Origin of the sequence: Streptomyces sp. P1-3 (genome assembly GCF_050613155.1) — a bacterium.
GTDB lineage: Bacteria > Actinomycetota > Actinomycetes > Streptomycetales > Streptomycetaceae > Streptomyces.
This window is the reverse complement of the sequence record NZ_CP192512.1, coordinates 3629535-3685584: the sequence shown is the minus strand read 5'-3', so window position 1 is coordinate 3685584 and position 56050 is coordinate 3629535. Positions and strand designations below refer to the sequence as shown.

General features: G+C 73.1%; 49 protein-coding genes and 3 tRNA genes (2 of these 52 only partly in view). 26 read left to right on the top strand and 26 right to left on the bottom strand.

Annotated features, from left to right (window positions below):
• Window positions 1–603, top strand: partial view of an Lrp/AsnC family transcriptional regulator gene (locus tag ACQUSR_RS15665; RefSeq protein WP_431043180.1) — the 3' portion only. It extends 474 nt beyond the left edge of the window; the window shows 603 of its 1077 coding nt (coding positions 475–1077); its start codon lies off the left edge, out of view; the stop codon is at window positions 601–603.
• Window positions 604–787: 184 nt separating this feature from the next.
• Window positions 788–1237 carry a phospholipase gene (locus ACQUSR_RS15660; RefSeq protein ID WP_431043179.1) on the top strand — a complete coding sequence of 150 codons (450 nt, stop codon included), beginning with the start codon at window positions 788–790 and terminating at the stop codon, window positions 1235–1237.
• Between the two features lie 71 nt (window positions 1238–1308).
• Here ACQUSR_RS15660 and ACQUSR_RS15655 read toward each other — a convergent pair whose 3' ends face one another.
• The 4 genes from ACQUSR_RS15655 to ACQUSR_RS15640 all read right to left on the bottom strand — a co-directional run bounded on the left by ACQUSR_RS15655 (window position 1309) and on the right by ACQUSR_RS15640 (window position 5773).
• Complete coding sequence (locus tag ACQUSR_RS15655; RefSeq protein WP_431043178.1) at window positions 1309–2133, bottom strand: HAD family hydrolase; 825 nt, start codon at window positions 2131–2133, stop codon at window positions 1309–1311.
• Window positions 2130–3431: a serine--tRNA ligase gene (gene serS / locus ACQUSR_RS15650; RefSeq protein WP_431043177.1), complete on the bottom strand. Its 1302-nt coding sequence runs from the start codon at window positions 3429–3431 to the stop codon at window positions 2130–2132. Before serS ends, ACQUSR_RS15655 begins: the two co-directional genes overlap by 4 nt.
• Window positions 3432–3968: 537 nt before the next feature.
• Window positions 3969–4904, bottom strand: coding sequence for a prephenate dehydratase (pheA, locus tag ACQUSR_RS15645; RefSeq protein ID WP_431047613.1), 936 nt, complete (start codon window positions 4902–4904; stop codon window positions 3969–3971).
• Between the two features lie 215 nt (window positions 4905–5119).
• Window positions 5120–5773, bottom strand: coding sequence for a TetR/AcrR family transcriptional regulator (locus tag ACQUSR_RS15640; RefSeq protein WP_431043176.1), 654 nt, complete (start codon window positions 5771–5773; stop codon window positions 5120–5122).
• Between the two features lie 148 nt (window positions 5774–5921).
• Between ACQUSR_RS15640 and ACQUSR_RS15635 the strand changes: the two genes are divergently transcribed.
• The gene (locus ACQUSR_RS15635; protein WP_431043175.1) at window positions 5922–7145 is read left to right on the top strand and encodes a YncE family protein; all 1224 of its coding nucleotides are present in this window, start codon (window positions 5922–5924) and stop codon (window positions 7143–7145) included.
• A 50-nt stretch (window positions 7146–7195) separates the two neighbouring features.
• On the opposite strand, the gene efeB is transcribed toward ACQUSR_RS15635, so the two are convergent.
• From efeB to ACQUSR_RS15605, 6 genes are all read right to left on the bottom strand, one after another.
• Window positions 7196–8620 carry an iron uptake transporter deferrochelatase/peroxidase subunit gene (gene efeB / locus ACQUSR_RS15630; protein ID WP_431043174.1) on the bottom strand — a complete coding sequence of 475 codons (1425 nt, stop codon included), beginning with the start codon at window positions 8618–8620 and terminating at the stop codon, window positions 7196–7198.
• Window positions 8620–10602: a copper resistance protein CopC gene (locus ACQUSR_RS15625; RefSeq protein ID WP_431043173.1), complete on the bottom strand. Its 1983-nt coding sequence runs from the start codon at window positions 10600–10602 to the stop codon at window positions 8620–8622. Before ACQUSR_RS15625 ends, efeB begins: the two co-directional genes overlap by 1 nt.
• A gap of 6 nt (window positions 10603–10608) precedes the next feature.
• On the bottom strand, window positions 10609–11097 hold the full coding sequence (locus ACQUSR_RS15620) for a copper chaperone PCu(A)C (protein ID WP_431043172.1): 489 nt from the start codon (window positions 11095–11097) through the stop codon (window positions 10609–10611).
• Window positions 11094–11759, bottom strand: coding sequence for an SCO family protein (locus ACQUSR_RS15615; RefSeq protein ID WP_431043171.1), 666 nt, complete (start codon window positions 11757–11759; stop codon window positions 11094–11096). Before ACQUSR_RS15615 ends, ACQUSR_RS15620 begins: the two co-directional genes overlap by 4 nt.
• 146 nt (window positions 11760–11905) lie before the next feature.
• The gene (locus ACQUSR_RS15610; protein ID WP_431043170.1) at window positions 11906–12658 is read right to left on the bottom strand and encodes a YcnI family protein; all 753 of its coding nucleotides are present in this window, start codon (window positions 12656–12658) and stop codon (window positions 11906–11908) included.
• Window positions 12659–13018: 360 nt separating this feature from the next.
• Window positions 13019–13813, bottom strand: a complete 795-nt coding sequence (locus tag ACQUSR_RS15605) for a hypothetical protein (protein ID WP_431043169.1) — start codon at window positions 13811–13813, stop codon at window positions 13019–13021.
• A gap of 371 nt (window positions 13814–14184) precedes the next feature.
• Here ACQUSR_RS15605 and ACQUSR_RS15600 point away from each other — a divergent pair, with 371 nt between their 5' ends.
• The 3 genes from ACQUSR_RS15600 to ACQUSR_RS15590 all read left to right on the top strand — a co-directional run bounded on the left by ACQUSR_RS15600 (window position 14185) and on the right by ACQUSR_RS15590 (window position 15671).
• On the top strand, window positions 14185–14664 hold the full coding sequence (locus ACQUSR_RS15600) for an ATP-binding protein (RefSeq protein WP_431043168.1): 480 nt from the start codon (window positions 14185–14187) through the stop codon (window positions 14662–14664).
• A gap of 63 nt (window positions 14665–14727) precedes the next feature.
• The gene (locus ACQUSR_RS15595) at window positions 14728–15108 is read left to right on the top strand and encodes a PadR family transcriptional regulator (RefSeq protein ID WP_431043167.1); all 381 of its coding nucleotides are present in this window, start codon (window positions 14728–14730) and stop codon (window positions 15106–15108) included.
• Window positions 15105–15671 carry a hypothetical protein gene (locus tag ACQUSR_RS15590; protein ID WP_431043166.1) on the top strand — a complete coding sequence of 189 codons (567 nt, stop codon included), beginning with the start codon at window positions 15105–15107 and terminating at the stop codon, window positions 15669–15671. The genes ACQUSR_RS15595 and ACQUSR_RS15590 overlap by 4 nt, the downstream gene beginning before the upstream one ends.
• Before the next feature lie 18 nt (window positions 15672–15689).
• Here the strand turns inward: ACQUSR_RS15590 and ACQUSR_RS15585 are convergent, their stop codons facing one another.
• The 3 genes from ACQUSR_RS15585 to ACQUSR_RS15575 all read right to left on the bottom strand — a co-directional run bounded on the left by ACQUSR_RS15585 (window position 15690) and on the right by ACQUSR_RS15575 (window position 18833).
• Window positions 15690–16043, bottom strand: coding sequence for a zinc ribbon domain-containing protein YjdM (locus tag ACQUSR_RS15585; RefSeq protein ID WP_431043165.1), 354 nt, complete (start codon window positions 16041–16043; stop codon window positions 15690–15692).
• Window positions 16044–16102: 59 nt separating this feature from the next.
• Window positions 16103–17743 (bottom strand): penicillin-binding transpeptidase domain-containing protein, encoded by a 1641-nt coding sequence (locus ACQUSR_RS15580; RefSeq protein WP_431043164.1) that lies wholly within the window; start codon window positions 17741–17743, stop codon window positions 16103–16105.
• A gap of 97 nt (window positions 17744–17840) precedes the next feature.
• Window positions 17841–18833 (bottom strand): alpha/beta hydrolase family esterase, encoded by a 993-nt coding sequence (locus ACQUSR_RS15575; RefSeq protein ID WP_431043163.1) that lies wholly within the window; start codon window positions 18831–18833, stop codon window positions 17841–17843.
• A gap of 115 nt (window positions 18834–18948) precedes the next feature.
• Here ACQUSR_RS15575 and ACQUSR_RS15570 point away from each other — a divergent pair, with 115 nt between their 5' ends.
• Both ACQUSR_RS15570 and ACQUSR_RS15565 read left to right on the top strand, forming a co-directional pair.
• Window positions 18949–19887 (top strand): LysR family transcriptional regulator, encoded by a 939-nt coding sequence (locus tag ACQUSR_RS15570; RefSeq protein ID WP_431043162.1) that lies wholly within the window; start codon window positions 18949–18951, stop codon window positions 19885–19887.
• Entirely contained in the window at window positions 19884–20756 is an 873-nt protein-coding gene (locus tag ACQUSR_RS15565) for a serine hydrolase (protein WP_431043161.1), read from the top strand. The genes ACQUSR_RS15570 and ACQUSR_RS15565 overlap by 4 nt, the downstream gene beginning before the upstream one ends.
• A gap of 54 nt (window positions 20757–20810) precedes the next feature.
• Here ACQUSR_RS15565 and ACQUSR_RS15560 read toward each other — a convergent pair whose 3' ends face one another.
• From ACQUSR_RS15560 to ACQUSR_RS15550, 3 genes are all read right to left on the bottom strand, one after another.
• Complete coding sequence (locus ACQUSR_RS15560; protein WP_431043160.1) at window positions 20811–21683, bottom strand: arylamine N-acetyltransferase family protein; 873 nt, start codon at window positions 21681–21683, stop codon at window positions 20811–20813.
• Window positions 21684–21792: 109 nt separating this feature from the next.
• On the bottom strand, window positions 21793–21960 hold the full coding sequence (locus ACQUSR_RS15555; RefSeq protein ID WP_431043159.1) for a hypothetical protein: 168 nt from the start codon (window positions 21958–21960) through the stop codon (window positions 21793–21795).
• Window positions 21961–21976: 16 nt separating this feature from the next.
• Window positions 21977–22333: a PRC-barrel domain-containing protein gene (locus ACQUSR_RS15550; RefSeq protein WP_431043158.1), complete on the bottom strand. Its 357-nt coding sequence runs from the start codon at window positions 22331–22333 to the stop codon at window positions 21977–21979.
• Window positions 22334–22523: 190 nt separating this feature from the next.
• Between ACQUSR_RS15550 and ACQUSR_RS15545 the strand changes: the two genes are divergently transcribed.
• Window positions 22524–22694, top strand: a complete 171-nt coding sequence (locus ACQUSR_RS15545) for a hypothetical protein (protein WP_431043157.1) — start codon at window positions 22524–22526, stop codon at window positions 22692–22694.
• Window positions 22695–22780: 86 nt separating this feature from the next.
• On the top strand, window positions 22781–23452 hold the full coding sequence (locus ACQUSR_RS15540; protein WP_431043156.1) for a histidine phosphatase family protein: 672 nt from the start codon (window positions 22781–22783) through the stop codon (window positions 23450–23452).
• A gap of 37 nt (window positions 23453–23489) precedes the next feature.
• Here the strand turns inward: ACQUSR_RS15540 and ACQUSR_RS15535 are convergent, their stop codons facing one another.
• Complete coding sequence (locus ACQUSR_RS15535) at window positions 23490–24521, bottom strand: SMP-30/gluconolactonase/LRE family protein (protein WP_431043155.1); 1032 nt, start codon at window positions 24519–24521, stop codon at window positions 23490–23492.
• Window positions 24522–24637: 116 nt separating this feature from the next.
• On the opposite strand from ACQUSR_RS15535, the gene ACQUSR_RS15530 reads away from it, so the two are divergent.
• Window positions 24638–25087 carry a MarR family winged helix-turn-helix transcriptional regulator gene (locus ACQUSR_RS15530; RefSeq protein ID WP_304463026.1) on the top strand — a complete coding sequence of 150 codons (450 nt, stop codon included), beginning with the start codon at window positions 24638–24640 and terminating at the stop codon, window positions 25085–25087.
• 45 nt (window positions 25088–25132) lie between these two features.
• Here ACQUSR_RS15530 and ACQUSR_RS15525 read toward each other — a convergent pair whose 3' ends face one another.
• The 3 genes from ACQUSR_RS15525 to ACQUSR_RS15515 form a co-directional block, all read right to left on the bottom strand.
• On the bottom strand, window positions 25133–26089 hold the full coding sequence (locus tag ACQUSR_RS15525; RefSeq protein ID WP_431043154.1) for an AraC family transcriptional regulator: 957 nt from the start codon (window positions 26087–26089) through the stop codon (window positions 25133–25135).
• 84 nt (window positions 26090–26173) lie between these two features.
• Window positions 26174–27673, bottom strand: a complete 1500-nt coding sequence (locus ACQUSR_RS15520; protein WP_431043153.1) for an aminopeptidase P family protein — start codon at window positions 27671–27673, stop codon at window positions 26174–26176.
• Between the two features lie 133 nt (window positions 27674–27806).
• Window positions 27807–29342 carry a PP2C family protein-serine/threonine phosphatase gene (locus tag ACQUSR_RS15515; RefSeq protein ID WP_431043152.1) on the bottom strand — a complete coding sequence of 512 codons (1536 nt, stop codon included), beginning with the start codon at window positions 29340–29342 and terminating at the stop codon, window positions 27807–27809.
• A 687-nt stretch (window positions 29343–30029) separates the two neighbouring features.
• Here ACQUSR_RS15515 and ACQUSR_RS15510 point away from each other — a divergent pair.
• On the top strand, window positions 30030–30710 hold the full coding sequence (locus tag ACQUSR_RS15510) for a bifunctional DNA primase/polymerase (protein ID WP_431043151.1): 681 nt from the start codon (window positions 30030–30032) through the stop codon (window positions 30708–30710).
• Between the two features lie 930 nt (window positions 30711–31640).
• Window positions 31641–31991, top strand: a complete 351-nt coding sequence (locus ACQUSR_RS15505) for a hypothetical protein (protein ID WP_431043150.1) — start codon at window positions 31641–31643, stop codon at window positions 31989–31991.
• Window positions 31992–32251: 260 nt separating this feature from the next.
• Here ACQUSR_RS15505 and ACQUSR_RS15500 read toward each other — a convergent pair whose 3' ends face one another.
• The 3 genes from ACQUSR_RS15500 to ACQUSR_RS15490 form a co-directional block, all read right to left on the bottom strand.
• Window positions 32252–33232, bottom strand: coding sequence for a DUF5926 family protein (locus ACQUSR_RS15500; protein ID WP_431043149.1), 981 nt, complete (start codon window positions 33230–33232; stop codon window positions 32252–32254).
• Between the two features lie 109 nt (window positions 33233–33341).
• Window positions 33342–34052 carry an ATP-binding protein gene (locus ACQUSR_RS15495; RefSeq protein ID WP_431043148.1) on the bottom strand — a complete coding sequence of 237 codons (711 nt, stop codon included), beginning with the start codon at window positions 34050–34052 and terminating at the stop codon, window positions 33342–33344.
• 151 nt (window positions 34053–34203) lie between these two features.
• Window positions 34204–35037, bottom strand: coding sequence for a glycerophosphodiester phosphodiesterase (locus ACQUSR_RS15490; protein WP_431043147.1), 834 nt, complete (start codon window positions 35035–35037; stop codon window positions 34204–34206).
• Between the two features lie 254 nt (window positions 35038–35291).
• On the opposite strand from ACQUSR_RS15490, the gene ACQUSR_RS15485 reads away from it, so the two are divergent.
• Window positions 35292–36893: a S1C family serine protease gene (locus ACQUSR_RS15485; protein WP_431043146.1), complete on the top strand. Its 1602-nt coding sequence runs from the start codon at window positions 35292–35294 to the stop codon at window positions 36891–36893.
• A 43-nt stretch (window positions 36894–36936) separates the two neighbouring features.
• Window positions 36937–37023, top strand: a tRNA-Ser gene (locus ACQUSR_RS15480).
• A 113-nt stretch (window positions 37024–37136) separates the two neighbouring features.
• On the opposite strand, the gene ACQUSR_RS15475 is transcribed toward ACQUSR_RS15480, so the two are convergent.
• A complete protein-coding gene (locus ACQUSR_RS15475) occupies window positions 37137–37874 on the bottom strand; it encodes a TetR/AcrR family transcriptional regulator (protein ID WP_431043145.1) in 738 nt (245 codons plus the stop codon).
• Between the two features lie 124 nt (window positions 37875–37998).
• On the opposite strand from ACQUSR_RS15475, the gene ACQUSR_RS15470 reads away from it, so the two are divergent.
• The 8 genes from ACQUSR_RS15470 (at window position 37999) to ACQUSR_RS15435 (ending at window position 46979) form a co-directional block, all read left to right on the top strand.
• Complete coding sequence (locus tag ACQUSR_RS15470; protein ID WP_431043144.1) at window positions 37999–39510, top strand: MFS transporter; 1512 nt, start codon at window positions 37999–38001, stop codon at window positions 39508–39510.
• 241 nt (window positions 39511–39751) lie between these two features.
• Complete coding sequence (locus ACQUSR_RS15465) at window positions 39752–40030, top strand: dsRBD fold-containing protein (protein WP_431043143.1); 279 nt, start codon at window positions 39752–39754, stop codon at window positions 40028–40030.
• A 678-nt stretch (window positions 40031–40708) separates the two neighbouring features.
• Complete coding sequence (locus tag ACQUSR_RS15460; protein ID WP_431043142.1) at window positions 40709–41617, top strand: bifunctional MaoC family dehydratase N-terminal/OB-fold nucleic acid binding domain-containing protein; 909 nt, start codon at window positions 40709–40711, stop codon at window positions 41615–41617.
• Entirely contained in the window at window positions 41614–42129 is a 516-nt protein-coding gene (locus ACQUSR_RS15455; RefSeq protein WP_431043141.1) for a MaoC family dehydratase, read from the top strand. Before ACQUSR_RS15460 ends, ACQUSR_RS15455 begins: the two co-directional genes overlap by 4 nt.
• The gene (locus ACQUSR_RS15450; protein WP_431043140.1) at window positions 42126–43292 is read left to right on the top strand and encodes a lipid-transfer protein; all 1167 of its coding nucleotides are present in this window, start codon (window positions 42126–42128) and stop codon (window positions 43290–43292) included. The genes ACQUSR_RS15455 and ACQUSR_RS15450 overlap by 4 nt, the downstream gene beginning before the upstream one ends.
• 129 nt (window positions 43293–43421) lie before the next feature.
• Window positions 43422–44315 carry a DUF1906 domain-containing protein gene (locus ACQUSR_RS15445; RefSeq protein WP_431043139.1) on the top strand — a complete coding sequence of 298 codons (894 nt, stop codon included), beginning with the start codon at window positions 43422–43424 and terminating at the stop codon, window positions 44313–44315.
• 274 nt (window positions 44316–44589) lie between these two features.
• Entirely contained in the window at window positions 44590–45120 is a 531-nt protein-coding gene (locus ACQUSR_RS15440) for a SigE family RNA polymerase sigma factor (protein ID WP_431043138.1), read from the top strand.
• A 191-nt stretch (window positions 45121–45311) separates the two neighbouring features.
• Entirely contained in the window at window positions 45312–46979 is a 1668-nt protein-coding gene (locus ACQUSR_RS15435) for a long-chain fatty acid--CoA ligase (protein WP_431043137.1), read from the top strand.
• 464 nt (window positions 46980–47443) lie between these two features.
• Here the strand turns inward: ACQUSR_RS15435 and ACQUSR_RS15430 are convergent, their stop codons facing one another.
• Together ACQUSR_RS15430 and ACQUSR_RS15425 are read right to left on the bottom strand one after the other, a co-directional pair.
• Window positions 47444–53224 carry a PAS domain-containing protein gene (locus tag ACQUSR_RS15430; protein WP_431043136.1) on the bottom strand — a complete coding sequence of 1927 codons (5781 nt, stop codon included), beginning with the start codon at window positions 53222–53224 and terminating at the stop codon, window positions 47444–47446.
• Window positions 53225–53422: 198 nt separating this feature from the next.
• Window positions 53423–54055, bottom strand: coding sequence for an SSI family serine proteinase inhibitor (locus tag ACQUSR_RS15425; RefSeq protein WP_431043135.1), 633 nt, complete (start codon window positions 54053–54055; stop codon window positions 53423–53425).
• 212 nt (window positions 54056–54267) lie between these two features.
• On the opposite strand from ACQUSR_RS15425, the gene ACQUSR_RS15420 reads away from it, so the two are divergent.
• The 3 genes from ACQUSR_RS15420 to ACQUSR_RS15410 form a co-directional block, all read left to right on the top strand.
• Window positions 54268–54358, top strand: a tRNA-Ser gene (locus ACQUSR_RS15420).
• Window positions 54359–54640: 282 nt separating this feature from the next.
• Window positions 54641–54713 (top strand) — tRNA-Arg (locus ACQUSR_RS15415).
• A 360-nt stretch (window positions 54714–55073) separates the two neighbouring features.
• Window positions 55074–56050, top strand: the 5' portion of a protein-coding gene (locus ACQUSR_RS15410) for an MFS transporter (RefSeq protein ID WP_431043134.1). It continues 574 nt past the right edge of the window; only the first 977 of its 1551 coding nucleotides appear in the window; it begins with the start codon at window positions 55074–55076; its stop codon lies beyond the right edge, outside the window.

Below are 56050 nucleotides of genomic sequence, written 5' to 3'. Positions count from 1 at the left end.
GGGGGCCGCCACGGGCTGGTCAACAAGTCCGGTGCGCTGACCGGGCGGCAGGTCGCGCGGCTGCGCGGGCCCGACCCGGTGCGCGACGCGGCCCCGGCCGGGCCGCTGACCGACCAGGACCGGCGGATGCTGGAAGTGCTGGCGCGGGACGGGCGGGCGCGGCCCGCCGAACTGGCCGCCGTCACCGGGTGGTCGCAGACGACCGCGCGCCGTCGGCTCGCGGAACTCGCGGCCGACGGCACGCTCTACTTCGACGTCGACTACGACCATCGGGTCTTCGGCCTCGGGATCACCGCCATGCTCTGGCTGTCGGTGGCGCCGGCCGACCTCGCGGCCACCGGCGAGGCGTTGGCGCGTCACCCGGAGGTGGGGTTCGCCTGCGCGACCACCGGCCCGCACAATCTGCTGGCCTCCGTGATCTGCGCGGATGTGCAAGCGCTGTACACGTATCTGACGACGCGTATCGCGGCGCTGGGCGCCGTGCGGCAGATGGAGACGTCGCCGAGGATCCGCACGGTCAAGGGCCCGGGGCCGCTCCAGGTGGGGCCGCACGCGTCCCGCCCGCACGGGTCCGGCCCGCACGCGTCCCGGCCGCACGCGTAGGAGCACGCGCAGGAGCCCGTCGACGCGCGAGCACGCCGATGTGGCGGCCGTCAACGCAAGAGCACTTCACGTCCTGTTCATGTCAATGGCTGTGCGGTCGTTGACGCTTGTAATGAACCTGCCGAACCCTGAGGGCGCGCCATCTCGTTCTTGCTCCGCTCCCCCCAAATCCCGGAGGAATCGAATGCGTCGGCTGTCCACAACCCTTGCCGCGACCGTCGTCACCGCGGCCGCCACCGTGGCCCTGGCGGCCCCCGCCCACGCCGCCCCGGCCGACAAGCCGCAGGTGCTGTCGAGCTGGACTCAGACGGACGCGTCCAGCTACAGCGCCTGGGTCAACGCGCGTAACGACCAGAGCGCCTGGGCGGCGTACGAGTTCGACTGGTCCACGGACTACTGCAGCAGCTCGCCCGACAACCCGTTCGGGTTCCCGTTCCAGACGTCGTGCGCGCGCCACGACTTCGGCTACCGCAACTACAAGGCGGCGGGGACGTTCGACGCCAACAAGTCCCGTCTCGACAGCGCCTTCTACGAGGACATGAAGCGGGTCTGCAACGGCTACGGCGGCGCCAGCAGGACGGCGTGCGACAGCACCGCGTGGACGTACTACCAGGCCGTGAAGATCTTCGGCTGACCCGTGGTCGCGTGCTCCCCGGCCGTGTCCCGGCGGTGTCCCGGGCGCGGCCGGGGGAGCGCTCCGCGCGGCTAGCCCAGCAGCCGTTCCAGGACGACCGCTATCCCGTCCGCCTCGTTCGACGCCGTGATCTCGTCGGCCACGGCCTTGAGGTCCGGGTGGGCGTCCGCCATCGCGACGCCGTGGGCCGCCCAGCCGAACATCGGGATGTCGTTCGGCATGTCGCCGAACGCGATCGTGTCGGCGGCCGTCAGCCCCAGGCGGCGCGCCGCGAGCGACAGCCCGGTGGCCTTGGTGAGGCCCAGCGGCAGCAGCTCGACTATGTCCGGGCCCGCCATCGTCACGCCGACCAGCCCGCCGGCCACCGCCGTCGCCGCCTCGGCCAGTTCGTCGTCGCTCAGCCGGGCGTGCTGGATGTACAGCTTGTTGAGCGGCGCGGACCAGACGTCGGCGACGTCGGTGAAGGGCGTGTACGAGAGCGAGCCCTCCACCGTGCGGTAGCCCGGCCCGATCAGCACCTCGCCGTCGAGGCCGTCGCGGCTCGCCGCGAGGAACACCGGGCCGACCTCCGCCTCGATCTTGGCCAGCGCCAGACCGGCCAACTGCCGGTCCAGCGTGACGGAGGTGAGCAGCCGGTGCTCGCCGGCGTGGTACACCTGTCCGCCCTGCCCGCACACCGCCAGCCCCTCGTAGCCGAGGTCGTCCAGGATGTGCCGGGTCCACGGGACGGCGCGGCCGGTGACCACGATGTGCGCGGCACCCGCCGCGCACGCCGCGGCGAGCGCGTCACGGGTGCGGGACGAGACCGTCCCGTCGGAGCGCAGCAGCGTCCCGTCGAGGTCCGTCGCGACGAGCCGGTACGGAAACGGGGATTCCGCCGGATCTCGCCCGCTCACGTGGTGCGGGCCTGACGCACCGGCTCCAGGATCTCGCGGCCGCCCAGGAACGGGCGGAGCACCTCGGGCACCCGCACCGAACCGTCGGCCTGCTGGTGGTTCTCCAGGATCGCGACGATGGTCCGGGTGACCGCGCACAGCGTGCCGTTGAGCGTGGCCAGCGGGCGCACCCGCTGCTTGCCGTCCTTGGTCTCGCGCATCCGGATCGACAGCCGCCGGGCCTGGAACTCGGTGGTGTTGGACGTCGAGGTCAGCTCGCGGTACTTGCCCTGGGTCGGGATCCACGCCTCGCAGTCGAACTTGCGGGTCGCCGAGGCGCCCAGGTCACCCGAGGCCAGCTCGACCACGCGGAACGGCAGCTCCAGCGAGGTCAGCCACTGCTTCTCCCACTCCAGCAGCCGCTGGTGCTCGGCCTCGGCGTCCTCGGGGGTGGTGTAGACGAACATCTCCACCTTGTCGAACTGGTGCACCCGGAAGATGCCGCGGGTGTCCTTGCCGTACGACCCGGCCTCGCGGCGGAAGCAGGAGGAGAACCCGGCGTACCGGCGGGGCAGCTCGCCCGCGTCCAGGATCTCGTCCATGTGGTACCCGGCCAGCGGGACCTCGGAGGTGCCGACCAGGAACAGGTCGTCCTTGTCGAGGTGGTAGACGTCCTCGGCGGCCTGGCCGAGGAAGCCGGTGCCCTCCAGGGCCCGCGGCTTGACCAGCGCCGGGGTCAGCATCGGGGTGAAGCCGGCCGCGGTGGCCTGCGCCATCGCGGCGTTGACCAGCGCGAGCTCCAGCAGGGCGCCGACGCCGGTGAGGTAGTAGAAGCGCGAGCCGGAGACCTTGGCGCCGCGCTCGGTGTCGATGGCGCCGAGCAGCTCGCCCAGCTCCAGGTGGTCCTTCGGCTCGAACCCCTCCGCCGCGAAGTCGCGCGGGGCACCCAGCTCCTCCAGGACCCGGAAGTCGTCCTCGCCGCCGATCGGCGCGTCCGGGTGGACGAGGTTGCCGAGCTGGAGCAGCAGCCGCTGGGACTCCTCGGCGGCCGCGTCCTGCTCGGCGTCGGCGGCCTTCACGGCCGCGGACAGCTCGCCCGCCCGCTTCAGCAGCTCGGCCTTCTCGTCGCCGGTGGCCTTGGGGATGAGCTTGCCGAGCGACTTCTGCTCGGCGCGCAGCTCGTCGAAGCGGACGCTGGACGACCTGCGCCGCTCGTCGGCGGAGAGCAGTGCGTCGACGAGCGCGACGTCCTCTCCACGGGCGCGCTGGGAGGCGCGCACACGGTCGGGGTCCTCACGGAGCAGGCGAAGGTCAATCACCCCACCAGGTTACCGGTGCGTGGTCCTGAACCTCGACCTGATATTCCCTTGCGTTCCGTTTTGACCGGTTTGGGGGGCGAGGGAAAGGGTGGCGAATTTCCGCCCCCCGGAGGCGGTCAAGGAATTCCCGCGCATTCGCCGAAATGGGGCATACGGGTTCACGATGCTGACGCGGGCGCGTGACTTCCTTGTCTGTGTGGAGAGTTGGGCTCGCGGTTGTCCACAGGGCTGTGGGGTCTCCCCGCGTTTATCCACAGGCTGTGTGTGAACCCTGTGGATCTCGGAATTGATCATTCCGTCCCCGGTTGGGTGACCCGGCGGCCGGGGGAGTAAACCCGCTTCAGGCACTCTTTCGGGTGGGAATGATTCGGTTTCCCTCGCTCTAAAGGGTTGTCCGGTGAATTTCAAGTGACGGGCGGCGGGACGTGGGGCCGCGGCTGCGGGCCGGGCGGTTTCGGGGATTTGTCGACGATGCCGGGTTGATGTGTCGACTTATCCCCAGCTCGCGAGGAGCCCTGTGGATAACTCTGGGGGCGATCAGGCCCGGCCGTCCTGGCAGCGTGCCAGCCAGTCCGCGGCCGCCACGAACTCCTCGTCGGTGGTGCCGCGCCGCAGCGGGCTCACGTCCGACGGCAGCACGCCCGCGCGCGGGTACGAGCCCAGGAACCGCACCTTCGGGCAGATCCGCTTGAGCCCCATCAGCGCCGAGCCGACCCGGCGGTCGGTGATGTGCCCCTCGCAGTCCACCGAGAAGCAGTAGCGGCCCATGCCCTCGCCGGTCGGGCGGGACTCGATCCGCATCAGGTTCACCCCGCGGGCCGCGTACTCCTGGAGCAGCTCCAGCAGCGCGCCCGGGTGGTCGTCGGCGAGCCAGATCACCACCGACGTCTTGTCCGCGCCGGTCCAGGCCGCGGGCCGGGCCGGGCGGCCGACGAGGACGAAGCGGGTCACGGCGTTCTCGGCGTCGTGGATCTCCGAGACCAGCGGCTCCAGGCCGTACCGGGCGGCCGCGAACTCGCCCGCGAAGGCGCCGTCGTACCGCCCCTCCTGCACCAGCCGCGCGCCGTCCGCGTTCGACGCCGCCGACTCCCACTGCGCTTCCGGCAGATTCGCCCCCAGCCAGTTGCGCACCTGCGGCTGGGCGACCGGGTGCCCGGTCACCGTCTTGATGTCCGCCAGCGTGGTGCCGGGGCGGACGAGCAGCGCGAAGGCGATCGGCAGCAGCACCTCGCGGTAGATCATCAGCGGCTCGCCGGTGGCGAGTTCGTCCAGGGTGGCGGTGACCCCGCCCTCCACCGAGTTCTCGATCGGCACCAGCGCGCCGGCGGCGGCGCCGCTGCGCACGGCGTCCAGCGCCGCCGGAACGGAGACCATCGGGACGAGCTCGCGGGTGGCGGCCTCGGGGAGCGTGCGCAGCGCCGCCTCGGTGAAGGTGCCTTCGGGGCCGAGATAGGTATAGCGACTGGCCGACATCACGGTGGTCTCCCTGTGATCAGACGAGTCGTCCACGATACCCACGGGTGGTGGGGTGCGCGGGGCGATCGTCCGAGCTGTGGACGCGGTGGGTGGGGCGGGGCTGGGCCTCGGTGGGGATCGCCCTCCCCCTAACCGGGGGCGCGCCCCGGCCCCTCCCCGTAACCGGCGCGCGGTCCCCGGACCTGCTTGGGGGCTCGGGGCTCGGGTGCGTCTCAGGCGCGCCACCCCGCCGGGCGGGCCATCCCCACCAGCACCAGCACGAGCTCGTCGACGATCTCGTCGAGCGTGGCGTCGACCTGCCCGGCCGTCCAGTCGTGCAGCAGTCCGTTGACGGCGCCGATGAAGGCCGTGGCCGCCAGCCGGTAGTCGCGGGGGGCCGCCTCGCCGCGCTCGGCCGCCTCCACCGCCGCCGCGCGGATCAACTCCACCCAGCGGGCCCGCCGTACCAGCCGCTGCCGCTCCAGTCGCGGGCTGACGCCGACGATCTCCACGAACGCGATCCGGATATGGCGCGGGTCGCTGGTCGCGGCGGAGGCGTACGCCCGGAACGCCGCCGCCGCGCGGTGCTCCAGATCCAGCCCCTCGGACTCGGCGAGGGCGGCGAGAGTGGCCTGTTCCGCCTGGTCGTTGACGAACAGGTGCAGGGCCGCCAGCACCTCCTCCAGGCCGGCGAACTCCTCGTAGAACTGGCGGGTCGAGAGCCCGGCCGCCTCGCACAGCGCGGTCACCGAGGTGGCGCGGTAGCCGGGGGAGTCGCCGAAGAGCCGCAAGCCCGCGTCGAGCAGCCGCTGCCGCCGCTCCGCCCGCCGCTCCTGCGCCGATCTCCCCCCGTACCTGCCGGTGGGGTGCCTGACCGTGCCCGCCACTGGCCCTCCCTCGCCGCCCGCTCCAGTGGCTCGATTCTGCCCGTGCACGGGTCTTGCCGGGCGCGGGCGCCGGTACTTACCGTCGGGTAAGAAAGTCTGAACAGGAACCTTTTCACACTGCTCCCTACAGGAAGCCGGGACAAGGATCATGAGCCGTTTCAGACGTGTCGCCGTACGGCTGGCCGGGGCCGCGGCCGCTGCGCTTGTCCTCACCACCTTGGGAGGCGGTGCCGCGACCGCCGATGCCAGGGCCAACAGGGCAGGGTTGCGGGACGTTCTCCTCGTGGGCAACGGCCAGGGCGGGACGGTCAGCTTCATCGACGGCCGCACCTACCGGAACCTCGGCTCCTTCAACACCGTCCCCGACCTCGAGGAGCGGCTGGCCGGGATGACGCTCGTGGAACGCGTCGGGTACGAGACCGTCAACGCCATCCAGGGCTACCGCAAGCTCGTCGACGACATGGCCCTGTCGCCCGACGGCCGCACCCTCTACGTCTCGCGCGGGGTGCTCTCCGACGCCGTGGCATTCGACCTCCCCACCGGGAAGATGCTGTGGCGGCACCGGACCGAGGGCTTCAAGGCCGACCACGCGGCCCTGTCGCCCGACGGCACGCGGTTCATCGTCTCGGCGACGACGGCGGGCAAGGCGGAGGTCATCGACACGGCCACCGGCGAGGTGGCCACCACCTTCGCCACCGGCACCTACCCGCACGCCAACGACTACTCGCCCGACGGCACCGTGCTCTACAACTCCAGCATCGGCGTCACCTCACTGCCCAGGCTGCTCAACGGGGTCAAGGGGAAGAAGCAGGTCGTCGCGGTGGACGCCGAGACCTACAAGCCGCTGAAGACCTACGACTTCGAGTACGGCGTCCGTCCGGCCGTCTTCACCGCCGACAACCGGACCATGTACGCCCAACTGTCGTATCTCAACGGCTTCGTGGAGTACGACCTGACCACCTCGAAGATCACCCGCACGGTGACCATGCCGTTCAGCGACAAGGCGGCGAAGCTCGGCCCCGACGCGTATCCGCAGAACTCCGCCCACCACGGCATGGCCGCCAACGGCGACGAGAGCAAGCTGTGCGTCGCCGGGACCATCGACGACTACGTGGCCGTCGTCTCGCGCCCCGGCCTGACCACCGACGGGTTCGTGCACTACGACACCGACGCGCTGCCCTACTGGACGGCGAGCAGTGCCGACGGCCGCAGATGCTTCGTCTCCCTCGCCAACCAGGACCGGATCTCCGTGGTGGACTACGCGACGGCCAAGGAGGTCGCCCGCGTCCCGGTCGGCGACTTCCCGCAGCGCGAACGGCTCGGTCTGCTCAGCGAGGCGGCGCTGAACGCCCTCGACCCGGCGGCGGGTTGACCGGCGTCCGTCTTCGTGCGTGGGCTCAGCCCTCCAGTTCGTGCGTGGGCTCAGCCCTCCAGCAGCGGCTGGCCCACGTACGAACCCGGCTTCGCCGCCGGGGGCACCGCGAACAGCCCGCTCGCCTCGTGCCGCAGGAACCGCGACAGACCGTCCCCCCGGTCCAGCTTCCGCTGCACCGGCACGAAGCCCTTCATCGGATCCGCCTGCCAGGCGACGAACAGCAGTCCCGCGTCCGGCGCCCCGTCGTCCAGGAAGCCGTCGTGGTACGAGAACGCCCGCCGCAGCATCGCCGCGCCCTGGTTGGACTCCGGCGCCGCGACCCGCACATGCGCGTCCCCGGCGATGGCGAGCGCCCCCTCCGGGGTCACCTTGTTGAGGTCGACCGGGGTGGTCTCCGTACCGCCCGACAGCGGCGCCCCGTCCGACTTGCGGCGCCCGATCACCTTCTCCTGCCGCTCCAGGGACAGATGGTCCCAGGAGTCCAGCAGCATCCGGATGCGCCGTACGACCGCGTACGAGCCGCCCGCCATCCAGGCGGGGGAGCCGTCGCGCGGCACGAACACCCGCTGCGCGAAGTCCCGGTCCGACGGCTTGGGGTTGTTGGTGCCGTCGACCTGGCCCATCAGGTTGCGGGCGGTCATGGGGTGGGCGGTGGCGCCGGGCGTGCGGTTGAAACCGTTCATCTGCCAGCGCAGCCGCGCCGTCTCCCCGGCGTCGCGCTGGAGCGCGCGCAGCGCGTGGAAGGCGACGAGGGCGTCGTCCGCGCCGATCTGGACCCACAGGTCGCCGTTGCTGCGCCTGGCGTCGAGGGTGTCGGCGGAGAAGTCCGGCAGGGGCGCGAGCGCCGCCGGCATCCGGTCCGCGAGCCCGGTCCGGCCGAAGAACGACCGGCCGAAGCCGAAGGTGACGGTGAGCGAGGACGGACCCGCGTCCAGCGCGATCCCGGTGTCCGCGTCCCCGGCCTGCGGCTCGCCCGCCATCAGCAGCCGTGCCGTCGCCGACCAGCGGCGCAGCAGCGCGGCGGCCGCCTTGCGGTCCGCACCGGGCGCGAGGTCGAAGGCCAGCAGGTGGCCGCGGGCCTGGAGCGGGGTGGTGATGCCGGCCTGGTGGGCGGTGTGTCCGCCGTTCTCGCCGTTCTCGCCGCTTTCGTCCTGGCCGCCGTCGAACGCGACCGAGGCCGAGCCGAGGGCGGTGAGCGGGGTCGGCGCGGCGTCGCGCACCGCCTCGGCGGTGGCGGCACCGGCGCCGCCGCCGACGACGAGCCCGGCGGCGCCCGCGGCACCGGCGGTGCCGAGCAGCCTGCGCCGGGAGACGCCGGGGGGCGCGGTGGCCTGGGCGGCGCCGGCGCTCGCCTCCGCGGCGTCCGGCTTCGGGCCCGCGTCGGCCTTGGCGCTCGTTGTCTTGGCCCCGGATGAGGTCTTCGCGGTCTTCGCCGCCGTCTTCGGCGTGGTCTTGCCTGTTCGCTTGGTCATCAGCTGATCTTCACTGTCTTGATCTCGGTCACCTGGTCGATGTCCGAGGTCCGTACGGTCAGGGAGAGCTGCCATGCCCCGGGCACCGGCAACTGGAAGCGGTCGGCGCCCAAGTGCCCGGTGGACAGACGGGCCAGGGGGACGGGGAGTGGGCCGATGTCCTGCTTCCGCTGCGTCAGCGACAGCTTGATCTCCGCCACGTCCACCGGGCGCCCGGCGGCGTCGGTGAGGTACACGTGCACCTCGTTGTCGCCCTTACGGGCCGGGTCGAGGGTGATCTCGGCGCTGCCCCGGCCGCTCTTGCTGCCCGTGTCGTAAGGGATCTTGACGCTGACGGGCCCGGCGGCGGGCGCCGTCTTCCCGGCCGCCGCCTGCTCGGTCTCGGCGCGGCCCGGCTGGGTGCCGGTCAGTACGGTCGTCACGGCCAGCAGGACGACGGCGATGGCCGTCTCGGCGAGCACGGATCGGCGCAGGGCGCCGCGTTCGGGATCGGCGTCGCGCCGCCGCTGGGCGGCGGTCTGGTCCATCGCGGCCCGCTGCCGGGCGAGCTGCGCGGCACGGACGGGGTCGGCGGAGGGGGCGTCGGGGGTGTCGGCGGTGGTGTTCGGGGCCGCGTCCGTGCGGGGCGTGGCCGCCGCTCCCGCCGCCGCCTCAGGTTCCCGTTCCCCTTCCCGTTCGCGTTCCCGTTCGCGGTCCCGTGCCGGGTCGGTCAGGCGCCCGGTCCAGCGGCGCGAGACGGCGGCGACCGCGACGAGCGCCGCCACCAGCCCCACCTTCACCAGCAGCCACTTCCCGTACTCCGTACCGGTCAGCGCGTTCCAACTGCCCACCTGCCGCCACGACTGGTACAGCCCCGTCGCGACCAGGACGAGCACCGCGCTGAACGCCAGGCGCGAGAAGCGCCGTACCGCCGCGGCCGGGAGCGGCTCGCCCGCGCGGAGCGTCATCAGCAGGGCGAGCAGGCCGCCCAGCCACACCGCGACCGCCAGCAGGTGCGCCACGTCGACCGGCATGGCCAGCCACGGCTGGATGCCGACCGACGCGTGTTCGGCCATCGCCCAGGTCGCGCCGAGCCCGGCCGCGACGACCGCGCCGCCGATGCCGAGGCCGAAGGCGAGGTCCCGGCGAGCCCGGCGGGCGGCCGCGCTGTCGTTCCCGTCGCTCCCCTCGCCCTTCTCGTTCTCGGCCTGCCGCGCGTACGTACCGAACAGGACGGCCAGGAACACCGCCGCCGCGCCGAGCAGCAGCAGTCGGGACAGCAGGGCCGAGCCCGGTTTGGTGGACAGCACGTCGTCCAGCGCGCCGAGATCGAAGGCCGCGCCGACGCCGTCCCCGTTCACGTACGGGCCGCGCAGCAGCAATTGCAGCAGGGTGGCGGTGAACAGGGTCGCCCAGCCGCCCGCCGCGACCCGTGCCACCGGGCGCGCGGACCGGCACACCCCGGCGAACAGGCAGCCGCCGACGAGGGCGGCGAAGCCCGCGTAGGCGGCGTACCTGGCGATGCCGTACAGCAGGTCGACCGCGGCGTCCGGCTCCGCGGTCGTCGGCACCGACACCGAGGTCTTCGACGGCGCGCCGATGGAGAAGGTGAACGCGCCGCCCACCGGATGGCTGTCCTCCGAGACCGCCTGCCACGCCACCGTGTACGTGCCGTCCGCCAGCCCGGAGCGCAGCGCGACCGACGCCGTGGACGACTTGCCGTCCACATGGCCGGGCTTGCCGGTGTCCACCCGCTTGGCGTGCGGGTCGAGGACCCGTACCGAGTCCTTGGACAGCAGCACCCCTTCGGAGAAGGTGAGCGTCACCCGCGCCGGGGCGTCCGGCAGCACCGTGCCCTGAGTGGGGTCGGTCCCGGTGAGCGCGGCGTGCGCGGCGGCGGGCGCGGCGCCGTAGCCCACGGTCCACAGCAGCGCGGCGAGCAGCGTGCCGCATATCGACAGCAGCCGCCGGGCGGTTACGGAGGTCGCGGTCACGGAGGCCATCGGGCGTCAGTCCTCGGGGCGGTACGTCGTGGGCTGGACCGGGACCTCGACCTCGATGGGACCGGAGGCGGCGAAGTGCAGCGTGAAGCGGACCTTCTCGCCGACCTTCGGCTTGTGCGACAGCTTGCCCAGCATCAGGTGGCTGCCGCCCGAGGCGAGCTTCAGCTCCCCGCCCGCGGGGACCTTCATCGTGGCCACGTGCCGCATGCGCGTGCCCTCGGTGGCGTGCAGGGTGACGTCGTCGCTCAGCGGGGTGGTGACGGAGGTGAGCTCGTCGGCGGCACCGCCGGTGTTCCGTACGGTCAGGAAGCCGGCGGCCATGTCGGGCATGGCGGGCTGGGGCAGGTACGCGCCGCTGACCGACAACCGGGGTCCCGTCGGCTTGCTCTCCGCGTTCTTGCCGCCGTCGTCTCCGCCGCCGCAGGCGGTGAGGGCGAGGCTCAGGGACAGGGCGGCCACGGCGGCGGCAGCGGCGCCGCGTACGGCGCGCGTCACGGGTTCACACCCTTCACGATCTTCGGCAGGTCCTTGACGTAGGTCGCCGTGTCGGTGTCCGTCGTGTAGATCCAGCGGCCCTTGTCGTCCTTCGGCGAGAAGCCGACGACCTCGGCGCCGTGGTTGACGGTGATGCTGCCGTCCTTCTCCTTCTTGGGCTTCTCGACGAAGATGCCCACCGACTTGGCGGCGGCCGAGATGGTGTCGAAGTCGCCCGTCAGGCCGACGAAGTCCTTGCCGCCCTGGCCGTCCAGCCAGGAGCGCATCCGCTTGGGGGTGTCCCGGGCCGGGTCGGTGGTCACGAAGATCACCTGGAGCTGCTCGCGCTCCTGCTGCGTCATCTTCTGCTCGGCGATGGCGATGTTGCTCATGACGAGGGAGCAGACGTCGGGGCAGTAGGTGTAGCCGAAGTAGATCAGGGTCGGCTTGCCCTTGGTCCGCTTCAGCAGGTCGTACTCCTTGCCCTCGGTGTCGGTCAGCACCAGGTCGGGCTTGGTCTTGGGATTGTCGAGGACGATGGCGCCCTTCTTCTTGCTGCCGTCGGACACGTCGGCGACGGCGCCGCCGTCGCCGCTCTTGCCGCTGCCGTCTTCGGAGCCGCAGGCGGTGAGGGAGAGCGCGGCCGCGGCGGCGAGGGCCGCGGCCAGGGTCTTGGTGCGCATGGGGTGGTTTCCTCGGGTGAGAAATGAAGATCGAAGGGGGCCGCCGGGGGCGCGCCGCGGGGCTCGCTTCCGGTCGGGCGCGGGCCCGGCGGTCGTCGGTGCGTTCCGGGTCGGGCGTACGCCCGCGGTCTTCGTCGTGTTCCGGGTCAGGAGGCGGAGCGGCGGCGCGTGGCGAAGACGCCGAACGCGACTCCCGCGGCGCCGACGACGATGCCCGCGATGCCCAGGACCCGGGCGGTGGTGTCGCTGCTGTCACCCGTCTCCGCGGCCGCCTTCCGCTCACCGCCGTCCTCGGAGCCGTCGTGGCCGCTGCCGGAGGCGCCGGAACCGTGGTGGCCCGCACCGTCCGCGGGCGCCACGAGGTTCAGCACCGGAGCCGGGTTCTCGGGCTCCGGCGCGCCCTCCTTGGGCTCCTCGATCCAGCGCACGACCTCCTTGTTGTCGTACGTCTGGAGGGCCTTGAAGACCAGCCGGTCGGCGTCCTCGGGCAGCTGGCCGACCGACACGGGGAACTGCTGGAAGGTCCCGGGCGCGATGCCGCCGTCCTTGTCGGCGGTCCAGGTGACCTTGCTGACCGCCTCGTTGATCTCCTCGCCGTGCATCTTGATCGGCTTGTCGAGCTTGGACTTGTCGACCTTGACCGTCCAGCCGGGGACGGGCTGCGGCATCACCGAGGCGAGCGGGTGGTCGGTGGGCACGGTGACCTCGAGCTTGACGGTCGAGGCGTTGGGCCGCTCGTTGGGGACCTTGAAGTTGATGACGCTGTAGCCGCCCTTCTCGGCCTCCTTGGGATTCACGCTGACGTGCGCGAAGGCGGGGGCGGCGGAGAGCAGGACGACGGCACCGGCGGCGATGCCGCCGAGCAGGGGGAGGCGGCGAAGCGGGCGCATGGCGTTCATGAGAGAGAACTCCGGGGAGGACGAGGATCCCCACGGGGATCCGCACAGGTGGAAGAGGGGGCAAGCGGTGGCGGCGCGTACGGCGGCACCCACGGCTACGGCGGCCCGTCGGCGAGACGGGGCGGCGACACGACGGGACGGCGCCACGACGACGTGACGGGCCGACGTGACGACGCCACGACGACGCGAGGCACGACCGCGCGACGGCACGGTGCCGGGACGACGCGATGAGCGGCGCGACGACGACCCGACGGTCACGGCCACGACGACCCAGACGACCCAACGGTCAGACCGGACCGAGCTGGACCGGACCGAGCCGGATTGGACCGGACCGGGCCGGACTGGACCGGGCTGGACGGGTCAGGCCGCCAGGTCGAAACGCGGCGGACCCCGTCTGATCACGCTGTGCTGGAGCGCCACGGTGTGCGTGGGCCCGAGTTCGTCCCGCCGGTCCGCGCGGCTCACCCGCACCCCGGTCAGGGGTTCCGGGCGCAGCAGCCCGGTACGCAGAGCGCGCACCAGACGCAGCGCGGCGCGCAGCGCCCGTACGCCCACCCCGGCCGTCGACAGCCGTACCACCCGCCACAGCGCCGCCTCGCCGCGCCGCAGCAACCACCCGGCGGCCAGCGCCGCGAGCAGGTGCCCCAGCACCATCGAGGGCGAGGGCGGCAGAGTCTCCAGGAGCGACGGGTGCGCGGCGGGCCCGGCGGCGCCGGCGTGCGCGCCGCCGTGGGCGGTGGGGTCGATGCCGGCGTTGGTCACGATCTGGTGCGCTCGGGCGGCGTCCAGCCGCCCAGGGGCCGACTCGCACAGCAGCTTCGCGGCGAGGGCGATCACCCGGCTCTCGGAACCGTCGGCGCCGCGCGCCTGCGCCATCGCCGACCCCTGCTGGGCCAGCCCGAACAGGGTGTGCAGAGCGAGCTGCCCCAGTGCCAGCGCCGCGGCGATCCCCGGCAGCGACCGTTCCCGCCCGGCGAGCGCCACGACCACGGCGAACACGCCCAGCCCCCCGGCGGCCAGCGTCCACAGCGGGACGGGCGCGCAGGAGGCGAGCGCATGCCCGCCGGCGGCCAGCGCGACGCACGCGGCGGTGAACACCGCGGCCCGCAGCAGCCGCAGACCCACTCCGGCGCGCACGACCGGCCGCAGGGACACGGGGCTCCCTGAGGTACGGCGACCGGGCGTCGGGTAGGCAGGCATGGCTGCGCCATCATCCCACCGGGTCGCGGGATTCCCGACGGCAGGGGTATAAGGGGCGCGGACGCCAAGATCGACCCAGTCCGGACCGGGCGGGGGCGGGGCGGCCCCCGCGGGGGACACCCGGCCGCGCAACCGGACGGCCACCCGAACGGCCCCGGCGCCGACACCCGGATGGCCCTCCCGCGCCCCTCATTCGCCCCACATACACCGCTGGAGAGCCGCCGCGCGTCCGCCGAATGAGCGGAGTCACGTTGAGCACACGCTTACGGACCTCGGAGCCCGGCAATACGTATCGATACGTCGAGCCGTGGTCGGGAGGCTGGAGCATGAGCATCTGGTGGTCTCTCCATCTACGCCGCGAGGCCGCGAGCGTGCCGCTCGCCCGGCGACTGCTTCTCGGCACCATGGAGGCGGCCGGGGTGGACCCCGAGATCTCCCACGACCTGTCCATCGCCCTGACCGAGGCCTGCGCCAACGCGGTCGAGCACGGGGGCGCGGCGGGCGCGGGGGACGACTATCGCGTCACGGCGTTCATCGACGGCGACACGTGCCGCATCGAGGTGACGGACTCCGGCCCGGGCTTCCCCTACGCCCCACCCCACCTGGCCCCCCGACCGGGCTTCTCCTCACCGCAGCCTCCCCACCAGACAGCCCCCGCCCAGGCAGAGCACGGGCGAGGGCTGTTCCTGATCGAGGCCCTGACCGACCACGTCCGCTACCGCAACCGGGTGGGACGGGCGGGGGCCGTGGTGAGCTTCGACAAGATCCTCAAATGGCGCGAGGACGCCCTCCTGAAGGCGTCTTGATCGAACTGCCATGCACCGCAAGTATCTTGCGGCGCATGGCAATGGCTGACTATCTTGTACCGCATGACAAAGGAGCTGCCCACCGCCGGTGACCAGCGGCGCAGCCAGCTCCTGCGCGGAGTGCTCGATCTGTGTCTGCTGTCGCTGATCGCCGAACGGCCGCGGTACGGCTTCGAGTTCGTGGAGGCGCTTGCCGGCAGCGGGCTTGAGCTGGTGAGCGAAGGCAGCATCTATCCGCTGCTGGCCCGGATGGAGCGGGCGGGGCTCATCTCCTCGTACCGGGCACCGTCGTCCAGCGGTGGTGCCCCGCGCAAGTACTACCGCCTGACCGAGGCAGGGCGGGCCGAACTGGCCGGCGGCCGGGCCGTGTGGCACGGCTTCACCAGGCAGGTGGGCCGGATCCTGACCGACACCGCATCCACCACGGGGGACAGTGCACCATGACGAAAGAGCGGATACTCGCGGTCTGTCGCAGCAACTGGGAGTACCGGGGGATCGACGACGCCTCCGTGCGGGAGATGCTCGCCGAGCTCTCCGCACACCTGGAGGACGCGGAGGCCGCCGGCCGTACGACACGGGACGTCGTCGGTGAGGACGCCAAGGCGTTCGCCGCGTCATGGGCGCGGGCGCGTGCTCCGCTCTCCCGCAGGGCACTGCGCACAGCGTCGCTGGCCTGCCTCGTCCTCGGCTGCCTCCTGCTGCTCTCCTGCCTGCTCCATCGGGCGAGCCAGGTGCCGGTGACCGCCGACCGCATCGCCTTCTACGCCGTCGTTGCGACGGTCACGGTCACCTGGGAGATGCGGCGGGGCAGCCTGGGGCTCCTCAGGGGCTGGGCCGTCTCCCTCGCCGTCGGCCTGCCCGTGATGCTGCTCACCTGGTGGCTGGCCGCCGACGAGGTGCTGTTCACACTGCCGCTGTGGGTCGCGCTGGCCCTGCTCCTTCCCGGGCTGCCGTACGCGGTCGCCGATGCACGGGCCAAGAAGGGCGCCGATCCAGGCGCCAGGTGAGGTCGGGTACGCGTCCGGTCAGGCCTTCTTCACGACGCTGGACTTGAGCTGCATGGAGCCGAACCCGTCGATCTTGCAGTCGATGTCGTGGCCGTCCACACCGTCGACGAGGCGGATGTTGCGCACCTTGGTGCCCGCCTTGATCCCGGTGGGGCTGCCCTTGACCTTCAGGCTCTTGATCACCGTCACCGTGTCGCCGTCGGCGAGTACGTTGCCGACCGCATCCCTGATCACCCCGTCCTCGGTGCCGCCCCCGGCTTCGGCGGACGCGGGCGACCACTCATGGCCGCACTCGGGGCAGATCAGGAGCGCGCCCATCTCGTAGGCGTACGCGCTGGAGCATTCGGGGCACGGCGGCAGGTTCTCGGACACTCGGGAAGTGTATTCCAGCCAAGGGGGCGCCGGACGCTCGAAGGATCTCGGCGGCCCGTTCACGAGGGGTCGGTGGGGACCGCGGCCAGGAGGCTGCGGACGACGGGGCCGGCGGAGGCGCCGCCGGTGACGCCCTTCTCGACGACGCAGGCCACGGCGACGTTGCCGCGGTGGGCGACGATCCAGCCGTTGTTGGGTTCTTCCTCGGAGACCTCGGCCGTGCCGGTCTTCGCGCCGATGCCGCCGGGCAGATCGGCCAGGATCCGCGCCGTGCCGTCGGTGACGGTGGCGCGCATCATCGCGCGCAGTTGCGTGACGACCTTCCGCGGGAGCGGAGTGGTGGTCGTCGTGTCCTGGTCGCCCCGTGTGATGGCGGGCTGGTGGAACGTGCCGGAGACCGCGGTCGCGGTGACGGACGCCATGATCAGCGGGTTGGCCAGCACCCTGCCCTGGCCGATCATCGAGGCGGCCTTCTCGGTCTGGTCGCGCGGGGTCGGCACCGACCCGTCGTACGAGGGGATGCCGACGTGCCAGTCCTGGCCGACGCCGAAGTACTTACGGGCGACGTCCCCCGATTCCTGGTCGCCGAGCCTGTCGCGCAGGCTGATGAACGCGGTGTTGCACGACTTGGTGAAGTCCTTCAGGAAGGTGGCGCCGCGGTACTCGGAGGTCTCGACGTTCTGGAACCGCTTTCCCACGGTGAGGTACCTGGGGCAGTCCACGGTGTCGCCGGGCTTGACGGCGTCCTTGAGCAGGAGCGCGCTGGTGGTGACGATCTTCCAGGTGGAGCCGGGCGCGTAGGTGCCGGAGACCGCGCGATTGAACCCGGAGGACGGGGAGTTCGCCACGGCCAGGATCTCGCCGTTGTCGATCCGCAGGGCGACGAGCGCGGCGTCCTTGCCGTCGGCCTCGGAGGCGAGGGCCTTCTCCGCGGCGGACTGCCAGGCGGCGTCGATGGTGGTGGCGACGGGCCGGTCGGCGGGGCGGCCGGGCTTCTTGCCGAACGTGGCTTCCGTGCCCTTGACCTGCCCGGTGGCCCGGTCGACGAGCTTGATCGAACCGCGCGGACCGCCGGTCCCCGCGCCGGCGACCTGGCTCAGGACCGGCCCCAGGGAGGGGTGTGCGTCGCTCGACAACGCGGCCCCCGCACGGTCGGTGATCTCGGGGCCGTGGGTCTCCTCGCGCTCCAGGCGGAACTTCTGGGTCCCGCTCAGATGCGGGTGGACGAGCGACAGCCTCCAGGCCACCTTCCAGGTGCCGTCATCCTGCTTGCGCAGCGGCAGTCTCGATGTGTACGTCCACGTGCCCAGGCCCGTGACGGGCATCTTGGCGGTGAAGGGGACGCTGACGGTGCCGTCCTCGGCCGCCGCGGCCTTCGCCGCCGTGAGGGCCGGTCTGCTGATGTCGAGCCCGGCGGTGAAGTTGCGCAGCACCTCCTGTGCCGGACCGGGGCTGGTGGTACGGCCGGCCGCGCTCGGCAGGCGGCCGCCGGCCCAGTCGGTCAGAAACGCCCGTGCCTGGGCCATGGCCGCGGGGTCGGGGCCGCGGTCGGGGTCCGCGGCGCCACGGTCGAAGGGGCCGAGACCGGCGGCGTATGCCCCGCCCGCGGCGACGGCGATCACCACGGCCACCGCGGTGGCCGACCGGACCATCGTGCGAGGTCTGCGGCGGTGGGTGGTGGCGTGCCCGGGTTCTGGCATCGGGGGATCCTTCTCCTCGTATTGACGTGTTGTCGTGTTGACGCTGTGTGCGGCGCGTATTGCCGTTGAGGCGCAGGTCTTGTCGGTGTTCAGCGGCTCATCGGTGTCGGGCGGCGAAGAAGTCGAGAATCGTGCCGGTCGCGTCCAACGCGGTGCTCGTACGCCCGAAGCCCTTGGGCGGAGTGATGGGCGAGCCCGGCCAGGTGTGTCCCGCGTCGTGCATGACGAGGAGCTGGACGGTGGCCCCGGAGGACCCGAGGTTCCATACGGTGCGGTCGTAGCCCGCCTTGGCCTGCTTGGCCGGGGCGCCCGCCCGGCCCGCGGCGGCGAACGCCTCGGCGGTGGCCCGGGCCGACATGGTCGGGGTGATCGGTTCCTGGCCGGCAGGGGCCGGGCCCGGGTCGGGCATCCCCGCGAGCGGGCGCACCCGGTCCTCGGCCCCGTAGACCACCATGGCCGGCACCGCTCCGGTGGGCTTGACCGCCGCGCGCCCCGTGGGGAGTTGGCCGGACACCGAGGCCACTCCCGCCACCAGATCGGGGCGTTGGGCCGCCACCCGCAGTGCCATCGCGCCTCCGTTGGAGAACCCGACGACGTAGACCTGTCGGCGATCGGCCTGTTCGGTGCGCACGAGTTCGTCGATCAGCGCCTTGGCGAACCGTACGTCGGCGTCCGGGTCCGGCCGCTGCTCGGTGGCCGCGGTACCGGCGCCCCACGCGTTGCGCAGGCCCTCGGGGTAGGCGATCAGCATGCCGCGCGCCTTGGCGGCCTTGTCCAGGCGGCTCTGCTCGCGCATCTTCTCCGCGGAGGAGCCGCGCCCGTGGAAGGCGATGACGAGCGGCCGGGGCCCGCCGCCGTTCGTGCCCGGCCGGTGCAGCAGGTACTCCCGCGTACCGCCGTCCACCCGCACGTGCTCGCGGGTGCCCGCCGCCGCGGCCGTACCGCCGCCGTGCGAGGAACTGCCGGCCGGAGCCGGTGAGGAGGACCGCTCGGACGCGGTGCCGCAGCCGGCGAGCGCGAGGCCGAGTGCCACGGCGCCGCACCAGGTGCGTACGGTGCGCCGGCGAAGGGAGGGAGCAAGGGAAGCCATGCCCCGAGGAGAGCAGCGCCTCGCGGCATCTGTCCAAGTTCAGTATCGACCTCAGACCGATTAATCTTCGATATGGTTGCTGGTCGTGGACCTGATAGGGCACTTGGAGTGCTTTGTGGCTGTTGCAGAAGAGTCACACTTCGGCCGTGCCGCCGCTCGCCTGGGCATGGCCCAGCCGCCCCTGTCGCAGCGCATCCAGCGCCTGGAGCGGGAGTTGGGGGTGCGTCTGTTCGAGCGCACCAGCCGGCAGGTGACGATCACCAAGGCCGGCACGCTGCTGCTGGTGGAGGCGCGTGAGCTGCTCGCCCGTTCCGAGTCGCTGATGGCCGCGGCCCGCCGTATCCGGGACGGGGAGAGCGGGCTCCTGCGCGCCGGGCTGTCGCCCGACATCGCGGGCGAGACCGTCGCCGCGCTGGTGGCGGACTTCCAGCAGCGCCACGCCGGCCTGGAACTGGAGCTGCACGAGCTGTCCACCGCGCAGCAACTCGCCCGGTTCGCGTCGCACGACCTGGACGTCGGGCTCATCCATCACCCCTGTGACGTCTCGGGCCTGGAGCTGGGCCCGGTCCTCCGGCGCGAGCTGGGAGTGCTGCTGCCGCGCGACACCGCGGCGGCCGAGTTCGACGAGGTCCCGCTCGCGTCCCTCGCCGGGTACGACCTGATCCTCTTCCCCCGCGCCGGCGCCCCGGTGCTGTACGACGACCTCCTGACCACGTGCGCCCGCAACGGCTACACGCCCACCGCCGTCCGGCACGGCCAGGGGGCCAGCTTCGTCCGCGGCCTGGTCCTCTCCGCGAAGGCCGTCGCCCTCAGCACGCGCGATGCCCAGCCCGCGGACACCGGCCACCGGGACCCGGACCTCGTCTGGCGCCCGCTCGCCGGTGCCCCCCTGGCCTGGCGCCACTCCGCCGCCTGGCCGCGGGGGCACGGCGACGCCGCCGTCAGCGCCTTCGCGGAAGCGGCGACGCGCGCGCTGCGCACCACCGCGGGCGCGATCGACGACACGCCCTCGCGCCCGCTGCACCTGCGCCCGGCAGTGGAGTACTGGCTGTGAACGACACTCTCGGCCGCATTCGCGCGGCCTTCGCCGAGGCCGGCGTCACCGGCTGGCTGCACGCCCTCGACATCGACTCCGGCGCGCAGATCGACGCTGGTGCGGACCACCCGGTGCCCACCGCCAGCGTCCACAAGCTCTGCCTCCTGGTCGCCCTCCACGAACTCGCCGCGGCGGGGTGCGTGGACCTCACCGAGCAGATCGAGTGCCCTCCGGCCGACCGCACCGCGGGCCCCACCGGGGTCGCCGCCATGCTCGACCCCGTCCGCATGTCACTGCGCGACGTCGCCTACCTGATGATGGCCGTCAGCGACAACGCGGCCGCCGACCTCCTGCTGCGGCGCGTCGGTCTCGACGCCGTCAACGGCACCACGACCCGCCTCGGCCTCACCCGCACGCACGCCGTCCACACCTTCGGGCAGCTCTTCGCGACCGTCAGGGAGGACGCGGGCCCCGGCGGTGCCCGGGCACTGGCCGACCCGCACGTCATCACCCGGCTCAGGGCCCTGGACCCGGCCCGCACCAACCGCAGCACCCCGCGCGACATGACCCGCCTGCTCGGCGCCGTCTGGCGCGACGAGGCCTGCACCCCCGAGCACGGCGCCGCCATCCGCCGCCTCCTCGGCCTCCAGGTCTGGCCGCACCGCATGGCCTCCGGCTTCCCCTTCGACGACGTCCACGTCGCGGGCAAGACCGGCAGCCTGCCGACCGTACGCAACGAGGTCGGCGTCATCGAGTACCCCGACGGGGGCCGCTACGCCGTCGCCGTCTTCACCCGCACCGCCAACACCGCCGCCACCCTCCCCGCGGCCGACGCCGTCATCGGCACAGCCGCCCGCATCGCCGTCGACGCGCTCCGCGCCCCGTAGCGGCCCCGCCCGTCACCCCGATCGGGGCCCCGGTGGACAAGGGTGACGGTCCGTCTAGAACTCCAGCCGCGCGCCCTCCGGCAGTTCGATGCCGAAGTCGGAGTCCAGCACCCGCCGCAGCTCCGCCGGGTCCGACAGCTCCCGCTTCTCGCGCGTACCGTCGGCCCGCGTGGTCACCATGATGTGCCCGACGAGGGCGAGGTGGGCCTCGGGCGTGGTGCGCTGGACGAAGAGGGTGTGCTGGAAGGGGGAGCGCGGGTTCGTCGCTATGTGCCAGTTGATGACCTCGAAGTCGCCGTGCTCGAACGGCTCCCGGGAGAAGGCGTACTGATCGGACCACGCGTCGTCCTGGAACGTCTGGAGCACCCACAGGTCCTCCAGCCCGTGGTGCGGCTCGCGGACCAGGCGGTGCGCCCGGCCGCCGCCGCGGACCTCCACGCCGACCTCCAGCGGGATGCCCTCGTACAGGCCGCCGATGCTGCCGAAGCCGACGTCGGCGACGTACTGCCGGGACTCGCCAGGTACGTCCACCAGCAGAAGCATGTGCGTACGCGGGCGGACGGCGCCCTGCGCGTCGACGCGGACGCGTGCGGCGAGGCGGGTGACGCCGAAGCCGAGCGCTTCGAGGGCGGCGGCGAAGAGGGTGTTGTGCTCGAAGCAGTAGCCGCCGCGGCGGCTGCGGACCAGCTTGGCCTGGAGGTCCGGCAGCGCGAGGGAGGGCGCGGAGCCGAGGACGGCCTGGACGTTCTCGAACGGGATGCCCCGGAGATGCGCCCGATGCACCGACCGCAGCGTCTCCGCGCTCACCTCGCGCCTGCCCGACCAGCCGATGCGCGCCAGATACGCGTCGAGGTCGAGCCGCGGTGACTCGCCGGAGGAGTGGTCGGAGGGGGTGTCGCCGGTCGCCGGTGCGGTGGTGTGGGCCATGGTCCGACCGTAGGCGACGGGGGCCGGCGACCGCGTCGGCCTGCGGGCCGGACGGGGCCTGGTCCGCAGGCCCTAGGACTCAAGGGCCCAGGGCTCAAGGGCCCAGGACTCAGCGGAGCGGGCGTCTGCCGCCGCGGCGGATGCGGGCGATGAGCAGGACGATCGCGATGACGAAGACGAGCACGCCGATGACCAGCAGGTAGATCAGGCCCTCCACGACAGCGCCGATCAGGCCGAGCACCATGGCCACGAGGAGCAGGAGCAGGACGAGCGTCATGGCGTGGCCTCCCCGGTCAGCGGCGGGCCAGCCGCCGTTCGCCGCCGGCGCCGGTCTGGTACTTCAGGTCGTAGTGCGTGAAGACCGCCGGCTCGTCCTCCGCCGGCAGCACGCCGTCGGTGTCGATGGAGGGCGCGTCCTTCACCAGCTGCTTGCTGTACGGCACCTTCAGATAGCCCGGGCCCACGGTCGCTCCGGTGAGGGGGACGAACGCGAGACGGCGCCGGGCCAGCAGACCGACCGTCACGGTCGCGAACGCGGGCTGGTCGGTGGCGGTGTCGACGTAGATCGACTCCAGCGTGCCGATCTTGTGGCCGCCGTCGTCCACCACGTCGTGGTCGCGCCACTCCCGGATGTCCTCGACCTCGAACACCGCTGCCCTCCAGCCGTACCGCTGCCCTCCAGCCGTCTGCTGTCTCCATCGTCCTCCGGCGGCCGCCGGGCGGCCAGCGGAGCGGGCGGGGGCGCGGGAGTACGCTGGCAGGACCGAGGCATCCCGTCTCGCCGGGGGACACCTGCGCGGCCGTGCGGGCGCGGTCCGCGGTTCGAAGGATGTGAGTCCCGTGGTCACCTTCCTCACCGTGGTCGTGATTCTCGTACTGATCGTCCTCGGCATGCTCCTGATCCACCGGCTCAACGCCCAGGGGGCCGGGCGGGCGGAGGGCTTCCGCCACCGCTGGCTCGGCGGCCGGTCCCGTGCTCCGGGGCCGGGCCGGCGCCGCCGCCGTATGTGAGGGGAACCGGACCGCCCAGGCCGTACGTCCAAGATCACCGAGACGGCGTACCGACACGGCGTGCCGACACGGCGGAAGGCGGGGCGATGGCGCACCGGTTGCTCTATCTCGTACGGCATGGCGAGTATGTGTCGGACCGGGACGACCCGCTCGACGAAGGCACCCTCACGGAGAACGGCAGGCGCCAGTCCAGGCTGGTCGCGGAGCGGCTGCGGCAGGTGCCGTTCACGGTCGTCCACCACAGTACGGAGCGCAGGGCCGCGGAGACGGCCGCGCTGATCACGGCGGAGCTGCCGGGGATACCGGTGCGCCCGTCGGACCTGCTGCGGGAGTGCGTCCCGGCGCTACCGGAGCCGGAGGTGCTGACTCCGGCGCAGACCGCGTTCTTCGACGGGCTGCCGCCGGAGTCGCTCGACGAGGGGCCGCGACAGGCGGAAGCGGCCCTTGTGCGCTACGCGGGCCTGGGGCGCGGCGACGACGGCGAGGGCGACGGTGACGGGTCCGCCGGCGAGGGAGACGGTGACCGGTCCGCCGGGCCCGAGCTCATCGTCAGCCACGGGAACCTCATCAACTGGTTCGTCTGCCACGCCGTCGGCGGTCCCGCCTCCGGCTGGCTGCGGCTCCTCGACTACCACTGCGCCGTGACGGTCATCCTCTACCGCTCGGACGGCCCGGCGAAGCTCGTCACCTACAACGACGCCTCGCACCTGCCGCCCGAGCTGCGGGGCACCGACTACCCCGCGGACTGGCGCATCTGACGTCCTCTCGGTTCCTCATGGCGCGGTGCCTCCGTGCTCAGATCCCGTCCACGGCCGCCACCGTGAACGGACGCTCCGGGGTCCCCGGCCCCATCGGGCCGCCCTTGTCGAACTGCGAACGGACCACCAGGAGCCGTCCGTCCTGGCGGACCAGCGTCGTCGGCGTCTGGAGTGACGGGTCGGTGAGCAGCCGTTCCAGGCGGGCCCTGCCGCCGTCCGGTGAGATCCGCCAGCGGCTGATGGTGTTGCTGCGGTTGTGCGCGGCCCAGAGGGTGCCGTGCCGGAGGTCGAGGCCGTCGGCGTGGGTCAGGTCCGCGCCGCGCAGGGTGACCCTGCGGACCGAGCCCGTGGCGATGCCGAGGCGGTAGAGGTCGCCGCCGGTCATGTCCACCGCCAGCACGTACCGTCCCGCCGGGTCGACGACGAGCCCGTTGAGCGTGAACGCGTCCGGCTGGTGCGGATCGACCATGCCGCTCAGGTCGAAGCCGTCCCGGAGCCGGGCGCGGCCGCCGTCCGCCACCGCCTGCCGTACCTGCGCGGGCGTCACCCGGTAGACCGTGGCGCGGCGGCTGTCGGTGAGGTACGCGGTGCCGTCCGGGCCGATGGCGACGTCGTTGACCCACGCGCCGTCCGCCACCGGGGCGTCGAAGCGGGCGACGAGGCGGCGGCCGTGCACGTCGTACAGCGAGACGCCCGCCTGGTCGGCCACCCACAGCCGGCCGGCCCGGTCCGCCTTCAGGCCGCCCGCCGTGGTGCGGCCGTCGGTGCCGGAGGGCAGGAAGACCTCCGCCTCCGTCCGACCCGGAGTGATCTTGTAGACGGCGCCGGTGGTGAACGACGAGACGTACAGCTCGCCGGTGCGCGGATCGGCGCCGATCCCCTCGGGGTAGACCCGGTCGCCGGGCAGGACGTGGGCGGTGGAGACGCGGGCGGCGCAGGCCTGGGCGGCGGCGGGGCGCGGCTCGGGCTGCGCAGCCCGAGCCGCCGGTGCCAGAGCGGCCAGGGCCGCCAGAGCGAGACCCGCGGCGGCGGCGGAGCGACTGCGGGGACGGCGGGGGACGCGAGGCATGGGGTGCTCTCCCTAGCTCTCAAGCGATCAGGTGAGCCGTAACGATAGTAAGAACTCTAATCATCGACAAGGTCCATATCTTCGTAAGGGTGGGAATGGCTCAATACGATGCGAAGATGACGATGCCCACCTCCGAACGCCTCGGCTTCTACGTCAAGCGCACCGAGCAAGCCCTCAACGCGACCAAGCACGCCGCGCTGAAGCCGGCCGGGCTGACGGTGCCGCAGTACGCCGCGCTGCTGTGCCTCTCGGAGAACCCCGGGATCTCGGCCGCCGCCCTGGCCCGCGCCTGCGCCGTCACCCCGCCCACCATGAACACGGTGCTCAAGAACCTCCAGGAGCGCGGGCTGGTCGAGCGCACCCCGCACGCCTGGCACGGAAACGTCCTGGAGACCCGCCTCACCGAGCAGGGGCGGACGGTGATGGCGGACGCGGACGCCCGCGCGGTACGCGTCGAACGTGCCCTCGCCGCCGAGTTCAGCGACGAGGAGCGGGACACCCTGCTCGCGCTGCTCGGCCGCTGTGTGGACGTCCTGGAGGCGGTCCGGCCCACCGCCGGCTCCTGACCGGCCCGGTTCCGGTACGTCAGCCCCCGGCCCCGACCCGGTACGTCAGCCCCCGCCGCCGGCCCCGGTCGCCGACGCGCTGCGGTACTCCTGCGGGCTGACGCCCCGTACCCGCTTGAAGGCCGCGCTCAGCGCGAACGCGCTGCCGTACCCCACCTGCCGGGCCACCGCCTCCAGCGTGCTGTCCGGCTCGCGCAGCAGATCCGCGGCCAGCGCGAGCCGCCAGCCGGTCAGATAGCCCATCGGCGGCTCGCCGACCAGCTCCGTGAAGCGCCGGGCCAGCGCGGCGCGCGAGACGCCCGTGCGCGCCGCGAGCCCGGCGACCGTCCAGGGGTGCGCCGGGTCGTCGTGCAGCAGCCGCAGAGCCCGGCCCACCACCGGGTCGCCCTGCGCCACGTACCAGGCCGGAGCCGCCGCCTCCGGGCGCGCGAACCAGGCCCGCAGCGCCGCGATGAGCAGCAGGTCCAGCAGCCGGTCGAGGAAGACCTCCTGTCCCGGCCGGTCCCTGGCGATCTCCTCTTCGAGCAGCGCGGTCAGCGGGGAGTCCCAGGCGTCGCGCGGCAGCACCAGCAGCGCGGGCAGCACTCCCAGCAGCCGTCGGCTGATCTCGCCGCCCACCCGGTACGTACCGATGAGCAGCACCGTCTCGCCGTCCAGACCGTCGCCCCACGTCCGCACCCCCAGGTCCATCGCCTCGCACAGCTCCGTGCCGTCCGGGGTGGTGGAGCGCCCGTCGGGATGGATCACCGTGCGCGGCGGGGTGTCCGGGCTGTCGGCGAACGCGTAAGGATCGGGGCCGCGCATGATCGCGACATCGCCGGGGCCCATCAGCCGCGGCCGGCCGTGCTCCGGAACCGCCCATGCCGTGCCGCGCGCCGTCGTCACCAGGGTCAGCGGCGCCCGGTCCTCGACCCGTATGGACCAGGGCGGATCCAGGATCGCCCGGAGCAGGAACGCTCCCCGGGCCCTGGGCCCGTCGAGCAGGCCCGCGAGTACGTCCATGGGCCCAGCCCCCCGTCAACAGAGTGCGCCCGCGGCAGGGCGTCAGCCCCGCCGCGGGCGGCACGGTTCGTCAGTCGGCGTCGGTCAGCCCTTGAGCCGGGCCATCCACGCCTCGACGTCGTCGGCGGTGCGCGGCAGCCCCTCCGACAGGTTCCGGTTGCCGTCTTCCGTGACCAGGATGTCGTCCTCGATACGGACGCCGATGCCCCGGTACTCCTCCGGCACCGTCAGGTCGTCCGCCTGGAAGTACAGCCCCGGCTCGACGGTCAGGCACATGCCCGGCTCCAGAACGCCGTCCGCGTACGTCTCACGGCGGGCGACCGCGCAGTCGTGCACGTCCAGGCCGAGCATGTGCCCCGTACCGTGCAGCGTCCAGCGGCGCTGGAGGCCCAGCTCCAGCACCTTCTCCACGTCGAGGTCGCCGAGCAGGCCCCACTCCACGAGCCGGGTGGCCAGCACCCGCTGGGACGCCTCGTGGAAGTCCAGGAACCGGGCGCCCGGCCGGACCGCCGCGATACCGGCCTCCTGCGCCTCGTACACCGCGTCGTAGATCTTGCGCTGGAGCGCGTTGAAGCGGCCGTTGATCGGCAGGGTGCGGGTGACATCCGCGGTGTAGAGGCTGGTGGTCTCCACGCCCGCGTCCAGCAGCAGCAGCTCGCCGGAGCGGACCGCGCCGTCGTTGCGCACCCAGTGCAGGGTTGTCGCGTGCGGGCCCGCGGCGCAGATGGAGCCGTAGCCGACGTCGTTGCCCTCGACGCGCGCCCGGAGGAAGAACGTTCCCTCGATGTAGCGCTCGGAGGTGGCCTCGGCCTTGTCCATGACCTTCACGACGTCCTCGAAGCCGCGCACGGTCGAGTCGACGGCCGCCTGGAGCTGACCGATCTCGTACTCGTCCTTGACCAGGCGCAGCTCGCTGAGGAAGCCCCGCAGCTCCTCGTCCCGCTCCGCGGTGACCTTGTCGGTCAGGGCCGCCTCGACGCCGGCGTCGTGGCCGCGCACGGCGCGGACCGGGCCGGTCGCCTCGCGCAGCGCGTCGGCGACCTCGCGCACGTCCCGGCAGGGCACACCGAGCAGCTGCTCGGCCTCGGCCAGGCTGTGGCGGCGGCCGACCCACAGCTCGCCCTGGCCGTCGAGCCAGAACTCGCCGTTCTCGCGGTTGGAGCGCGGCAGCAGGTAGAGGGTCGCCGCGTGTCCCTCGGCGCCGGTCGGCTCCAGGACGAGCACGCCGTCCTGGGTCTGGTCGCCGGTCAGGTACACGTACTCGGTGGCGGCGCGGAAGCCGTACTCGGTGTCGTTCGAGCGGGTCCTGAGATGGCCCGCGGGGATCACCAGGCGCTCGCCGGGGAAGCGCGCGGAGAGCGCGGCGCGGCGGCGGGCGGTGTGCGCGGCCTGCTCGATCGGCCGCAGGTCGTGCAGCTCGGTGTCGGCCCAGCCGGTCTTCATGTTCTCGGCGAGCTCGTCGGAAACGCCCGCGTACAGGCCGTTCTTCCGCTGCTTGATGGGCGCCTCGGTCTCCGGGGTCTCCGGGATCTCCGCGGTCGGCTCCTCGGTCACGTCATCCTCCTCGAACTGGACCCGGTCCATCGTAGGTGGCAGAGGGGGGCGACCGTGAGATGTGTGAAGTATTCGGCAATCGACCGGCAGGTGTTGAGGTTCGGGGCTCTCTGTGGGGCGCCGGCCTCAGTCGAACCGGGGGCGGAGCGCGAAGGCGCCGTGCTCAGTCGAACCGGGCGGCGAGCAGGATGACGTCGTCGGTGCGGTCGATGGCCGCGAGCCCGTCGGGCAGCACCGTGCGCACCACATGCTCCACGAGAGCGTCCGGATCCTGCCGTACGACCCGCGGCGCACCGGCGGCCGCCGCGTGCAGGCGGGCGAACGCGCGGTCCATCTCGTCTCCGGTGCGGTGCAGCAGCCCGTCGCTGTACAACAGGAGCGTTTCTCCTGCGGCGGGCTCGATCTCCACGCTCGGGGCCTCCCAGCAGGAGAGCATGCCGAGCGGCGCCGACAGGGACGTCTCGACGAACTCGGTCCGGTGCTCGCCGACGATCAGCGGCGGGCAGTGCCCGGCCCCTGCCAGCACGATCCTGAGGCCGCCGCCCGGGCCCGGGGGCACCTCGGCGGGCTCGCAGTACGCGAACAGGGCGGTGGCGGTACGGGCGGGCTCGGTGAGGCGGAGCAGCATCTCGAGATCGGAGAGCACGGCCACCGGGTCCTCGCCCTCCATCACGGCGTACGCGCGCAGGGAGGCCCGCAGGCGCCCCATCGCGGCGACGGCACCGGGGCCGGAGCCGGAGACGGAGCCGATGGCGAGGCCGAGCGCGCCCTCGGGCAGGGGCAGGGCGTCGTACCAGTCGCCCCCGCCGTCCGGGCCGGTGCGGTGCCGGACGGCGAGGCGGACCCCGGGGACCCGGGGCAGCCGGGCGGGGAGCAGCTCCTGATGGAGGGCGGCGGCGGCGTCGCGGGCGCGGGTGAGTTCGAGCAGCCGGGCGAGGTGTTCGGCGGCGTGCCGGCAGTAGAGGCCGAGCAGATGGCGCTGCCGCTCCACGGGCTCGGTGGGTTCGTCGTAGAGCCAGACGGCCGCGCCGAGCCGGCCGACGGGCGCCATGCCCTCGCCGGCGGTCCCGCCCCCCGTCCCGCCTCCTGTTGCGAACCTTGTTGCACACCCCGTCGGCGCGTCGCCCACCGTCGGGGAGTCGCCCATCAGGGCCTGGCCGGGGTCGCCGAGCGGATCCAGCGGGACGGCGTAACTGGCGGCGTAGCCGAGGCGGGCCGCGACCTCGCGGTGCCGGGGGTCGAGACCGGCCTCGCGGGTGAGGTCGGGATGGACGACCTCGGGGCGCGGGGTGTGCGCCTCGGGCAGCCCGTCGAGCAGATGGGCGGCGCTGGCGGTGCCGCGCGGGATCGTCTCGATGTACCCGAGGTCGGCGCGGCCGAGGCCGAGGCCGACGGTGGTGACGGGCCCGAAGCCGTCGTCGGGTTCGAGCGTGACCAGTCCGCGCCGGGCGCCGACGAGGGCGGCTCCGGCGCGGAGGAGTTCCTGGAGCGCGCTGTCCAGGCTGCGGGTGCGGGTCAGTCGCTCGGTGAGTTCGTGGAGCGTGGTGAGGTCGGAGACCCAGCCCGCCAGGCGGTCCAGGACGACGGTGTTGGGCGGCGGCAGCGTCGCGGGGGCGGGGGCGGTGGGGTCGGCAGTTTGCGAGGGGGAGGGGAGCGGGGGATCGATTCCAGCCACTTTCGGCGGGTGCGGCACGCTCATGGCCTGCTGCCTTTTCGGCACGCGGCCACGCGCCCGGCCGACCGGTGCGTATCACTCCATAGCATTGCAAACCCCCTGTAGTGCTGCGCCGCTATACGTCTCCAGATGTACACGCACCAGCGACGCGATGTCCAGCATTGTCCCGTTGGGTTTGTTGGTGTCCGTGGGGAATCGAAGTTGGCTGAAAAATGGTTGGAGCGCTCCCCTTTTGCGGTCGACTGGCGTCCTTCGACAGCGCGTCATATCCACCCTGGTGGGTACGTAATCGGAGAAGGGAAGCGGCAGTTGGTGCCGCCTCGGAACCCCGGGGCCGGACCCAGCGTCCTAGTCGGTGACGGCCGCGCCCATCCCCGAGTGGCGGGGAGAGCACACAGGAGACGGCAAGCGCCATGCGCACGCCACCCCCCGCCACGTTCCACGCTCGGCCTGCGGCGTGATGCGCTGCCTTGTACGCGCGGTGACTAGTGATCAGCGTGGCGCGACGATCCGAACAATCCCGGGACGCGTCGCGTACTGCCACGTAGTGCCACACAGTGTGATGCAAAAGCCCAGCAATGCCCGGTAGTGCCCAGCAATGCCCGGTGGTCCCAGCAGTTGCCCGGCAGTGCCCTGTCATGCGTAGTGCGATGTAGTGCCCTGTAGTGCGACGGATACGGCCCTCGGCGTTTACGGAAAGGACGAGCGCTCATGCGCGAGATCCCCGGAAGGCGACGCAAGTTCTCGTTCATGCGGCACGGCGGCAGTCCGGCGCTGCTCCGCGCGGCGCTCACCTGCGCCACCGAGTGGCGGTGGCCGGTGCTTCCCGGCGTGGGGTTGCGGACCGGCGCCGGCGGCCGTGCGGGGGAGTGCGGCTGCCCGCACCAGGACTGCGTGGTTCCCGGCGCCCACCCGTTCGACCCCGGGCTGCTCGCGGCGACCACCGACGCCCGCATGATCCGCTGGTGGTGGTCGAACCGCCCGGCCGCGCCGGTCCTGCTGGCGACCGGCCGCCGGGCGCCCTGCGCCGTGAGTCTGCCGGCCGTCGCGGGGGCGCGGGCACTGGCCGCGTTCGACGCTGCGGGGGTGCGGGTCGGCCCGGTGATCGCGACGCCGACCCGGTGGTCCCTGCTGGTGGCCGCGTACGACCTCGAGGAACTCGGCGAGCTCCTGCACCGCCAGGACTGGGTGCCCAGCTCGCTGCGGTTCCACGGCGACGGCGGCTATGTGGTGCTGCCGCCGTCCGAGACGGGCGCCGGGCGGGTGCGCTGGGAGCGGGCGCCGCTGCGGCGCGCGCCCGGCCCGTGGCTGCCGCAGGTGGCGACGGTGGTGGACGCGCTGGTCGAGGCGAGCGCGAGCGCGCCGGACGGGGGCAGCAGGCTCGCGTACTGAGGGCGCTCTGCCGGCCGGCCGTCGGCGTCGGTTGTACCGGAGTCGGTCGTTCGGTGTCGGCGTCGGGTGTCGGCTGTCCGGAGTCGGTTCGGAGCCGGTCGGCCCGTGGGTCGCGTGGCCGCGGCCCCGCGTACTGAGGCGTGTGCGGAGGCACGCTCTGAGGCGCGGGTGCCCGGTGGGCGAACCCGGAGGCGCGGAGCCCGGTGGGCGAACCCGGCCGCAGCCGCTCTGACCGCTCACTCGTATGGGTGCAAGCCGCCTGGTGAAACGTCGCCGAACGGGTGCGGGCGCCGCTGGAATGAGGTGTTCCGCCCGCTATGTTGCGGCTCACCGGACAGCGTTCCGCTCCGGCGAGTCGTGGAGGGACTCATGCACCGTACGTCCCGGTTCCGGCCCCAGGCGCCGTCGCGGACGTTGCCCGAGGTGCCGTCCCGGATGTCGTCCCCGGTGCCGTCGCGGGCGCTGTCCGAAGCGCCGTCGCGGTTGCCGTCCGAAATGCCGTCGCGGTTGCGGATGTGCGTCCTGCTGGGCGTGGTGCTGCTCGCCGCCGCCCTGCCGCTGGCGGGTGCGGCTGGGGGTACCTCCCATGCGCGAAGTTCCCCCGGCTACCTCCCCCAGGCTTCTCCCCCAGCGCGGCCGCTGGGAGGTGCCCCCAGGTGGTACCCCCAGGAGGTGCCCCCAGGGGAGGGCCCGTCGGCGGGGCCGGCGGACCGGGAGAACCGTCGTCGCGATCGCGAAGAACACCTGCGCGACCGGAAGGATCTTGACAAAGACGGGCCCCGTGTCACGCCGGACATTGGCCGAGACCTTTCGGCTGGTCCGGACTTTCAGAGCCGGACAGTCGGCCGGACCGGGCTCGGGGCGTCGGAAGAGGCACTTCGCGGCCTCACCACGGCCGCCTGCGGTCCCGAACTCGCTTCACCCGAAGGGATGGAGGTCCAGACCTGCGTACTGCGCCGGAGCGGCGACACGTGGGCGCGTACCTACTACCGCAACGCGACGGGCGTACCCCTGTCGCTCGTCGTCACCCATATGCGCCCCGGCGGCCAGACCCGGCAGGTGTACTGCGCGGTGGCGCCCGACGATGCTCCGGGGGCGTGCGACACACCACGGGAAGCGGGGATCAGCGGCCCGGGGCCCGGGGAGGTGGGTGCCGGCGCGGTGGCGGAAGTGACCTCGCCCCAGGGGCGGTTGCTGCTTCGCTCGGGGAGCAACCCGCCCTCGGGCATGGAAACGCCCGGTCGCTGGCGACGGGGGATGCACCAGCGACCGGGCTTCTAGAACCGTAACAAGAGATTGGCGGTTAGCAAATTCGATCGCGGAATTCCGGACGCTCAATTCCCCCGGATCGGTGGGGTTGTGAGCAGTGTCACGCCCGTGTGCGGCATGCGTGGGCGCGCACGGCTCCCGATGCGTACGGGAGCCGGATGCCGCAAGCGCCCGGGGCCGGATGCCGCGGCTCCGGATGTCACGGCTCCCGACCTCCAGGTCCGGATTGTCCACGTCTCCCGACGCGTACGGCCCGGGGCGCGGCGGCCCGATCAGCTCAGCGTGATCTGGCGGTTGGTGAGACCGCCGCGCGCCCGGCGCTCCTCCGGCGTCAGCGGCGCCTCCGCGGCGAGCGCCCCCGCGAGCCGCTCGGCGAACTCGGCGGCCGGCTTCTCCACGTCCTCCGCGCGCATCGCGGTCGGCAGGTCCCACACCGGCACCGTGAGGCCGTGCGCGCGGAAGGAGCCGACGAGGCGGGTGCCCTCGCCCAGTGAGGACGTACCGGCGGCGTGCAGCCGCGCGAGCGCGTCCAGGAGCTTCTCCTCCGGGTGCGCCATGACCCACCGCAGGTGGTTCTTCCCCGGGGCCTCGCACCAGTACGCGGCCTCGACGCCGGCGAGCCGGGCGGTGGGGATCGCGGCCGCGTTCGCCCGCTCCAGGGAGGCGGCGACCTCGCCGGTGGCGGCGTCCGCGTCCTCCAGCCAGAACTCGAAGCCCTCGTGGACGGTCGGGGTGAACGGCGCCTCCGGGTCCAGCAGATCCTGCAGCCGCGGCCCCTCCGTGCCCGCGCGGGCCGCGGCGACCGGCGTACCGGGCTCGGCGGCCAGCGCGCGCTGGAGCGTGTCCGCCAGGTCGCGGCTGAGGTCGCCGGAGGCGGTGTCGTTCTGCAGGCCGAGCAGTACGGCCCCGTTGTCGCGGCGCAGCGCCGGCCAGGCCATCGGCAGGACGGTCGCGAGCGTGACGGACGGGACGCCCTCCGGCAGGCCGCCCTTCAGGTGGAGTTCGGCGGTCGCGGCGGGCACCAGCTCGCGCAGCGCCACCCAGTCGCACTCTCCGGCCAGCCCTTCGAAGGGGCGGTGGACCAGTTCCGTCACGGCGTGCGCGGCGGCCCGCCCGTGGCAGGCCTTGTAGCGGCGGCCGGAACCGCACGGGCAGGGCTCGCGGGCGCCCACGGCCGGATAGGCGGCGTCGGCAGCTCCGGCGCTGACCTGTGCTCCTGCGGCCTTCGTCTGGGGGCGGCGCTTCTTGGCCATGGTGTGGCTGTCTCCCGGTCGGTGCGGCTCATGGCGGCTCGTACGGTCCGTCAGGTCCCGTACGGCAGGTACGGGACGGGAGCCTAGCCCTTTGGCCGAACCTCGTCGGTCAGGTCAGCCCGTCGAGATCCGCGAATCCGAGATCGGGGCCCAGATCGGGGCCCGGGTCGGGGCCGAGATCGGAGCCGTGGCGGGATCCCGGACCGGGGCCGTGCCCGGGTGTGAGACCCGAGCCGAGGTCGCCGCGGAGGCCGCCGTCGAGTTCTGCATCAAGATCGGTATCAAGATCGGTATCGAGTTCGGTGCCGAGGGCGCCCTCGAAGCCGGAGCCGAGATTCGCGACGGACCGTGGCTCCGGGGAGAGCATGACGCGCGTAGCGAACGCGTCGCGCGTGGACAGGACGGCCCATACCGTCACTTCGCCGGTGCCGTCCCGTACCCCCCAGTCCAGGGAGAGCGCGCTGATGATGTTGAGCCCCCGCCCGCCTCGGGCCGTGACGGAGGGAGTGGCCGGAATCGGTCGGGTCGGGCCGCCGCCGTCCGTGACCTCGACGGTGAGGCGCGCGCGTTCGTCGACCCGCCAGGCGGCCCGGACGGCCCCGTGGCCGTTGCTCTCGGCGGCCAGCGGGCGGCCGTGCCGGCACGCGTTGCTGAGCAGTTCGGAAAGGATCAGAACGGCATCGTCTATGACCGAATCAGGTACCCCGGTTCTCCGCAAATCGCCACGCATCCGGCGCCTTGCCTGACCCACGCCGGCAGGGCCGTGGGGAACGGCCATGCTCGACGACGTCGGCACTTCCTGTGCCACCACCAACGCCACCCCCGAGACCTCCTTTGCCCCACGCCACGGGTTGAATGCCCCGCCGAACTGGAGCGGAAACCGGCCACGTGGCATCCGGTGACGCACTCGTCACGATCGAATACGTACCGAACGCGCCGGTGCACTCCATGTAATGGACCGTATGGGGTTGCTAAGAGCGGCCGAGTTGGGACAGGACCTGTTTGGGGCGGTTCGTGATGATTGCCTGGGCGCCGAGGTGGGTGCAGAGCTCGACATCCTCTGGTTCGTCGACGGTCCAGATGTGCACGCCGTGCCCCGCGCGCTGCCAGCGGGCCACGTACTCGGGGTGGTTCCGTGCGATCCGGATGCTCGGCCCCGCGATGCGCACGCCCGGCGGCAGCTGCCCGTCGCGGTGCCGCGGCAGGACGATCTGCATCAGATAGACGGTCGGGATGGCCGGTGCGGCGGCCTGTACGCGGTGCAGTGAACGCGCGGAGAAGCTCATCACGCGTACCGGGGACGGCTCGCCCGCGGCGGGGGCGTCCAGGCCGAACCGGCGCAGCAGGGCCAGCAGTCGCTCCTCGACGCGGCCTGCCCAACGGGTCGGGTGCTTGGTCTCGATGGCGAGCTCGACGCGTCGGCCCGCGTCGGCGACCAGCTCCAGCAGGCGCTCCAGGGTGAGGACCGAGGTGCTGTCGCGGTGGTCCCGGTCCGGTGCCTCGCGATCGGTGGACTGCCCCTTCCAGGAGCCGAAGTCGAGAGCGGCGAGGTCGGAGAGTTCGAGCGAGGAGACGGCGCCGCGGCCGTTGGACGTGCGGTTGACGCGGCGGTCGTGGACGCACACCAGATGTCCGTCGGCGGTCAGGCGCACGTCGCATTCGAGGGCGTCGGCACCGTCCTCGATCGCCTTGCGGTACGCGGCGAGGGTGTGCTCGGGGGCGTCCTCGGAGGCGCCGCGGTGGGCGACGACGGAGACGGGGGGCGGGCCGGGGTGTTCGTCCTGGCCCGGGCGTGCGTAGGTCACCGCGTTATCGTGCCACCGCCCGGCGCGGGCCGGCGGAGGCGGGCATGACCTGCCCGTTTTGTCCTGAGGAATCGCGAGGCTTATCCCGTACACGCTAGTAATGCGCCGCTTCGTCCGGGATAAGGGGCGGCGCCCTGGGGAGCCGCTCCTCCTTACGGTGGTCTGACGTGCCGTGGGAAAGGCTTGCGGGTGATGCTGCTCGTACGCGTCGTGGGCCGCTATCCGCAATCTGTCGTGCACCTGAGGAGAAAGCCGTGAGCACCGAGAACCAGGGCCCCGCCGTCCCGTCCGCGCCCGGGCCGGACGCGGCGCCTCCGGCGCCGGACCTCCAGCCCGACACGACCCTGGCCGACGCGCCGCCCGCACCGCCGACCCCGCCGTCAGTCCCGGGCGCGGGCACGGGCACGGGCACGGGCACGGGCACGTCGACCACGGACCACACGACGGGCGCAGGGGAGGCGCCGAACGCCGCGCCGCCCGAGGCTGTGGGGGCCTCGGGCGGCGCGTGGTGGACGGAGGGAAGCGGTACGGGGCCCGCGGGCGGCAGCGGGGGAACGGGCGGTACTGGCGGCTTCGGCAGCGGCGGCGCGGAGGGTACGGGCGGCGCGGGCGGCGCGGGAGGTGCAGGCGGTACGGGTGGCGCGGGAGGTATAGGCGGTACGGGCGGTGAGGGCGGCATATGGGGCGCACCGGTCGCACCCGTACCGCCCGGCGCGCCCGCCGCGTCCGGTAGGCGCTCGGGCGGAATCGTGGCCGCCGTCCTGGCCGCCGTGCTCGTCGCGGGCGGTATCGGCGGCGGTATCGGCTACTGGGCCGCGGACCGGGACGACGCCACCGACTCCACCACCCTCTCGGCCCCGGCCGACCCCAAGGCGGAGAGCAGGGCGCCGGGTTCGGTGTCCGACATCGCGCGCAAGACGCTGCCCAGCGTCGTGACGATCGAGGCGCAGAGCAGCAGCGGCGAGGGCGGCACCGGCACCGGCTTCGTGTACGACAAGCAGGGCCACATCCTCACCAACAACCACGTGGTGGCCTCGGCCGCCGACAACGGCAGGCTCACGGCGACGTTCTCCGATGGCAAGCGGTACGACGCGGAGGTCGTAGGCCGTGCCGAGGGGTACGACGTCGCGGTGATCAAGCTCAAGAACGCGTCCGGCGCCGCGCTCAACCCGCTCCCCCTCGGTGACTCCGACAAGGTCACGGTCGGCGACGCGACGGTGGCGATCGGCGCGCCCTTCGGCCTCTCCGGCACCGTCACCACCGGCATCGTCAGCGCCAAGAACCGCCCGGTGGCCTCCAGCGACGGCGGCGCCAGCAACGCCTCGTACATGAGCGCCCTGCAGACCGACGCCTCCATCAACCCCGGCAATTCCGGCGGCCCGCTGCTCAACGCCAACGGCGCCGTCATCGGCGTCAACTCGGCGATCCAGTCGGCGGGCACCGGCGGCGGCTTCGGCGGCGGGGCCCAGCAGTCCGGCAGCATCGGCCTGGGCTTCGCGATCCCGATCAATCAGGCCAAGAACGTCGCCGAGCAGCTGATCAAGACCGGTACGCCCGTCTACCCGGTCATATCCGCGACGGTGACCATGAAGGACAGCGGCGGCGGCGCCACGATCGCCCGGACGGGCGCCGACGGCACCCCGGCCGTCATCCCCGGCGGCCCCGCCGCCAAGGCGGGCCTCAAGCCCGGTGACGTCATCACCAAGCTGGACGACACGGTGATCGACAGCGGCCCGACCCTGATCAGCGAAATCTGGACCCACCGCCCGGGCGACCAGGTCGCCCTGACCTACGAGCGCGACGGCAAGCAGTCCACTGTCCAGCTGACCTTGGGCCAGCGCGAGGGCGACAGCTGACGCGCTAGGCTGATCCCCGCGATGCCCCATGCGGGCGTCGCGGGGAGGGTTGCCCGAGCGGCCTAAGGGAACGGTCTTGAAAACCGTCGTGGCAGCGATGTCACCGTGGGTTCAAATCCCACACCCTCCGCCCAGGTCAGCGAACGTGCTGGTCAAAAGGGGTGCTCCGGATTGAGGAGCACCCCTTTTGTGCGGGCTCTGTTGGCCGGCTGAAGTCCCGTCACCTCGCCCAGGGTTGCGGTGCTAGCGCGGGAGGCGCAGTGCCAGGCCGTCGAGGACGACTTCCAGGCCGTAGGCGAACTTGGAGTCGCGGATCCCGACGGGGTCGAGGGATGCGTCGGTCTGGGTGCTCGCGAGGTGGCTGTGGTCGGCTGCGGCGCGCTGGGCCGCGGGCATGAGGCGGGCGATGAACGCGGCCTCGGTCTCGCCGGAGCGGGCGACCGTGGTCAGCCAGGCAGCCTCTGTGGTGCTCATGCCGATGACGTAGGACGCCACGGTGTCGATCGCTCGGCTCGGCTCGGGGTGGCCGGCGGCCGTGAACAGGGCGGCCAGCCGGTCGGAGAACGACATGAAGTTGGGGCCCAGATAGGCGAGGCCAGCCTGGCCGAGGACCGAGGCCAGCCACGGGTGGCGCAGGGCCGTCGTGCGGAAGGACCGGGCGGCCTCGGTGGCGGCGGCGCGCCAGCCGGGGCTGTCGGTGTCCCCCTGGGCGAAGTCCGTGGAGGGGACGGCGATCTCGGCGAAGACCTCGTCCACCGCGAGCTCCATCAGCTCGTCCTTGGTCGCGATGTGCCGGTAAAGGGAGGTCGCGCCGGCGTTCAGGCGGGCGCCGAGCTTGCGCATGCTGAGTGCCTCGATGCCCTCGGCGTCCAGCATGGCGATCGCTTCGCGGACGATCGCGGCCCGGCTGAGCGCGGGCTGGTCGGGCTCGCGCTGCTGCCGGGCCCACACGGACGGGATCGGGTTCGTCTTCGCGGCCATGGCGGTCCTTAGTGCGTACGGCGTTCGCAATCAGCGTACAGGAGGGAGGCTTGCGTACGCCGTTCCGCTATGCGTACGGTGTGCGCATCATAGGAGCGGCGTGCGCAAGCCGGAGGGAAAGCCCATGGAAACCCGCAATCCACGCCGCTGGTGGATCCTCGTCGTGCTGTGCCTGAGCACGCTGGTCCTCGTGGTCGACAACATGGCGCTGACCGTCGCGGTGCCCTCGATGACGGAGGACCTGGGCGCGAGCGCCCAGGACACCCAGTGGATACTCGACTCCTACATCCTGGTCTTCGCCGGGCTCCTGCTCACCTCCGGCAGTCTCGGTGACCGGTTCGGCCGCCGGAAGGTGATGCTGATCGGCCTGCTGCTCTTCGGGGCGGCGTCGCTGGCCGCGACCTTCTGCACCAATCCCGGCGAGGTGATCGCCGCACGCGTCGCGATGGGTGTCGGCGGGGCGCTGATCATGCCCTCGACGCTGTCGATCCTCATCACCGTCTTCGACAAGGAGGAGCGCCCCAAGGCGATGGCGGCGTGGAGCTCGGTGTCGATGCTCGGCCTCGTCGGCAGCCCGGTGCTCGGCGGTGTGCTGATCGACCACTTCTCCTGGCACTCGATCTTCTTCATCAACGTCCCGGTCGTCGTGCTGGCCGTCCTGGCGGGCATCACCCTCATGCCGGAGTCGAAGGCGCCGTGGCAGAAGGCCGACCCGCTCGGTGCGGTGCTGTCCGCGGCCGGCATGACCGCCCTGGTCTGGTGGATCATCGAGCTCCCGGAGCACGGCGCCTTCGGCGGCCGCTCCACCGTCACCCTGACCGTCGCGGTCGTCTCGCTCGTCGGATTCGTGATCTGGCAGAACGTCGCCTCGACCCCGATGGTCCCCCTGGTCCTCTTCAAGCACCGCAACTTCAGCGGCGGTTCGCTGTCCCTGGCCCTGGTGCAGATCGGCAACGGCGGCCTGCTGCTGGTGCTCACCCAGTACCTGCAGTTCGTGCTCGGATACTCGCCGATCAAGGCGGGCCTCGCGTTCCTGCCGCTGGCCGTCACGGCGCTGATCGGCAACGCCGGGGGCGTCAAGCTCGCCGCGAAGATCGGCAACCGTTTCGTGATCCTGTCCGGGATGCTCCTCATGGTCGCAGCCTTCGCGCTGCTGACCACCGTCTCCGCCGGCACCGGCTTCACCGTCCCGGCCATCGCGCTCAGCCTGTTCGGCCTCGGCGCGGGCCTCGCGATGCCGGCCGCGGTCGGCGCGCTGATGAGCACCATTCCGGCGGACAAGGCGGGCGTCGGCTCGGCCCTGAACGACACCATCCAGCAGGCCGGCACCGCGCTCGGCATCGCGATCCTCGGCTCGCTCCTGTCGAGCGGCTTCGCCCGCGAGATGCCCTCCGGCGCGCCCGAGCAGGCGAAGGACTCGATCGCCGACGCGCTGGCCGTCGCCCACGGCGACACCGGCCTGGTCCACGCCGCCCGGGAGGCGTTCACCGACTCGATGTCGACCGCCTTCGTCGTGAGCGCGATCGGCGTCCTCGCCGCCGCCATCCTGGCCACCCTGGTCATGCGCGACATCAAGCCCGAGCCCACCGCCGCCCCCGCGGAGAGCCCGAACTCGCCGTCTGACCTCGCCGTCTGACCTTGCCGAGAAGGCCGGTGCCCCGGAGGGTGCCGGCCTTCTGCCCATGTGGCCTGACCGTCCGCACCGGCCGGACCGATCGCGGCCGCCGGCGCCTACCGGCCCGGATGGGTGGTCTTCGGGCGGGTGTGCGCGTGTGGCCGATGGGGTGGGGAGGGGAGCGATTACGTTGGGCGGGCCCAGGCAGCATCGCGGCCGGCCCCGACGGGCGTGAGGGTGGCGAGCAGCCGACCCCGTTCAGTTGAGCTTCGTCGTGGAGGTGCAGGTCGTGGAGGTCGCGGGATGGCACGTCGAGATCGAGTTCTACGAAGACGAGACGCATACCAAGGCGGCGGCCCTGTTGCGGCTTCGGGACGGCACGGAGCTGCGCGCGCACGGCCGCGCCACACGCGACACGCGGGACCCTGCGGAGACCCGTATCGGTGAGGAGCTCGCGGGTGCCCGGGCTCTGTCGGATCTCGCCGAACAGCTGACGGTCAAGGCCAATGCCGAGGTCAAGGAGCTGAAGAAGCAGGCTTGACGCCGTCCCTGAAGCCGGAAGGGGTGTCCGCGAGGCTCGCGGGCACCCTCTTTGCGTTGTGGGGGCGGCCTGCCCGGTGCCCGGAGGGGTGGCATGAGGCGCGGGGGGCGGGGTACGGGTGTGCCGGCGGTTTGAAACCAGGCGCTCATACGTGCGGGGTAATTGGGGCGGGCTGGAGGTTCGCCCGGGACGTGGCGGGCAGCCTGCTCTCGCGACGTCGCGGCACCGCAGCGCCACCCAGCACCATGGCGCCGGAGCGGCAACAGGAACTCGGCAGGAACGCGGCAGGACCCGGGCAGGCGGTTGGCCGACCGTCTGGCGGCGGCCCCGAGCGCGATTTCCGGAGGATGTGGGCATGGGACGACAGGAGACGAGAGCTGTGGTGATGCGGTGATCGAACGGGACGGGTGAGGTCAGATGCGTCTGCGCGGTGGTACTCCGGTGCCGCCGCGCAGCCGTGTGCGCCGGAGATCTCTCCGCCAGGCTTCTCTGCCGGTCCCCTCCACCGGGCCTCTCCGCCGGGCTTCTCTGCCGGTCCCCTCCGCCTGTCCCCCTCCGCCCGGCCTCCCCTCCAGTCCCCTCCTCTGGGCCTCTCCCTCCCCTTGACGGGTCCCCGATATCTGACGGATAGTCAGAAAACTTCGGCGGTCGGGAGCGAGTGGCGATCGGGGTGCCTCGATGGCGTACGACGACTTCTACGAAAGGCTGCGAGCCTACGAAGGGCGTGCCGCCGCCCTCGGCGGCCAGGGCAAGGACCCGGTCAACGAGCCGATGATCAGGCACTGGTGCGAGGCGATGGGGGACGCCCACCCCGGCTATCCCGAGGTCGCGCCGCCCACCATGCTCCAGGTGTGGACCATGGGCGGCCTTTCGGGCCATGGCGCCCGCCCGGCCGCGTACGACGAGCTGTTGGCGCTGCTCGACGGTGCCGGGTTCACCTCCGTCGTCGCGACCGACTGCGAGCAGGAGTACCTGCGTCCGCTGCGGCCCGGCGACCGGATCACTTTCGACGCGGTCATCGAGTCCGTATCGCCGCGCAAGACCACCAAGCTCGGCGCCGGGCACTTCGTCACCACGCGGATGGCGGTGCGGGCGGCCGGTGAACTCGCCGGAACCCATCGATTCCGCATCCTCAAGTACGCCCCCGCGCGCACCGCGGAGGCGGGCCCGGCGACCGCGGGCCCGGCCGCCCCCCGCCGTCCGCGCCCGGTCGTCAACCGCGACAACGCCGGATTCTGGGATGGCGTCGCGGACCACCGACTGCTCATCCAGCGCTGCACCGGCTGCGGCACCCTCCGGTTCCCCTGGCTGCCCGGCTGCACCGCCTGTGGTGCGCCGTGCTGGGACACGGTGGCGGCCTCCGGGCGCGGCACGGTGTTCAGCTACGTCGTCATGCACCACCCGCCGTTCCCGGCGTTCGACCCGCCCTATGCCGTGGGTCTGGTCGAACTCGCCGAGGGCGTACGGATGATCAGCGGCATCGTCGGCGTGCCGTGCGAGGAGGTCCGTATAGGGATGGCTGTGGAACTGGAGTTCCGATGTGTGGAAGAAGGGCTGGAGCTGCCCGTCTTCAGGGGGACCGCATGACCGCGCGCTCCGTCCCGGGCTCCTCCCCGGACACGGTCCCCGTCCCGGACCCCGCCTCGGACATCGCCCCGCCCGCGGTCCCGGACGCCGTCCCCATAGGCTACGAGCTGCCGCCGCTGGCCGTCCCCGTCACCCGCACTCTCATCGTCGCCGGTGCCCTCGCCTCCCGTGACTACCAGGACGTCCACCACGATGCCGAGGCCGCCCGGGAGAAGGGTTCCCCCGACATCTTCATGAACATCCTCACCACGGGCGGACTGGTGGGCCGATACGTCACCGACTGGGCCGGACCCGGCGCCGAGCTGCGGAAGCTGGCCATCCGGCTCGGCGCGCCCAACCACCCCGGCGACACCATGACCCTCACCGGCCGCGTCACCGCCCTCGCCGACGACAGGACTGCCGAGATCGCCGTCAGGGGGACCAACCGGCTCGGCGACCATGTCACCGGGACGATCACCGTCCGGCTCCCGCCGCCTCAGCCGCCCGCCTCCGGGGCGGGGGTCCCGTCATGAGCCTGCGGCACGCGGACTCCCTCGGCGGCCGGGCCGCCATCGTCGGCATCGGCGCGACCGAGTTCTCCAAGGACTCCGGCCGCAGCGAGCTGAAACTCGCGGTCGAGGCGGTCCGCGCCGCTCTCGACGACGCCGGGCTCGCCCCCGCCGACGTCGACGGTCTCGTCACCTTCACCATGGACACGAGCCCGGAGATCACCGTCGCGCAGGCCTGCGGCATCGGCGAGCTGTCGTTCTTCTCGCGCGTGCACTACGGCGGCGGCGCGGCCTGCGCCACCGTGCAGCAGGCCGCGCTCGCCGTCGCCGCCGGCGTCGCGGACGTCGTGGTCTGCTACCGCGCCTTCAACGAGCGCTCCGGCCGCCGCTTCGGCGCGGGAGTGCAGCACCGCGAACCGTCCGCGGAAGGCGTCGCGCTGGGCTGGGCGCTCCCCTTCGGGCTGCTCACCCCCGCCTCCTGGGTCGCCATGGCCGCCCAGCGCTACCTGTACGCGTACGGACTGACGCCCGAGGCGTTCGGGCACGTCGCGGTCACCGGCCGCCGCCACGCCGCCACCAACCCCGCCGCGTACTTCCACGGCAGGCCGATCACCCTCGCCGACCACGCCGCCTCGCGCTGGATCGCCGAGCCGCTGCGGCTGCTGGACTGCTGCCAGGAGACCGACGGCGGGCAGGCGATCGTGGTCACCGGCGTTGAACGGGCCCGTACGCTCCCGTGCCCGCCCGCCGTGATCACCGCCGCCGCCCAGGGCTCGGGCCGCGCGCAGGAGCAGATGACCAGCTACTACCGCGACGACCTGACCGGCCTGCCCGAGGTGGGCGTCGTCGCCCGCCAGTTGTGGCGGAGCAGCGGGCTGGCGCCCGCCGACATCGACGTCGGCATCCTGTACGACCACTTCACGCCGTTCGTGCTGACGCAGCTGGAGGAGTTCGGGTTCTGCGGGCCCGGCGAGGCCGCCGGGTTCGTCGCCGCCGACACGCTGCCGATCAACACCCACGGCGGGCAGCTCGGAGAGGCGTATCTGCACGGGATGAACGGCATCGCCGAGGCCGTCCGGCAGATCCGCGGTACGGCGGTCAACCAGGTGCCCGGCGCCGGGCGCGCCCTGGTCACCGCGGGCACCGGCGTACCGACCTCCGGGCTGATCCTCGGCGCCGACGGCTGAGCCCGCGGCCCGCGGTCGGCCCGCGGTCGGCGCGCTGGCGCAGACGGCTGAACCGCCCGCGTGTCAGGCGTGTCCGCCTCTCCCGGCCGCCGTTCGCCGCCTTCACTCGCCTGTATGGACCGACAAAAAATGATGATCCGATATGCGGTCGGCCTGGTCGCGGCACTGACGTGTCTGGCGGGGGGCGGCGTGCCGCCCGAGTCCGCCGCGGCCGCGGGGGCCGCGCCCCGGCCCGCCCTCGTCCCCACCCCTCCGGCTCCCCGAGCCGTGGCGAGGCCCGCCCTCCCCGACCCCCGGATCTACGGGGCCGACATCTTCCACGGCTGGGCCCTCGACACCTGCCACGCCCCGAGCCTCGCCACCCTGCGCGCATGGCGCACCTCCCGCTACCGCGCCGTCGGCATCTACTACGCCGGCCACGGCCGCGCCTGCCCCAGGCAGCCGCGGCTCACCCGCTCCTGGGCGCTCGGCGCGGAGTCCCTCGGCTGGCGGCTGCTGCCGATCTACGTCGGTTCCCAGGCCCCGTGCGTCCGCGGCAAGGCCAGGCGGCACCCCAAGATCGGCGGCGAGCCGTGGGAGCAGGGCCGCGAGGAAGGCCGGCTCGCGGTGAAGCGCGCGAAGGCGCTCGGCCTGCGCAAACGCAGTGCGCTGTACCTCGACATGGAGGCGTACAACACGGCCCGTACCCGCTGCGCCCGCACCACCCTCGCCTTCATCCGCGGCTGGAACCGCGAGGTGCGCTCGCGCGGCTACTTCCCCGGCTTCTACAGCAGCGCCGACTCCGGCGTCCGGCACCTGGAGAAGGCCCGTAGATCCGGTGTGCGCGATCTGCCGTCGGTGATGTGGTTCGCGCGCTGGACGAGAAGCCCCGCGCTGTACGGAGAGCCGACCCTGCGCTCTTCGGGCTGGTTCGCGCACCGCCGGATCCATCAGTACTCGGGGAACGTCAGCGAGCGGCACGGTGGCAAGCGGATGAGCATCGACCGGAACATGGTGGACGCGCCCGTGGCGATCCTCCGCTGACTGCCGCCCCGACCGTTGCCCTGACGGCCACCCCGACGGTTGCGCTGAAGGCCGCCCTGACGCCGTGGCCGGCTCTGAGCAGCCCGGGGCCCGGCCCTGAGCGGCGGCGGGGCTGTCTGACGCCCGGAGGCCTCAGGCGCGACCCTGATCGCGGGCGGCCGCTCCTCCAACCGTGGGAGGTGGTGGTAGCCCCACCCATCCAACCTGAGGCGGACACAGCTTCGGCACCTCCGGCCGATACTCGGAGGGGGCATGCGCTCATAGCGTGGAGGACATGACCACGCCCGTGTGCCCCAGCGCATCCGCCGCCGTGTTCCCGTCGTTCGCCTCGTACGTCCGGGCGCGGGGGCCCGTGCTGCTGCGCACCGCCCGTTCCCTCACCGCCAACGCCTGTGACGCGGAGGACCTGCTCCAGACCGCGCTCACCAAGACCTACCTGGCCTGGGAGCGGATAGAGGACCACAAGGCGCTGGACGGGTACGTCCGCCGGGCGCTGGTGAACACCCGCACCTCGCAGTGGCGCAAGCGCAAGGTCGACGAGTTCGTCTGCGACGAGCTGCCGGAGCCGGACCCGGTCCCCGGACCCGACCCGGCCGAGCAGCAGGTGCTGCGCGACGCGATGTGGCGGGCGGTGCTCCGGCTCCCCGCCCGCCAGCGGGCGATGGTCGTCCTCAGGTATTACGAGGACCTGAGCGAGGCGCAGACGGCGGAGGTGCTCGGGGTGTCCATAGGCACCGTGAAGAGCGCGGTGTCACGCGCGCTCGGCAAGCTGCGGGAGGACCCGGAGCTGACCCGGGCGGCCTGAGCGGGACGGGCGCCGTCCCGGCGGCGGGGCTGCGGCGACCCGCGGTCGGGACGGGAGCCGTCCGGACGACGGGCGGGCAGGGGCGACCCACGGCGTTGACCACCCGTCTCGGGGTAGTGACATACCGCATGGTCGGATGCAGAATCGGCGGCACCCTTACCAGCGCGTAACCGGTCCCCCAGGAGGCCCCGGTGCTCAGCACGATGCAGGACGTACCTCTGACCGTGAGCCGCATCCTCCGGCATGGCTCGACCGTGCACAGCGGCTCGTACGTCACCACCTGGACCGGGGTGCCGGGCCAGGCGCCCGCCAAGCGCACCTTCGGTGAGGTCGGGGCCCGGTCCGCCCAGCTGGCGCAGGCGCTCCGCGACGAACTGGGCGTGGCCGGCGACCAGCGGGTGGCCACCCTCATGTGGAACAACTCTGATCATATGGAGGCATACCTGGCGATTCCCGCCATGGGTGCCGTCCTGCACACCCTCAACCTGCGGCTGCCCGCCGAGCAACTCGTCTGGATCATCAACCACGCGACGGACCGGGTCGTCATCGTCAACGGCTCGCTGGTGCCGCTGCTCGCGCCGCTGTTGCCGAAGCTCGCCTCCGTCGAGCACGTCGTCGTCTCCGGGCCGGGCGACCGCGCGCCGCTGGAGGGCAGCAGCGGCGGCCGTATCCGCGTTCACGACTACGAGGACCTGATCGCCGGGCGGCCGACCGACTTCGACTGGCCGGAGGTCGACGAGCGGGACGCCGCCGCCCTCTGCTACACCTCCGGGACCACCGGGGACCCCAAGGGCGTGGTCTACAGCCACCGCTCCATCTACCTGCACTCCTTGCAGGTCAACAGCGCGGAAGCCTTCGGGCTCGGCTCCCGCGACACCCTCCTGCCGGTCGTGCCGATGTTCCACGTGAACGCGTGGGGCACCCCGCACGCCGCGTTCATGGCGGGTGCGTCGCTGCTGATGCCGGACCGGTTCCTGCAGCCCGCGCCGCTCGCCGAGATGATCGAGAGCGAACGGCCCACCATCGCCGGCGCGGTCCCGACCATCTTCCAGGGGCTGCTGGCCGAACTCGACGCCACCAAGCGCGACGTCTCCTCGCTGCGCTGCGTGATCATCGGCGGGGCCGCGTGTCCGCCCGCGCTGATGAAGGGGTTCGAGGAGCGGCACGGGCTGCACGTCGTCCACGCGTGGGGCATGACCGAGACCTCGCCGCTGGGCTGCGTCTCGCACCCGCCCGCCGGGGCCGGCGCGGAGGAGGCCTGGTCGTACCGCGTCACCCAGGGCCGCTTCCCGGCCTCGGTGGAGGCACGGCTGGCCGCACCCGGCGGCGGCTTCCTGCCCTGGGACGGGGCGTCGGCCGGTGAGCTGGAGGTGCGCGGGCCGTGGATCGCCGGTGCGTACTACGGCGGGGCCGGCGCCGAGCCGCTCCGCCCCGAGGACAAGTTCACCGAGGACGGCTGGCTGCGCACGGGAGACGTCGGCACGATCAGCCCGGACGGCTATCTGACCCTGACCGACCGGGCGAAGGACGTCATCAAGTCGGGCGGCGAGTGGATCTCGTCGGTCGAGCTGGAGAACCAGCTGATGGCGCACCCGGACGTGGCGGAGGCGGCGGTGGTGGCCGTACCGGACGAGAAGTGGGGGGAGCGGCCGCTGGCCACGGTGGTGCTCCGGGAGGGCGCGACCGCGGGGTACGAGGAGCTGAAGGGGTTCCTCGCGGAGCGGGTGGCGCGCTGGCAGCTGCCGGAACGGTGGGCGCTGATCCCGTCCGTGCCGAAGACGAGTGTGGGGAAGTTCGACAAGAAGGTGATCCGGAAGCAGTACGCGGACGGTGAGCTGGAGGTGACGAGGGTCGACTGAGGCGCGGAGCCGCGCCCGCCGACGGGTGGCGTGGTGCCGCCCGGCGATGGGGTGGGCACGTGGGGGCGTGGGGGCTGAGCGCCGTCGTCCCGTGTCGGCGCCTGGGGCCTCCGGGGCGGGTCCTGGACCGTATATTTACGGCGCCGGTGCCCCGGACCGTCGGGTCACCCGGCACTTGGCGCCACAAACACACGACAGCGTCCAGGACCCACCCCTGCGGCCCCGGCGCCTTCCGTGATCGGTCGCTCGCGTCCCCCGGCGGTGCTTGCGGTCCGGGGGAGCGGACGACCCGGCCCGGGGTCAGTCCGCAGTCAACCCCGCCTGTGGCACGGCTGCGCGAGTCGGTCCGTACCGCCGCACGCCGACTCACCGGCTCGGACGGTTCCGGACGGACGGGCGTACGCGGACAGGCTTACGGGGACGGGCGTAGGCGGACGGACGGTCCTGCCCGTCCGCCTACGCGGTCAGTTCGTGCCGATCTTCGCCAGCAGGTCCACGATCCGGGTCTGCACCTCCGCGCTCGTCGAGCGCTCCGCGAGGAACAGCACCGTCTCGCCCGAACTCAGCCGCGACAGCTGCGCGGGGTCGATGTCCGCGGAGGTGTAGACGACCAGCGGTGTGCGGTTGAGCAGTCCGTTGCCGCGCAGCCAGTCGACGATCCCGGCCCGACGACGGCGTACCTGCATCAGGTCCATGACCACCAGGTTCGGCCGCATCTGCGAGGCGAGCGTCACCGCGTCCGCGTCCGCACCGGCCCGCGCGACCTGCATCCCGCGCCGCTCCAGCGTCGCCGTCAGCGCGTCCGCGATCGCCTCCTGCTCCTCGATCAGCAGAACGCGCGGCGGGTGCTGCTCGCTGTCGCGCGGTGCGAGTGCCTTGAACAGGACGGCCGGGTCGGCGCCGTACGCCGCGTCCCGCGTCGCCTGCCCCAGACCCGCCGTCACCAGCACCGGCACCTCGGCGGCGACGGCCGCCGTACGGAGCGACTGGAGAGCCGTGCGGGTGATCGGCCCCGTCAGCGGGTCGACGAACAGCGCGGCCGGGTACGCCGCGATCTGCGCGTCGACCTCCTCACGGGAGTTCACGATCACCGGACGGTAGCCGCGGTCGCTCAGCGCCTGCTGCGTGGGTACGTCCGGCGCGGGCCAGACCAGCAGCCGGCGCGGGTTGTCCAGCGGCTCCGGGGGCAGCTCGTCGTCCGGCGGCGGCGTGGCCGTACGGTCGTCGACGATCTCTATGGCGCCGTTCGGCCCGTCCAGCGGCTCCGGGCCCTCCGCGCCCTCGTCCGGCGCGCCGATCGCGAACGCCCGCCCGGGGGCGGTGGACGGTCTCGGCAGGTGCGGCTGCGGCTGCGGGGGCTGGGCCTGCGGCTGCTGCTGCGGGAGCGGCTGCGGCTTGGGACGGCGGCGTCCGGCCGGTTCCACCTCGGTGGACGGGGTGGGTTCCGCTGCCGGTTCGGGCCGAGCCGCCAGCTTCCGGCGGCGCCCGGAACCGGGACCGGCCGCGGCGGCGGCCGCGCCGACGGGCGGACCGGCGGGTGCGCTCGATGTCGCCCCACCCGTGGCGGCGGGTGACGCTGTTGCGGCGTGGGCTCCTGTTTCGGCGTGCGCTGCCGCACCGGTGGGACCGGCGGCACCGGCGGGGCCGACGGGACCGGCCGCACCGACGGGACCGGCCGCACCGGCGGGACGGGCCGTGACCCCGGGACCGGCAGCACCGGCCGCGACGCCAGGCCCCGGAGCGGCCATGCCGTTCGGCTGGGCCTGCGGACCCGGACGCTGCTGCTCACCCGCCTGGTGCGTGAACGGCACGCCCTGTCCCAGCGTCCGCACACTGATCGCGCGGCCGTGTGAAGCGTCCGCGCTCTGCGGCGCCGCGGTCGGCGGCACCTGCCGGGGCATGCCGCTCCGGGCGGCGGTTCCGGCCGGGCGGCCGGGGCCCCCAGCGACCCCAGTGGCTTCGGCGACCCCAGTGGCCTCGGCGGTCTCCACTGAGTCGGGGGAGCTGGTCATGTCCGCGGCGGAGCCCACGGCATCGGGCAGGGGCTGCCGGGCCCCGTCCTCCGCCAGCGCCCGCCGCGCCCGGCGCCGCCCGGTCGGCTGATCGCGGACCTCCGGCGACGAGCCGGGAGCGTACGCGCCGTCAGCGCCCTCTGCGCCGTCAGCAGCGCCAACACGGTCAGCACGGTCATCAGCACCGGCGCCACGAGCGGCGGGCAGTGCGGGCATCGCGGGCACCGCGCCGGCGTCACGCGGCCCGGGCTGCGCGGGTACGGGTACGCCCTGCGGTCCCCAGCCGCCCGCCGGCGCCGTGCCGCCCTGCGGCGGCACGCCGTCGTCGAACCCCGGCCCGGCGGCCGGCCGTCCGCGTCCCACGGCGCGACGCCCGCCCGGCGCCTCGCCGGACCACTCGTCCGCACCCGCGGCGCCGTCCGGGCCGTGGGGCGTCGCCGGGCCCGGAACGGGGGCGCGCCGCCGCCCGCCGGGAGGTACGGCGTACGGGTCGTGAGAACCGCCGTGCGTGCCACCGGCGGCGGGAACGGGCACCGTCGCCGGAGCCGCGCCGGGTACGCGGCGGTCGCCGGGAACGCGCCCCGGGCCGGCGGCGTCGCCGGGTTCCATGTCGTCGTACGGCCCGGTCTCCAGGCTGCTCTGCGCGGGCAGCAGGCCCGCGGGACCGAGCTCGGGGGGCAGCGCGGGCGACGGCCGCGGCGCGCGATCAGCGGCCGCGGGGGGCAGCGCGAACGGCGCCCGGCCGCCCGCCGCCTCGGCCGCGGGCTGCGGCTGGGACGGGCCCTGCTGCCGGGCGTCCCGCGGTTCCTGCTGCTGGTCGGCCGGCATCCGCTCCGGGGCCTCGGCGAGCGCGCGGCGCGCACGACGACGTCCGGTACCGGGGGCCGCCGCGGCGGGCAGCGCGGGCATGCCGGAGCCACCGGCGTCGGCCGCGGTCCCGCCTCCGGCGCCGTCTGCGGCTCCGGCATCCGAACCGTTCGCGCCGGAAGTCCGCGGCCCGGGACCGTGAATGCCATGGCCGTCCGTACCGGGACGATGCGGGCCGGAGTGCTGCGGACCACGCCCACCCGTGCCGGGCCCCTGCGGGTCGGACGCGTGCGGGATGGACGCGGGCGTGTCGAGAACCGGCGCGAGGGAGCCGTCCGCACCGGGCCCGTACGAGTCCCGATCGCGCGCGCCACGTCCGTCCGTTCGCGGCCCGGGCAGGCCACGCCCGTCCGTACCGGGCTCGTGGGAACCGCGCCCGTCGGTGCCGGGCCCGGCTGCGCCGCCGCCGTCCACGCCGGTCGCGTGCCCGCCGCGCTGGTCCGTCGCGGTGCCGGGCAGGTCGCCGTTCGCGCCGGGACCGTATGCGTTACGGCCGTCCGCACCGGGACCATGTGGGCCATGGCCCACCATGCCGGGGCCGACTGTTCCGGGGATGTTCGTGCCGCGTCCGTCCGTTCCGGGGCTGGGTACGTGGTCCACGTCGGGGCCGTAGCCGCCGCGTCCCTCCGAAACGGGGGCAGGCATGCCCCGTCCATCCGTGCCGGGGTCTGCCGGAGGGCCCGGCCAGCCCTCGGGGCCCGGAGTGGCGTCGGCGGCGGCCGGAGGGAGGGCGAACGCGGCCCGCCCGGGAGCCGGGGTGCCGCCCTCGGCCCCCTGCGTACCCTGCGGTCCGCCGTCCCGCGCGGCCGCAGCGCGCCGCGCGCGCCGCCCGGTCGGTGCCGGGACCGGCCCGTCCGGGGCTGTTCCCTGCGCGGGTACGAGTCCGTGCCCGGAGGTCGTTCCGCCGCCCGAGCCGTCGGTGGAACCGCCGCCCTGGTGGCCCTGGTTGGTCACGGCCCGGCGCGGATCGACTGCCTCAGGGACGGGGGGCTGCTCCTCGGGTGCGGCGCGGCGTGCCCGACGCCGACCCGTGGGCTTGGGCAGCGCAGCCTCCTGCGGGACCCCGGCGCCCTCAGCCGTGCCCTGCGTCCGTCCCGCGTCGTCCGCCGCCCCGGTGGTCCCATGCGCCCCCGCGCCCGACGGCGCAGCAGCCTGCGGACCGGTGGCTGGCAGACCAGTAGCCGACAGACCGGCAGCCGACAGACCGGCAGCCTGCGGACCGCCAGTCGGTAGATCGGCAGCTTGCGGACCGGAAGTCCCGGCCGCGGAGGCTGCGCCGGAACGCCCGCCCTCCGCCGTACCGCCACCGACGCCGCTGACGGCTTCGCCACCGCCCACCGCGCGGCGCGCGCGCCGTCCGGTCGGCGCGTCGCCCCGCCTGGGGTCGGGTACGGCGGCGGGGGTCGCCGTGCCGCGCGCACCGGCGGCCGCCTCCCGCCCCGGCCCGTAAGCAGTACCCGTCTCCGTACCCGCAGCCGGATCCGTGGCCCCGACGCGGGCCACCTCGCCCGTCCCGTCGGTCCCGGCACCGGGCATCCCGGCACCGCGCGTGCCGTCCGCGGCCGTGGCGCCGACACCGGCACCCGCGACACCGGCACCGCCGACACCGGCACCCGACGTCCCGTCGCCTGACGTCCCACCGTTCGCCGCCCCGGCGGCCCCGACGGCCCGGGTCTCCGGTACCTCGGCCGCCCCGCCGACCGCCGCGCCCGCCGCGTCCGCGGCCGTGACCGGCACCTCCAAGACGTACGCGCTGCCGCCCATCCCCGGCACCTCGTGCGTCTGCAGCACCCCGCCGTGCCGCCGCACGATCCCGCGGACGATCGGCTCGTGCACCGGATCGCCGCCCGGGTACGGCCCGCGCACCTCGATCCGTACCACCGCACCGCGCTGTGCCGCCGCCACCACGATCGTCGAGTCGCCCGTGGCGCCACCGACCGCCGCCGCGCCGGTCGCGTCGACCCCGGCCACGTCGGCGATCAGATGCGCGAGCGCCTGGGCCAGCCGCTCCGGGTCCACCTCGGCCTCGATCGGCGGCGCGTGGACGGCGAACTGCGCCCGCCCGGGGCCGATCAGTTCGACCGCGCCCTCCACACCGGCCGTCACCACGCCGTCCAGCGAGACCTTCCGGCGGACCAGCTCCGCGCCGCCCGCGTCGAGCTGCTGATAGCTCAACACGTTGTCCACGAGGGTGGTCATCCGCGTGTACCCCGCGGCCAGGTGGTGCAGGATCTGGTTGGCCTCCGGCCACAGCTGGCCCGCCGGGTCGGACGCCAGGGTGCCCAGCTCCGCGCGCAGTTGCAGCAGCGGCCCGCGCAGCGACTGGCCGAGCACCGCCAGCAGCTGGCTGTTCCGGCCCGCCAGCGCGTCGTACCGCTCGGCGTGCTCCGCCACCAGCGCGTCGTGGCGTTCCGTCTGCTCCGCGAGCATGGTGTCGTAGCGCTCGGTCTGCTCGGCGAGCATGCTGTCGTAGCGCTCGGTCTGCTCCGTCACCATGCTGTCGTAGCGTTCCGTCTGCTCCGCCAGCATCGTGTCGTAGCGCTCGGTCTGCTCCGCCACCATCTCGTCGTACGCGCGCCGGTCGGTGAACGTCATCACCGCGCCCACGAGCTGGTCGCCGTCCCGCACCGGGGCGGTGGTCAGATCGACCGGCACCTGGCTGCCGTTCTTGGCCCACAGCACCTGTCCGCGCACCCGGTGCTTGCGCCCGGAGCGCAGCGTGTCGGCCAGCGGCGACTCCTCGTACGGGAACGGGGTGCCGTCCGGCCGCGAGTGGTGCACCAGCGGGTGCAGCTCCTTGCCGCCGAGGTCGCTGGCGCGGAAGCCGAGGATCTGCGCTGCCGCCGGGTTGACCAGGACGACCTTGCCCTCGGTGTCCACGCCCACCACGCCCTCGGCTGCGGCGCGCAGGATCATCTCGGTCTGGCGCTGCTGGCGGGCGAGTTCGGCCTCGGTGTCGAGCGTGCCGGTCAGGTCGCGGACGACGAGCATCAGCAGTTCGTCGCCGGTGTAGCTGTGGTGGTCCGCGTACGGGGTGCGGCCGTCCTCCAGATTCGCGCTGGTGACCTCGACCGGGAACCGCACGCCGTCCGTACGCCGCGCGATCATCCGGGTCGGCCGGGTACGTCCGTCGTCGCTGTTGTCGGGGCGGCGCATCGAGCCGGGGATGCGCTTGGAGTCGAAGTCCGGGAGCAGATCCAGCAGACCGCGGCCCACGAGCGCGGTGCCCGGGGTCTCGAACGTCTCCAGGGCGATGTGGTTGGCGTTGACCACCGTGCCGTTGCAGTTGACCAGCAGCAGCGCGTCGGGGAGGGCGTCGAGTATGGCTGCGAGGCGAGCAGCGCCTCGGGATGGCCTGCTGCTCACGACGACGCTTCCTCCCTGGTTACCGCACCTTGCCGACACCCGCGGCCATCTTGCCGCCCGGTCCATCGGGTGGCACCGGTCCGCGGAGTGTCACTGGGAGGGAGTCTAAGGGCAGGGGGTGCGGGAGCGGCGGGGGACGAGAGGGAGGTTCTGCCACGGCCTTGTGCGACTCGCCGCACCCCGGACATGTGGCCTCCGTCACTCACCCGCGTGTGGCAGCAGCGGTGCGAGCCGGTTCCAGCGGGTGACCTCGCAGCCGTCGGCCCTGGTGAACTTCGCGTTCACCCGCCGCCCGGCCCATGTCCCGGTGATGCGCGCGGTGGCCGGGCCGCCGTACTGCATCGTGCACACCCGCTCCTCCGGAATCGGCGCAAAGGGGTCCTTGTTCCACTGGGCGATCTCGTCCAGCCGGGCGCAGGCGGCCCGGGCGTCCGGGTGCGTGCCGCCGGCGGGGTGGCAGTGGAGCCGGTACTTCCGCCGGTCGGCGGCCTCGCCGGTGTGGGAGTAGGTGAGAACGAGGCGGTGGGGGGTGGAGACCGGATGCGGGCGCAGCCCCGCGGACGGCAGGTCGGCGAGCTCGTCGTACCGGTCGGCGTACTGCTCTCCGTACCTCTCGGGCAGCGGTACGGGGACGGGCGTGGCCGCCGGCGCCGGAGCCGCGGCCACGGCGGGGGTGGCGGCGCTGGCGGTGGCGGTGGCCGTGGTGGTCAGGAGGGTCACGGCGGCGACCGTGGTGGCCACGGACGCGGCCGAGGCGACGGCGGAACCGGAGGCGGCGGCGAGGCGGCGCAGCGACGCGGGGATGGCGGGGATGCCGAGGGGCTGACTCATGGGCGTACTCCCGGGGTGCGAGGCGGGGCATGCGCTGCCCCTGCCTCTCTAACGCGCCTCCGCCGCGCGCGTTGCGCCGGGACAGGTGTTTCAGGGCTTTGCCCTGGTGCCCGGCGGCCTAGTACCGTAGGACGCGATTGGTGACCAGCCGTACGGCTGTGTCATCATCTGCACACGCCACACCGCGCCCGCGCGGAGTGGCCGGTGTATCTGGAGGCGTCGCCTAGTCCGGTCTATGGCGCCGCACTGCTAATGCGGTTTGGGGCTTACCCCCCATCGAGGGTTCAAATCCCTCCGCCTCCGCCGACAAGGAGCCCCGGTCGTCATCGACCGGGGCTCCTTCGCGTTTGCCCGGGGCTCCTTCGCGTTTGCCGTTCGCCGGACGCCGCGCGACAGGACAAACCGCGACAGGAGAACCGCGACGGGACGGCCGCAGGGTGCGGGGGCGCGGTGATCGATGATCTTGGAATGGTGGCGTTTTCCCAGCTCAGGGCGGGTTCGCGTATCGGATTTCGCCTGACGCCGCAGGTCATGTAATGTTGTTCCCGCAACGCCGACCGGCAAGAAAAACCGCCGGGAAGCCAAGCGCTCGTAGCTTAACGGATAGAGCACTTGACTACGGATCAAGAGGTTGCAGGTTCGAATCCTGCCGAGCGCACAGCAGCTGAGAGGCCCCTTCCGGTCACCGGAAGGGGCCTCTGGCGTATGCGTTGACAGCAACGGTGACATCGACGCCGACATCAACTGCCGGGCGGTGTGAACCAGACGGCGTCCGGGGCGCCGCTCGCGCCGGCATCGTCGTCGCGCTCGCGACCGGCGGATCGTTCTCGTCCACCGGTCACATTTCTTCGTCGCGGTCCGTCAGAGCGTTGACGAGCCGGACGCCGCCGGTGCGAAGCAGGAGGGCCCCGCGGCCTTCGGCGGCGGCTCGTCTTGGCTGGCGGCCGCCGGCTGACGTCGCCCGTGGCCGCTCCGCGTTACCTCATCCCGCTGATCCTGCATCACAAGGAGTTATGCGATGACTGCCCCCGACTCCACCAAGAGCCGGTCAGGACCCAGGGCGGGCTCTCGTCCCGGGGCCGTCCTGGCGTTTCTGTGCCTGGGCCAGTTCATGGTCTTTCTCGATGTGTCGATCGTGAATCTCGCCCTGCCGTCCATCCAGGACGGTCTCGACATGTCGGACGTCGATCTGAATTACATCGTCACGGCCTACTCGACCGTGCTGGGCGGATTCCTGCTGCTGAGCGGGCGGATCGCGGACTCCTTCGGGCGCCGCAGAATGCTGCGGGCCGGCTTCGTGCTGTTCGCCCTGGCATCGCTGACCTCGGGCCTCGCGCAGAACGGCGCCATGCTGATCGCCTCGCGGGCCTTCCAGGGCCTTGGCTCCTCGCTCATCGCCCCGGCCGCCCTGTCGATCCTGACCAACACCTTCGCCGAGGGGCCCGCACGCAACAAGGCATTGGGCGTCTGGGGCTCGTTGGCCGGTATCGCCTCGATCGCCGGCGTCATTCTGGGCGGGGTGCTCGCCGACGGCCCCGGGTGGGAATGGATCTTCTGGATCAACGTGCCGATCGGCGTGGGGGTCGCGGTGCTGGCCCCGCGGATCCTGCCGGAGAGCAGGGCCGAGGAGCGGCGCCGTCCCTTTGACACGGCAGGGGCGGTGACCCTCACCAGCGCGCTGCTGCTGCTGATCTTCACCCTGGGCGAGAGCACCAACGTGGGCTGGGGAACCTTCCGCACCCTCGGCAGCCTGGCCGGGGTGGCCGTGCTGCTGGCGGTCTTCCTGGTGATCGAGTCGCGGGTCGCCTCCCCGCTGATGCCGCTGCGGGTCTTCCGGCTGCGGACGATGCGCACCGCGAACCTCTCCGCGGTGCTGGTCTTCGGCACCTTCGGCGCGCTGTTCTACTTCGCCAGCCTCTTCATGCAGTACGTCTACGGGTACGCGCCGATGAAGGCGGGCTTCGCCTACGTGCCGCTCGCGGTCTCCGTCGCGGT

Excerpts from the sequence above, each read along its gene's own strand:
- ACQUSR_RS15660 (WP_431043179.1), top strand. The coding sequence starts at position 788 with ATGCGTCGGCTGTCCACAACCCTTGCCGCGACCGTCGTCACCGCGGCC.
- pheA (WP_431047613.1), bottom strand. The coding sequence starts at position 4,904 with ATGTCGGCCAGTCGCTATACCTATCTCGGCCCCGAAGGCACCTTCACC.
- ACQUSR_RS15635 (WP_431043175.1), top strand. The coding sequence starts at position 5,922 with ATGAGCCGTTTCAGACGTGTCGCCGTACGGCTGGCCGGGGCCGCGGCC.
- efeB (WP_431043174.1), bottom strand. The coding sequence starts at position 8,620 with ATGACCAAGCGAACAGGCAAGACCACGCCGAAGACGGCGGCGAAGACC.
- ACQUSR_RS15625 (WP_431043173.1), bottom strand. The coding sequence starts at position 10,602 with ATGGCCTCCGTGACCGCGACCTCCGTAACCGCCCGGCGGCTGCTGTCG.
- ACQUSR_RS15615 (WP_431043171.1), bottom strand. The coding sequence starts at position 11,759 with ATGCGCACCAAGACCCTGGCCGCGGCCCTCGCCGCCGCGGCCGCGCTC.
- ACQUSR_RS15610 (WP_431043170.1), bottom strand. The coding sequence starts at position 12,658 with ATGAACGCCATGCGCCCGCTTCGCCGCCTCCCCCTGCTCGGCGGCATC.
- ACQUSR_RS15600 (WP_431043168.1), top strand. The coding sequence starts at position 14,185 with ATGAGCATCTGGTGGTCTCTCCATCTACGCCGCGAGGCCGCGAGCGTG.
- ACQUSR_RS15595 (WP_431043167.1), top strand. The coding sequence starts at position 14,728 with ATGACAAAGGAGCTGCCCACCGCCGGTGACCAGCGGCGCAGCCAGCTC.
- ACQUSR_RS15590 (WP_431043166.1), top strand. The coding sequence starts at position 15,105 with ATGACGAAAGAGCGGATACTCGCGGTCTGTCGCAGCAACTGGGAGTAC.
- ACQUSR_RS15580 (WP_431043164.1), bottom strand. The coding sequence starts at position 17,743 with ATGCCAGAACCCGGGCACGCCACCACCCACCGCCGCAGACCTCGCACG.
- ACQUSR_RS15575 (WP_431043163.1), bottom strand. The coding sequence starts at position 18,833 with ATGGCTTCCCTTGCTCCCTCCCTTCGCCGGCGCACCGTACGCACCTGG.
- ACQUSR_RS15560 (WP_431043160.1), bottom strand. The coding sequence starts at position 21,683 with ATGGCCCACACCACCGCACCGGCGACCGGCGACACCCCCTCCGACCAC.
- ACQUSR_RS15555 (WP_431043159.1), bottom strand. The coding sequence starts at position 21,960 with ATGACGCTCGTCCTGCTCCTGCTCCTCGTGGCCATGGTGCTCGGCCTG.
- ACQUSR_RS15540 (WP_431043156.1), top strand. The coding sequence starts at position 22,781 with ATGGCGCACCGGTTGCTCTATCTCGTACGGCATGGCGAGTATGTGTCG.
- ACQUSR_RS15535 (WP_431043155.1), bottom strand. The coding sequence starts at position 24,521 with ATGCCTCGCGTCCCCCGCCGTCCCCGCAGTCGCTCCGCCGCCGCCGCG.
- ACQUSR_RS15530 (WP_304463026.1), top strand. The coding sequence starts at position 24,638 with ATGACGATGCCCACCTCCGAACGCCTCGGCTTCTACGTCAAGCGCACC.
- ACQUSR_RS15525 (WP_431043154.1), bottom strand. The coding sequence starts at position 26,089 with ATGGACGTACTCGCGGGCCTGCTCGACGGGCCCAGGGCCCGGGGAGCG.
- ACQUSR_RS15520 (WP_431043153.1), bottom strand. The coding sequence starts at position 27,673 with ATGGACCGGGTCCAGTTCGAGGAGGATGACGTGACCGAGGAGCCGACC.
- ACQUSR_RS15515 (WP_431043152.1), bottom strand. The coding sequence starts at position 29,342 with ATGAGCGTGCCGCACCCGCCGAAAGTGGCTGGAATCGATCCCCCGCTC.
- ACQUSR_RS15510 (WP_431043151.1), top strand. The coding sequence starts at position 30,030 with ATGCGCGAGATCCCCGGAAGGCGACGCAAGTTCTCGTTCATGCGGCAC.
- ACQUSR_RS15505 (WP_431043150.1), top strand. The coding sequence starts at position 31,641 with ATGGAGGTCCAGACCTGCGTACTGCGCCGGAGCGGCGACACGTGGGCG.
- ACQUSR_RS15500 (WP_431043149.1), bottom strand. The coding sequence starts at position 33,232 with ATGGCCAAGAAGCGCCGCCCCCAGACGAAGGCCGCAGGAGCACAGGTC.
- ACQUSR_RS15475 (WP_431043145.1), bottom strand. The coding sequence starts at position 37,874 with ATGGCCGCGAAGACGAACCCGATCCCGTCCGTGTGGGCCCGGCAGCAG.
- ACQUSR_RS15470 (WP_431043144.1), top strand. The coding sequence starts at position 37,999 with ATGGAAACCCGCAATCCACGCCGCTGGTGGATCCTCGTCGTGCTGTGC.
- ACQUSR_RS15460 (WP_431043142.1), top strand. The coding sequence starts at position 40,709 with ATGGCGTACGACGACTTCTACGAAAGGCTGCGAGCCTACGAAGGGCGT.
- ACQUSR_RS15455 (WP_431043141.1), top strand. The coding sequence starts at position 41,614 with ATGACCGCGCGCTCCGTCCCGGGCTCCTCCCCGGACACGGTCCCCGTC.
- ACQUSR_RS15450 (WP_431043140.1), top strand. The coding sequence starts at position 42,126 with ATGAGCCTGCGGCACGCGGACTCCCTCGGCGGCCGGGCCGCCATCGTC.
- ACQUSR_RS15445 (WP_431043139.1), top strand. The coding sequence starts at position 43,422 with ATGATGATCCGATATGCGGTCGGCCTGGTCGCGGCACTGACGTGTCTG.
- ACQUSR_RS15440 (WP_431043138.1), top strand. The coding sequence starts at position 44,590 with ATGACCACGCCCGTGTGCCCCAGCGCATCCGCCGCCGTGTTCCCGTCG.
- ACQUSR_RS15425 (WP_431043135.1), bottom strand. The coding sequence starts at position 54,055 with ATGAGTCAGCCCCTCGGCATCCCCGCCATCCCCGCGTCGCTGCGCCGC.